A 57,671-nucleotide genomic window follows, 5' to 3' on the forward strand; every position below is an offset into this window, starting at 1 on the left:
TAAGCAAAGCTTTATGTTTATCGCGTACTCGAACTTTTAATGTCTTGGTGTGTTTTATCATGCTGTATACACTACCAGTGTTAATCTATGCTGCAAAGACTTTAGCGACCTATTAAGGGGCTGCTTACGCAACCCTCGCTATCCATCCTCGCTATCCATCCTCGCACTAAAAGTACGAGGTCTTACGCGATTTTGATAAGGCATGGGTCTTTTGTTTTTTAAGGTATGGTGCTTTTGCTTTGTATAGCATCACTCTTCAGGATCAGGGATAATGTTGTGCTAATTAAATAAAGGATTTTTTGTATGTGGTTTAAAGCCTTACGTATTTACCAAGCACGCACAGAACAGCCTTGGAGCAGTGATTCTTTAGAACAAGCCTTAGCAACCAAACCTTTCCGTTCTTGCAGCAGCACCGAAGAAAGCACCGCAGGCTGGGTTTCGCCGTCAAATGGTGCAATGCTAGTCCACAGTCAAGGTGAACATTGGCTATTAAAGTTAAAAATAGAAGAAAAAATCCTGCCAGCCAGCGTAGTACGCGAACAGCTTTTAGAAACTGTTGAAGCGTTAGAAGCTGCTGAAAACCGCCGTGTTGGGCGTAAAGAACGCCAAAATTTAACTGACGAGCTGCGTTTAACTTTACTGCCTAAAGCCTTTACCCGTTCTCGTTATGTTTGGGTATGGTTAGACGGTAAAAACAACCGTGTAATGCTAGATACCACCACCGACAAGCAAGCGGAGTTGGCTTTAAATTTATTGCGCGAAGGCTTAGGTAGCTTGCCGGTCATTCCTTTAAATACGCAATTAGCCGCAGTGCAAGTAATGACTGAGTGGGCAATGCAACAGCCGCCTGCCGATTTTAATTTATTAGACAGTTGTGAACTACGTGATGCAGACGATGATAACGCCATTATGCGTTGCCGAGGGCAAAATTTAGCCAGCGATGAGATTCAACAATTATTAGCAGCAGGTAAGCGTGTTACGCAACTGGGTTTAAGTTGGCAAGAACAACTTAGCTTTACGCTAACCGACACACTGATGTTAAAAAGCTTAAATTTTGCTGAGCATTTACAACAAGAAGCCGCCGATGTTAATCCCGATCAAGACCCTTTGATTGCATTAGATGCAGAATTTATTCTTATGAATAACACTTTAATGCCGCTGATTGACCAGCTAATAATTTACCACCAAGGCTTGAGTGATAACCTTAGCCAAGACCTATAAAAACCTTGAGGTTTGTTTGAACGATGGATACAAGTTTAGCCAATACATCGCCTGAAACTTTCGATGAAATACGTCCTTACCGTGATGAAGAGGTACGTGACGTTGTTGACCGTTTAACGAAAGATGCAGAATTAAGTCACAGTATTTTACGCTTTAAGTTTCCAAGGCTTGCCAAGACTGGGTTGGCCAAACCGCTGTCGTGGTTGGTGCAGCGTACACTGAATCAACGCTTAGCAAAAATAAACTCTGTACACGATTTACAAGTTTACGTAGAAAGCTACATGGCACAAATGATTGCCAACACGACACAAGGTTTTACGGTTGAAGGCTTAGAGCAGCTGTTTAAAAATGAAAGCTATTTATTTATTAGCAACCACCGTGATATCGCTATGGATCCTGCTTTTGTCAATTATGCGCTGCACGTTAATGGCAGAGACACGGTTCGCATTGCCATTGGCGATAATTTACTAAAAAAGAATTACGTTAGTGATTTAATGCGCCTAAATAAAAGTTTTATTGTGCAGCGTTCGGCTAAAGGCGTTCGGCAAATGATGGCTGCGTTTAATTTACTATCACGCTACATTCACCACAGTATTAAAGAAGAAAAACAATCCATTTGGATTGCCCAAAAAGAAGGCCGTGCTAAAGACGGTATTGACCGAACCGACCCTGCCATTATTAAAATGTTTTATATGGCAGAAAAAAAATTGGGTAAACCTTTTTGTGAATCCATTGCCGATTTGAAAATAGTACCCGTTGCGCTTAGCTATGAGTACGACCCACTGGACATTGATAAATCCCGTGAATTAGTACAAAAACAGCAAGAGGGTCATTATGCTAAAGGTGAATTTGAAGATATTTATAGTATAGCGCATGGCATTGCTGGCTTTAAAGGCAGGGTTCACGTTGCTTTTGGCACACCGCTTACTGGTGAATTTGCCGATGCTGATGCGGTAGCTACTGCTGTTGACGAACAAATTCGCAAGCTTTATAAACTTTACCCTAGCAACTATTTAGCCTTAGACGCTTTAAATGAAGTGGGTGATTTTACGTTACCGACTTTTGATGCTAAAACCAAAGCGGCTTTTAATGCACGTTTAGCCACTTGCCCAGAAGCCTATAAACAACAATGGCTGAGTATTTATGCTAATCCGGTAAAAAATTTCTTAGGCCGACTTTAAAATTATGTCAGAAAATAAAGCAGCAGAAATACGTGCCGCCAATAAAATTACCTTAATCGGTATGTTGGTTAATGCTTTAAATGCTTTGGCTAAATTATTGGTCGGTATTTGGGCTAATTCTAGCGCGCTGATTGCTGATGCTATTCACTCTTTATCTGACTTGCTCAGCGATATTTTAGTGTTAGCAGCAACCTATTTTGGTCGCCAAAAACCTGATAAAGATCATCCTTATGGCCATGATCGTTATGAGACCCTTGCTACTTTGCTGCTGGGTACTATTTTAATTGCTGTAGCAGGTGCGCTGGTTTGGGACAGCATTAGCCGCTTACTAGCAAACCAAATCGTGATTATTCCTAACGCTTTAGCTTTAATCGTTGCGGCTTTATCGGTGCTGAGTAAAGAATGGATTTACCGCTATACCTTAAAAATTGCTAAACAGATTAACTCTAAACTTTTAGAAGCCAATGCTTGGCATCACCGCACCGATGCTTTGTCTTCTATCGTGGTTTTTGTAGCCATTACGGGTAGCTTGTTAGGTTATGCGTGGTTAGACCAAGCCGCTGCCATTATTGTGGGCGTTCTAGTGGCGAAAATGGGTGTTGAGCTTATTTGGGAAAGCTTAAAAGAGTTAGTGGATACTGCTCTTCCACCTGAAGAAACCGCAAAAATTTACAGCGCTGCCAAAGCCGTTGCGGGTGTACGCAATGTACATCACCTGCGTACTCGTACTATGGGTAGTCGCACTTTGTTGGATATTCACTTGCAAGTTGCGCCCTATTTAAGCGTTTCTGAAGGGCATGAAATTGGGGTTTGGGTTGCTAAAAAGTTGCGTGATGATTTTACACACATCTCTGATATTACTTTCCATATTGATCCTGAAGATGATGCCGAAACCGATAACCCAGACCCCACAAAAATGCTGCCATTGCGCCCCGAGATTATGGCGCAATTACACCAATGCTGGCAGGGTGATACCGACTATGAAAAGCCGCACCACATTACCTTGCACTATTTAGATTTAAGCCTAGACGTTGATCTTTTTTATCCAGCCGATCAAATAGAGGCAGCACAAATCAGCGCCTTTGAAAGTCGCCTAAAAGCCAAGGCAGAACACCTACCTTGGCTGCGTAATGTAAAAGTTTGGATAGGGCACATTTCTCCCAAAGAAGCAGCTAAAAAGCGCCAAACGCATCAAACCGCACGTAAAATTTAATGATTAACCTTCTTGGAGAAAACGATGACTCAGCTAATGATTAAATCCCGTGCCGCTATTGCTTGGGGTCCTGGCCAACCGCTTTCTATTGAAGAAGTGGATGTAATGCCGCCACAAGCGGGTGAAGTGCTAGTAAAAATTATTGCTACGGGTGTTTGCCACACCGATGCTTTTACCCTTTCAGGTGAAGATCCTGAAGGTGTTTTTCCTGCCATTTTAGGGCACGAAGGTGGCGGTATTGTTGAAGCAATCGGTGAAGGTGTCACCAGTGTTGCGGTGGGCGATCACGTTATTCCACTTTATACGCCTGAATGTGGCGAGTGTAAGTTTTGTTTATCGGGAAAAACCAATCTTTGCCAAAAAATTCGTGAAACCCAAGGCAAGGGTTTAATGCCCGATGGCACCACACGTTTTTATAAAGATGGCCAGCCTATTTATCACTACATGGGTTGTTCAACTTTTTCTGAATACACGGTTTTGCCAGAAATCTCTTTAGCTAAAGTAAATAAAGAAGCACCTTTAGAAGAAATTTGTTTGCTAGGTTGTGGTGTAACTACTGGCATGGGTGCGGTACTTAATACTGCCAAGGTAGAGGAAGGCTCAACCGTGGCTATTTTTGGTATTGGTGGCATTGGCCTGTCGGCTATTATTGGTGCGGTTATGGCCAAAGCCAGCCGTATTATTGCTATTGATATTAATGAATCTAAGTTTGAGCTAGCTAAAAAGTTGGGTGCAACCGATTGCATTAACCCTAAGAATTACGACAAGCCCATTCAAGAAGTCATCGTAGAATTAACCGATGGTGGTGTGGATTATTCTTTTGAGTGCATAGGCAATGTCGATGTGATGCGTTCTGCACTTGAGTGCTGCCATAAAGGTTGGGGTGAGTCGGTCATTATTGGTGTGGCTGGCGCTGGGCAAGAAATCTCGACCCGACCTTTCCAGTTAGTCACCGGCAGAGTTTGGCGGGGTTCAGCTTTTGGTGGGGTTAAAGGCCGTTCAGAATTACCTGGGATTGTTGAAGATTACATGGCGGGTAAATTTGCACTGAATGATTTTATTAGCTACACCCTGCCGCTTGAAAAAATTAATGAAGCGTTTGACTTAATGCATGAAGGTAAGTCAATTCGTAGTGTCATTCATTTTTAAGAGGTGTCTATTTAAGAGGTGCTTATGGATCGTTTAACAAATATTAGCCAGAACCGTAGTTTTGGCGGTTGGCATAAACAATACAGCCATACCTCTAAGGTGTTGGGTTGTGAGATGCGTTTTGCTATTTATTTACCACCGCAAGCTGCAACTCAGTCAGTGCCAGTGCTTTATTGGCTTTCGGGCTTAACTTGTACTGATGAAAACTTTATGCAAAAAGCCGGTGCGCATCGCATGGCTGCGGAATTAGGCATGGCCATTGTTGCGCCAGATACCAGCCCGCGTGGTGAAGGTGTCGCCAATGATGCTGCTTATGATTTAGGGCAGGGTGCTGGTTTTTATTTGAATGCCACTCAAGAACCTTGGGCTAAGCATTACCAAATGGAAGACTATATTTTAAAGGAATTGCCTGAGCTAATTGAAGCGGCTTTTCCAGTCACTGATAAGCGTGCAATTAGTGGGCATTCGATGGGTGGGCATGGTGCTTTAACTTTGGCACTTAAAAACCCTGAGCGCTTTACTTCGGTATCCGCCTTTAGCCCGATTGTTAACCCTATAAATGTGCCTTGGGGCGAAAAAGCCTTTACTGCTTATTTAGGTGATAACCGTGCAGCTTGGAAAGCCTACGATAGCTGTGAATTAATGGCTAAAGCTAAAGTGCATTTACCTATGTTAATTGACCAAGGTGAAGGCGATAATTTTTTGGCTGAACAACTAAAACCAGAAAGCTTGGTTGCTGCGGCTAAAGAAGCCGGTTATCCGTTAGAGTTACGAATGCAAGAAGGCTATGACCATAGCTATTATTTTATTGCCAGCTTTATAGATGAGCACTTAAAGTTTCACCAGCGGTATTTAACTACTAGCTAAACCTAGTTTAGCTAGTTATTCAAAGCCCCAAACTGACTCAAGTTCACTTTGGGGCTTTTTTGTGGGGAGAGGTATAAGGAAATAAGAAGGGTTTTAAGTAGTAAAGCGTTTCAGTTGTTTTTCTAAGGTGGCTAAGAGTTTTTCAATGCTTTGACTATTATTTTCAAGCTCAGTTACTGCTTCAGTTGTTCCTTGGTAGAGGTCATTCATAGCCCTAGCCTGATAACTGAGTTGGTCTGCTGTGGTGCGTTGTTGGTTAGCTGCAGCAGTGGTTTCTACATTGGCTGAGTGTATTCCTTCTACTGCTGTGCTTATTTTTTGTAGCGACTGGTCAGCTTGTTTTAATTGCTGGCTGACTTCATCGGCTTGTTTAAGGCTAGTTTGCATTTGCTCAACTGCTTCACTAGCAGCTAAGCGGTTGCTGTCTAGTAAGTGGCTAATTTCTACTGTGGCTTCTCGCGAGCGTGCTGCAAGCGAACGCACTTCATCAGCAACCACAGCAAAACCTCGACCTGCATCACCCGCTCTAGCCGCTTCTATGGCAGCATTTAATGCCAGTAGGTTAGTTTGTTCGGCAATGGCATTGATGACTTCTAAAATGCTGTCTATTTTGGCGCTGTGTTCAGCCAACTCATTAACCTTGTTGCCCGAGGTTTGTAGGCTGGCAGATAAGGTTGCGTTGTTTTTTTCTAAGCGTTGAATTAACTGATTACCTTCAGCAGCAAGTTGGCTGGCACTTAGCGAAGTATCTTGGCTGGTTTCAGCATTGGCGGCTATGCCATGAATGGCTTGGTGCAGCTCTTCTACGCTGGCTAGCATTTCACTTAAACGCTGTTGGCCTTGGTGAACTTGGTTGTCTAAGCTGGAAGCCACTCGTTTGCCTAAGCTTGAACTGTTGGAGACTTCGTTGGTGGCGCTAATAACCTGCTGTAGCAAATGCCGAACCTGTTCAAGCATTTGATCAAAGGCACGCGCGGCTTGGGCTGTTTCATCTTCACCGGTTAAGCCCATTTTGCGGGTTAGGTTTAAGTCTTCGGCCACTTTTTCCATGGTGCGGGTTAGCTGCAAGGTAGGAATGCTAATTTGTCGGTAAATAAACCAAGTAATTAAAGCGCCCATCAAGACTAGTAAGAGGTTGGAAATACCTATAATTAATAAGCGATACCAAGCAGATTCTAGCTGTTGACTAACAAGGTTATTAAGCTGCTCTAGTAGTGCTTGCTGTTGGTTGGTGGGGTTTTCAAGCAGCTTACTCGTTAAGGTTAGCCAGTCTTGGGTTGAAGTGCTTAGTCCAAAATTACCATCTAAGTAAATTTGTTCAGCTGTGGCTCTAATGTTGCTTAAATGCTGGTAACCATCACTTTGTTGCCAGTTTTTTAAACCCAGTTCTGATGCGTTAGGTAGGCTGTTGTTGTAGTTAGTAAAAAATACATTTTGTTCACTTAATAAGCGTACAAAACGTGGGTAGGCTCCTGTGGGAAAATAGCTAGCAGTAAAAGCTTGCGCCATAATGAGCTGTTCTTCGTGTAAACGGCTAACTGCGAGCATTAATGCATGATGCGCCGAGTGGGAGCGAGTAGTTAAGCCATTAGAGTAGCCCGCTAGTTGGTTAGAATAAAGTTCTAAGCGTAAACCAAGCGTTGCTAAGGCCGAACTTGAATTAAGCAGTGCGTTTAAATCTATTTTTTGTTGGCTAGCTTGTTTGGCTAATAAGTCTAGGCCATTTAAATAAGGGTGTAACTCACTGGGTAGTTTTTTAGTTAAAGCTTGTAACTTGATTAGATTAACTTGTAGTGAATCATCCGAAGTTACACCTTTTAGCATCAAAGAACTACGCAGGTTTTGGTAGTCTTCAGCGGCTAAATTGAGTTGCATACGTGCATTAACCAACTGCTGCTGAAATTGCAGGTCGGTATAGAGTTGTAGGTCGTTACGCGTGCTTAAGCCTGCATAAATAAGCATTCCCAGCAGGGGCGGTACAACCATAAGTAAGAGTTTTATGCGTACAGATAAGTTACGCACTAGCGTTAGCATAGTGACTTTCCTCTGATAATTGTTTTTGAGAGCCGGGAGGAAGGTCTAAGTTCGATGTGTGATATTAGACTAAAGTCAAAAAAAAGCCATCACCAAGTGATAGCTTTTTGTTGTTTCGTTGATCTTTTTCTGTATCGCTTCAGAGGAGCGCTACTTGAGGCCGCCAAAACGCTGATAAAAATTAGCATTAGGGGCAGGCAGGGGGCCAGAAGAATTTTCTAGGTTGTCATCAAGCCACTGTTCGGCACTTTCATAGATAAGCCGGTAGAGGTTACGGCAAAGTTGTCTAGCACTGCGGCCTTCCCAATCGCCAGGTAATAGTTCATCGGGTAGCTGTGGATCACGCAAAAGTACCTTGCGGTATTCGTGAATAAGCAGAGTGCGGGTAATTAAAGATTCTTCTGGTGTTAGGGTGTTTTCAATGGTTAGCTCTTGCCAAAGCGGACGAAACTGGTTGATAAATTTGGCATAACTGCTTGCTAGGTGTTCAAGGTTCCAGCTTTCTTTTACTTGCAAGCGTAGCGCACGTGAAGTGAGGAGTTCTAGCGGCTCAGTTTGCATAACAATCGTGTCTTCTAAGGCTTCATGTTCTTGAAGCAAAGGCAGTACCTCTGCACGTTCTAGCCTTGGGTGCGCCATAACATTGGGTGCTAAGCAGCCAAACCCCATCCACTCTAATTCTTCTTTAATAGTGCGCCGTTTAGTGTTTTCAAGCTGAGATAAAAACACTAGGCACCAGTTGCCTATCCATTGTTCATTATTGGCGGTGTAAACCTGTTTAAAAGCCTGTTCAAAACGCCTTAAACCAGGCCCTGTAAGGCTGTAATAGCTACGGCGGCCAACCTTGCCCGCTTGCACCCAAGACTCTTTAGTTAGGCGGAAAATTGAAGTACGTACTAGGCGTTCGCTAATGCCCATTGGTTCAAGTAGTTTCATTAAACTACCTAACCAAACAGAGCCACCGCGAGGAACAATGGCATCGCCATAGAGCGTAATAATTAATGACCCTGCACGTAGCGGGCGCTTTTTCTGGAAATTATGGACTAATAAGTCCAATTGGTTTTTAGCAGACATACACTCAAAGGTTCTGTTTTAAAGGCTAATAATTAGGTTTGTTGGTTGGCTATTATGCCGCTCTTTAACAAGAGGTAAACCTTTATGTATCAAGCCTTAGCAGGTATGACTTGCTTAGACTGAAGTTTTGTTAGCTTATTTAAGCTATAAAACAGGTTGACATAAAGATCATGATACAATAGTTTTTGATCTAGCTCATCGAATGTGTCGCTTTGTGCGCTACTTTAGATGACTAAACGAGCCGGGTGTGTCCTTGTTGTAAATGGTTAGCTAGCTAAATGTTTAGTGACGTTAATGTTTTAACAAGATTAAGTGATACAAAATTAAGCAAAGCCTACTAAAGCTGTGCAGCGCAACAAAAATAAATGAGGGTAGTCACTACCCCAAATCTTGGAGAATAAAAATAATGAGTAAACGAATCTTAGCTCGTGCGGGTTTTTTAGCCGCAACCTTGGCTGCTAGTATTTTTGCTGGCGCTCAGGCTGCCGAACCCATAAAGATAGGATCTTTTCTTTCTGTAACAGGGCCTGCCTCTTTTCTTGGTGATCCAGAACTCAAAACCCTAGAGCTATATGTTGAGCGAATTAACGCTGCTGGTGGTGTTATTGGCCGTCCACTAGAGCTAATTCACTACGATGATGCTGGTGATGCATCAGCTGCGCGCAACTTTGCTAGCCGCTTGGTTCGTTCAGACCGTGTAGACATTATTGTGGGTGGTAGTACTACAGGTGCCACTATGGCTGCTGTGCCTTTAATTGAGCAGGCGCGTATACCTTTTATCTCTTTAGCGGGTGCTGTAGTAATTACTGACCCAGTTAAAAAATGGGTATTTAAAACACCTCAGTCTGACCGTGCTGCTGCAGAACGTGTACTACAGGATATTAAAGATCGTGGCTTATCAAAAGTAGCACTTATTTCTGGAACAGATGGTTTTGGTCGTTCGGGTCGTGAGCAAACTTTGGCTATTGCCGGCAAAATGGGCGTAGAAATAGTGGCTGATGTTACTTATAGCCCTACCGATACAGATATGACTGCTCAGTTAACCCGTATTCGTAACGTCCCAGGTGTTGAAGCGGTATTTAACTTTGGTTTTGGTCAATCGCCAGCTATCGTTACACGTAACTACTCTCAATTAGGTATTAAGTTACCCTTCTATCAGTCTCATGGTGTTGCATCTGATCGCTTCCTAGACTTGCTAGGTGATGCAGGCGAAGGTCTACGTTTACCTGCTTCACCTCTATTAGTACCTGACTCTTTACCAGACAGTGATCCACAAAAAGCTGTTGTTCAGTCTTATAAGTCACTTTATGAAAAGCGTTGGGATATGCAAGTTTCTACCTTTGGTGGCTATGCACATGATGGCCTAATGCTAGCAGTTGAAGCCATTGAAAAAGCAGGTAGTACTGACCGTGAAGCAGTGCGCAAAGCACTTGAAAGCATTCAGGGGTATGCAGGTGTAACCGGTGTATTCAATATGTCTTCTACAGACCACAACGGTCTTAGCGCTGATTCCTTCCGTATTTTGGAAGTTAAAAATGGCAAGTGGAAGCTGATCAACTGATTCAACTCTAAACCTGCTTGTTATACAGCTTCTCAGTATTCTAAATACTGAGAAGCTGTGTGGCTGCAGACAGGATTTAAATAATGTTCGCAGAATTTATTCAGTACCTTTTTACCGGCGTGACCATCGGTGCAACCTATGCGCTAGTGGCTTTGGGTTTTACGCTAATTTATAACTCTAGCCATGTAATCAACTTTGCGCAGGGTGAGTTTTTAATGGTTGGCGGTATGGCTACCGTTTCTTTTATGGGAATGGGTTTGCCTATGCCAGTTTCCATAGTTCTAGCAGTGTTGCTCGCAGGGGTTATCGGTATTTGTTTACAGCGTTTTGCTATAGCACCCGCTAAAAAAGCAGATGTTGTTACCTTAATTATTATTACCATAGGTGCATCTATTTTTATTCGTGGTGTAGCCCAGCTAGTTTGGGGTAAGCAGTACCACGTGATGGAAAACTTCTCAACGGACGAACCTATTTTGGTTCTAGGTGCAGTACTTAACAGCCAGAGCTTCTGGGTGGTGGGTATTGGTGCTGTTTTGGTTGTTGCTCTAGTCTTGTTTTTTAGTCGCACCATGACAGGTAAGGCTATTTTAGCCACCTCGATGAATAAAGATGCGGCAAGACTCGTAGGTATTCGTACCGAAATGGTATTAATGCTGGCTTTTATGTTGTCGGCACTTTTAGGTTCTGTTGCCGGAATTATTGTTGCCCCTATTACATTCACCTCTTACGACATAGGCATAATGCTTGGTCTTAAAGGCTTTGTTGCCGCTGCTTTAGGTGGTTTGGGTAGTGGTGTAGGTGCAATTGTGGGTGGCTTAATGCTGGGTATTGTTGAAGCAATGACAGCAGGCTACATTTCTTCTGACTATAAAGATGCCGTGGCTTTCTCAATGATTCTTATTGTGTTGTTCTTTATGCCGCGTGGACTCTTTGGTAGCCGTGTAGTGGAGCGTGTTTAATGTTAAATAAATTTTTGCAAATGCGCTTAAAAGGTTTAGTGATATTAGCAGCCATTTTACTATTACTGCCTTTATTTATGAACAACCCCTTTCACTACGATATGGCAACGCAAATCGCTATTTTTGCTGCCACAGTCGTAGGTTTAAACCTGTTAGTAGGTTTTGCTGGGCAAATTAGCTTAGGTCATGCCGGTTTTTTTGGTGTGGGTGCTTATTTTAGCGCAGTAATGACAAGTACTTATGGTTGGTCGCCTATCCCTACTATGCTCGTTGCAGCCGTGGTGGTTGGTGCGCTTGCTTGGTTGGTTGGTCGTCCTATTCTTAAGTTGAAAGGTCACTACTTATCTATGGCGACCCTAGCGATGGGTTTTATTATCGCTATCACTATTAATAATGAAGGCTGGCTAACGGGCGGGCCTGATGGCATGTCGGTACCGCCTTTAAGTGTGTTTGGTTGGGAACTAAATTCTTTTAACCAATACTCGCTGTTTGGCATTGAGTTTGGCGGTGACGTTGCTTGGTATTTCTTTGCTGCTTTTGTACTGCTAGTGGCAGTTTGGGTGGCTGAGAATATTATAGATTCGCCTATAGGTCGTGCTTTGCGTTCGGTGCATGGTTCTGAAATAGCGGCGCGCGTAGTGGGTGTTGATACAGCCTATTACAAAAGCCTAGTGTTTGTTGTTTCAGCTGTTTATGCCAGCCTTATGGGGAGTTTATACGCCCACTTCTCTGGTTTTATTACGCCTCACCTAGCCAGTTTTGAGCAGTCTATTGTACTGATTACTATGGTGGTATTGGGTGGTATGGCTTCAACTTTTGGGGTTATTTTAGGCGCACTAGTACTAAAATTATTACCACAGGTTTTGGCCGACTTCCAAGAGCTTGAAATGATGATGTTTGGTTTAATTCTAATGCTAACCATGATTTTTATGCCTAAAGGATTATTTCCAACCCTTCAAAACAAGCTAGCAAAAAGAAAAAGTAAAAAATCGGAGGAACAAGTATGACAGCTCTGATTGAAGTGGCTGGGCTAGACAAAACTTTTGGCGGGGTTCATGCCGTAGAAGGTTTAAGCTTTAGTGTTGATGCCGGACAAATTTATTCTGTTATCGGCCCTAATGGGGCAGGTAAAACGACACTCTTTAACTTGATTACCGGCATTTATACGCCAACTAAAGGCGAGATAAAGCTTAATGGTGAAATGGTGGTTGGCTTAGAACCCAACCAACTAGCAGAAAGAGGCATGTGCCGTACTTTTCAGCAGATGCAAATTTGTATGAATATGACGGCTTTAGAAAACGTCATGCTAGGTCGTCATTTACAGCTAAAAAGTAGTTTTTTAACTACCATGCTACGCCTACCTTCTCTGCTTAAAGACGAAGAAGATTGCCGTGACCATGCGGTTGAATTAATGAAATTTGTGGGTTGTGGTGAATACATAGAAACTGATGCTTCGGCTATGTCTTATGGTGCATTAAAACGCTTAGAAATAGCACGCGCTTTGGCTTCTAACCCTAAAGTTGTGTTACTTGATGAACCAGCTGCTGGCCTAAATGGTACTGAAACAGCTGCCCTAGAAGAGTTGATTAAAAAAATTGCAGCTCAGGGCATTACTGTTGTGTTGGTAGAGCATGATATGAAGCTGGTAATGGGGATTTCTGATCGACTACTAGTATTAAACTATGGCCGTAAATTGGCTGAAGGTACGCCAGAAGAAATTCGTAACAATCCAGATGTCATTGCTGCCTATTTAGGTGGTTAAGCGTGGAGACAAATAACATGACCGAAGAACAAAATCAGGTTAAGCCTAATCACTCACGCGGTGATCAGGTTATTCGTACCATTGTGCGTGAACACCAAGGTTTGTGGCGTATTATTGATTTAATGGATCTGCTAGAGCAGGACATGAATATTAATGCCACCTTACCCGATGAAATATTATTCAGTGCAATATTTGATTATATTCAACACTTTTCTAACCGAGTACACAGCCAACCAAAAGAAATACGGCTTTACTTGTTGTTAAGAGAAAAATCGCCTGAAACGGGCCCTTTACTAGATAAGCTAGAAAAAGGCTATGTAATAGGCCACGAAAAGCTTTTAGAACTACGCCAACTACTAAAAGAATGCATGGCTAATTGGCCTGATGGTCGTGAAGCTTTTGGTCATGGTTTAAGTCGCTTTAGTGCAGCTTTGCGTAAGCACATTAAAAAAGAAGAAGGGGTTGTATTGCCTCGTGCTCGCGACCTCTTAAGCAATGCAGACTGGGATACCATTACCGGTGGTCGTGATCAGCAAGATGACCCCTTGTTTGGTGATCGAGTTAGAGAAGAGTTTCGTGATCTGCGCCATAAAATTATTAGCCTAACACCCGAACGCTTAGGTGGTTTAGGTTTGGTGCATGGCGGTCGAATGACTGCTGAGAATAAAGGGCAGGAAATGCTCTCCATTAAGGGGTTGGTCACTTCTTATGGGCAAATAGAAGTTTTACATGACGTTGATATCACGATTAATGCAGGTGAAATTGTTTCACTCGTTGGCGCTAATGGTGCAGGTAAATCAACCCTGTTAATGACCATCTCAGGACTGCAGCCTATGGATAAAGGTCAAATGTTCTTTAATGGTGAAGATCTGTCTAAAGTTTCTGCTGATAAGCGTGTAGGAAAAGGGATAGTTCAAGTACCAGAAGGCCGTCAAGTTTTTAAAGACATGACGGTTTATGACAACCTGTTATTAGGTGCTTATACACGCAGCAGTGATCCAGAAGTTCAAGATGACATAGAAAAAATTTATACTAAATTCCCTATTTTACGACAAAAACGCTATAATCTTGCCGGTGAGCTTTCTGGTGGTCAGCAACAAATGTTGGCAATGGGACGTGCATTAATGGCTCGACCGCGTTTATTGTTGCTTGATGAACCGAGCATGGGGTTAGCACCTTTAATTATTGAAGAGATTTTTGAAATTGTGCGTGAGTTGAAAGATGAAGGTATGACGATCTTTCTTGTTGAGCAAAATGCTTCTCAGGCATTGGCATTAGCAGACCGAGGCTATGTACTAGAAACGGGTGCTGTGGTGTTGCAAGGTACTGGCAGGGAGTTGCTTAGTAACGAAAAGGTACGTGAAGCCTATTTAGGTATGTAGTCTTTTAGGCATTAAATCTTTCAATCTAACCAACACAAAACACCAGACTTTAGTCTGGTGTTTTGTGTTGGTTATTAAAAAATTATTTATAATCAATAATATATAGTTGATTTCATGAATATAATTTATAACATTTAATCAAGCTAACTGTTGACATCTTCTAGTCGTAAAGTCTAATGTATTAAATTTATTTGTATTTTTGAGAAACACAATGTCAACCAAACATTTTGACCTGTTAAGAATTGAGCCGGAACAACTGCGTGTTGGTGAACCAACGCCTTTTCCTATTTGTGATGCTGATGGACAAGAATTACTTGAAAAAGGTGGCCTTATTCAGTCAGAGGTGTATAAAAAATTATTGCTACAAGTAGGCTTTTTTGCGCGTAGGAAATACGTGCCGCCTAAAGAGCCTGTTAAGCAGCCCAATATTATTAAAGGTAAAATTAATCCCTTTGCTGAGTTTGATGATTTAAGTGTGCAGCTAGAGGCTTTGTTTAAACGGTTAGAGCTTTCTAAAACCCAGCCTGCGGGCAGTGTTATGCGTAAAATTTACGACATTGCGACACAAATTCAAAGTTTGATTAAGTACGATGCGGATGCTTTGATGGGTGCGGTACACTTGTCCGACCGTTTTGAATACCATGTTCACCATCCCATGCAAATAGCTATTTTAACGGAATTAATTTTAGAACGATTAAAAGTGACTCAAGATGTTAGATTAAGCACTTTAGCGGCTGCTTTAACCAGTAATTTAGCGATGAATCCTTATCAAAAACTCTTAAATCAGCAAAAAACACCTTTAAATGAACCGCAGCGTAAGTTAGTTAACGATCACCCTTTATTAAGTGCAAATCAATTAGAAGAAGCCGGTGTGAATGATGAACTTTGGCTAGAATTGGTTCAACAACACCATGAAAAATTAGATGGTACGGGTTATCCATTACAGTTATCGGGAATGTATATTCGTCATGAAGCTTTGATTTTAGCTTTAGCCGATGTTTATTCTGCAATGATAACGCCAAGGGTTTATCGTGGGCCAATTAAATTGGCAGAATCTTTGCGTGATTTGTTTATTCAGCGTGGTAGCAAGTTTGATGATAAATTAACCCGTTTATTTATTAATGAGTTAGGGCTGTATCCACCTGGGATTTATGTGCGTTTAGACAATGGTGAGTTAGCCGTGGTTGTTGGTAGAACCACTGATTTTAAAGAACCGATTGTCGCCAGCATTAGAAAAGCAGATGGTAATATGCATACGACACCGCGCCGCCATAACACCAAAGAGGCGGGTTATGGTATTCGTTATGTGTGTGAGCCTTCTGAGCGAGTTAAAGTTGATTCTTCACAACTCTGGGGCTTTGAAGCGTTAAAGGTTAATATTAAAGTTGACTTATCTAGTGTTGATGCTTTTATACGTGGCTTACATTAATTTTTTTAAAAATAAAAACCACAGAGCAATAGCAACGACTGTGTGGTTTTTACTTATTTAAATATTTAAGCCGATGGGCGAGCAATAAGACTGCGTTGATCCACTTTAACTTCCGTTAATTCAACTTGAATTTTATCAGTCACACGGTATTGCACTTCGTCTTTAATTTTTATCCAAGCGTTGTCGGCATCACACACAATTTCATCTTTAGTGGCATGAATGGATGAGCCGGGAATAAAGACCGCTGCACCATTAACTAATAATCTAGCTCGCATACCGCCTCGATTAATATTAAAAATTTCCGCTTCAAAACGCTCACCAATTTTTTCTTCTAAAAAGCGAGCATAGAGCCAGTCTTTAACTTCACGTTCCGCTTGGCGGTTAACTTTACGCGCTAGGGTTAGTTGTTCTGGTAGGTTTTCATCTAATGCATGAGGCGTTTGGCCGACCAAAACGGCTTTAATTAGGCGGTGGTTAATCATGTCACCGTATTTACGAATGGGTGATGTCCAAGTCGCGTAGCTTTCAAAACCAAGACCAAAGTGTGGGCCAGGAACAATGGCAAGTAAAGAGAAGCCTTGGTGTCTGCGTAGACGTGCATCTAACCAGCCGGATTCTTGGTTATCAAGGCTTTGGCGTAAATGCCTAAAACCCAAAAGTGTATCTAAGTTTTCAGCTGTAAAAGCTTCTTCATGGTAAGTCAGTCCTTGTTTAGCAATTAGCTCTAAAGCGCCACCAACTTTTTCAGCATCAAAACCTTGGTGAACATTGTAAACACCCTGTCCTGTTTTTTCTGCTAAGAAAGCAGCAGCACACACGTTGGCTAATAACATGGCTTCTTCAACCATTTTATGACCAATGCGGCGTTCTTCTGTCACTATGTCGACAACCTTACCCTCGGCATCTAGTACAAAACGGTAATCAGGAAAGTCTTTAAATACTAATGCGTTCTCGTGTCGCCAAGCCAAACGCGCTGCTGCCAATGCTTCAAACTGTTTTAACGCTTCAGCAGTTTTTTCATTAGCTGGCTGCCATTCACCTTTGCCTTCTAACCAGTCAGACACTTTTAAATAATCTAGCTTAGCTTTGGATTCTATCCAGCCCGCTGTAAACTCAGCCGCGCCTATTTGAGCACCCAAAGCATCAAGGTTAATGGTGGCTATTAATGCAGGGCGGCGTTGATTTTCTATTAAAGAGCATAAGTCATCTGAAAGCACTTTGGGCAGCATGGTAACGGTGCGTGCGGGTAAGTAGAGCGTAAATGCGCGGGCTTTGGCTTCAATGTCTGCAGCAGTGCCTTCTGCAACGTAAGCAGTGGGGTCAGCAATGGCGACTTTTAATTCCCAGCCACCTTCAGCACGGGGTTGAATCGCTAAGGCATCGTCCATATCCAGTGTTGATTCGCTGTCTAGGGTGAAAAAGTGCTCAGCGGTTAAGTCTTGGCGTACTAAACCTTCGGGGTCGGTTAGCGTCCAGTTTTCTTCAATAATGGGTTGTTCACGCGGTAAGTCATGGCGTGCCAAGATAACCCACCACGGGGCGTAATGGTCATTATTTTTGGCGATTAGCTGAGTGATCTCAACAAAAAAGCCATTATCTTTTGGGTTAAGTGGATGACGTTCTAAAAAGGCCACAACCCAATCGCCATCATCTAAAGAAGCTTCATCTAAACCACTAACGGTTTTACCTTTTAATGCTTGTTTAATGCTGGGATGATCGGGGACAACGGCTAGCTTGCCATGCACTTTTTGAATACGACCAATAAAGCGGTTTAAACCCATTTCAACCAATTCTTCGGGTTCAGCGTTTTCACGCAGCTCACCTTTGTTGTCACGTTCTTCATGTAATACGGCTTTAACCAAGTCGCCATGCAGCACTTTTTTCATGTAAGGTGGTGGCACAAAGTAGCTTTTACCGTCATCGGTTTCTAAAAAACCAAAACCACGATCGGTGCCTTTAATACGACCCTCAACCCTAGGCGTGGTTTGGCGTAGCTGTGATTTAAGCTGCGACAGTAAGGAATTGTTTTTTAGTGCATTTTGCATGGATGAATTAACCTCTGTTTGATCGTTGGGTGCTATTTAATGTCTGGTGTCATGTACTGCTGTATTTCTATTTGGCGCATTTCGCTGGGGCTAGGGCCAACAAAGTGTCCATACCAAACCGGTGCAGTACCGATTAAAAAACCTGCTAGCGCTAAACTGATGCCTAATCTTTTATGTTTTTCTTTAATGGTGAGACCAATCAATACAATAATCACACCAATAAAATGCAAGAAAAAAATGCTGGGAGCCATATAAAAAAGTTTCCATCTTGTTGGTGAGTGGACAAGGCAAGTAAACTCGTCGCTTATTCTACCTCATTGTTGTTTTTCATTTCACTGCTGGAGTCCGTTATGTTGCATCCACGTAGTTTTTCTCACTTCAATGCCGTTGCTAAGGTTGCTGCAATACAAATGAACTCAGCAGCCGATTGGGTTAAAAATCGTGATACAGCGGAAAAACTAATTGCACAAGCTGTTGACCAAGGTGCAGAACTGGTTGCTTTACCAGAGTATTTTCCAATCATCAGTGCCGATAAAAAAGCCCGCTTTGTATTAGCCGAAGACGATGGCTGTGGTCCAATGCAAGACTTTTTAGCCGAGCAAGCCCAAAAATACGGTATTTGGCTGGTAGGTGGCAGTTTGCCACTAAAAAGTTACGTTGCCGATAAATTAACCAATAGCTGCTTAGTTTATGGCCCAAATGGTGCGCGAGTGGTGCGTTACGACAAGGTACATTTATTTAGTTTTCAAAAAGGTGAAGAGCGCTACGATGAGTCTGCTACACAAATAGCTGGCAATCAGCCGGTTAGTTTTGACACCCCTTTTGGGCGCATTGGTTTGGGTATTTGTTACGATTTGCGTTTTCCTGAACTATTTCGTCAGTTAAATGCGATTGACTTATTGATTTTACCTGCTGCTTTTACTGTTCCAACAGGTCAAGCGCATTGGGCGTTACTGTTGCGTGCCAGAGCCGTTGAAAACCTGTGTTATGTGTTAGCGCCAGCTCAAGTTGGTTTACACGAAAATGGTAGAAAAACCTATGGGCATTCAATGCTAATAGACCCTTGGGGCGATGTGTTAGCTTGCTTGCCCGAAGGTGAAGGTGTGGTGATGGATGAATTAAAAGCGGCTAGATTACAAGAAGTGCGTCTACAACTACCGGCGTTAGCGCACCGGCGTTGGTAGATTGCTTTAAAGATCAGTCAGTTTAATGACTGCTGCGACTGGTGACGATATTTTTAAGACGCGCTTCTAGTAAGTCTTTTAACAGCGGGAGCCAAGTTTGTTCTGGCTCACGTTCAGCGGTTAACAGTGTAAGGTTGCCTTTTTCGGTCAACTCCAATAAAGCTAAAAGCTTTTTTGGTTGTTGATGCAACTCTTCACGGTAACTATGCGTAAAATTTTTCCAGTCTAGCAGGCCTTTGGTTAATTGACGCTTTAAACCTGTGCTAGGTGCTGCTTGTTGATACCAAGTATCGACACCTAAATCATGTAAATCACGCCCATGCGGTAGAATACGATCCACTAAAACGCGTGCACCATCTTGTTCGTCTTTTGCTGCATAAACCCATTTAATAGCTATTTTGTGTTTCATAACGCCTTCTCTGTTCAATTGGTCTGACGCTAGCGCTTCACTCGGTTAGAATAGGAAACCTAGTTCTTTTCCCTATGGGGGTTCTTTTGTCTGTAACCTTATCTGGCTGGCTGCACCCATTATTAATTGCTGTTAATGATCGTCAATCTATTGATGACCGTGAAACAGGTGAGATTTTAGCTGAATGTAATTTGCCTCATCTAGCCGATGCCTATGCATTCTTACACCGTGCTTGGCAGCAGTCTTCTGCCAGTGGGCTGGTTAATAGTGTGCAAGTGCTTGTAGCCATGCAGCATTTACACTGGATTGAACCGGCAGAAAGCAACGCTTGGTTAGCACTTTTTGCCCAGCGTTTACAGCAAGCTTACCCTGAATTTGAGCAATTAATCTACGCTTTGCAACAAGAAGATTATGGTGCTGCAAAACTCCAGCGTTTTGCAAGTGCTGATTTTTCTTTGTGGCAACAAGACTTGATGGTTGAATGCCCATTAACTGGATTAACCGTCACGCTCCCTAAAGCTTTACAGGTGCGTAACACGCCCATTGGCTATGCCTTAGCCATTCGATCCTCTACTTTTGTGGTTTATAACCAAGCTTTAAACGAGCGCGATGCTTTAAGGCAAAAATTTTGGCCTGATGTAAAAGCCACTTTGAATGAATATTGGCAGGTGCATTCAGCCAAAGATTGTAAGCAGCTGCTGTACTGGATGGCGGGTCAAGGCCAGCGTTACGCTTGGCAATTAGACGTGATTTGGTTGCAGCAAGCAGAAGCGTCTGACCGTGAGGTTTGGCGCAGCGAACTCCCCAAAGGTTACGAAAATTATGCTGATTTGTTGGCTAATTTAGAGCCAGATAGCCCATTAGATGTGGCGGCTTGGGACTGGATACGCATGGCCGATTTAGCCTTGGCTGGTTATTTGGCTGGCTATTTGACGCAGGCAGAATGGCGCACTTTTGCTTTAATGGCGCTTTGGTTATTACGCAGTCAGTACACGTCTTGGCAAGCGCTGGCGGACAGTTATTTATTGGGTTATAAGTTGTGGAAAACTCAAACTGATTTTACGCTAAGCCCTGAGTTAGAAGCGACTTGGGCACTGCTTTTGGAATCACCTTTCTCACCGTTTAAACAATTAGATTGGCAAGCTTTGTCGTTAGATCATCCTGATTTTCGGGATGCTAGGGCTAATTTTTCTGCGGATTTAAATGATCCATTTTTATTAACCAGTTTGGTCGCAAGTTTGCGTGATGATGCCAGTTTGCTAACTGGCTTAGCACCCGATGATTTACCTAAAGAGCGCCGCGATGAAGCGCGTGACTATTTATTTGCCGGTTTAGACGTTCATCCTGATGAGTTGTTAACATCAACTTTGGCTAGATTTTGGCAACCGGGTCGTGTGCATCATTACGATCAATTGGCACTTAATTGCCGTATTAATAAAGCGCCACGCCTTGCTAAAAACCTAGTTGCTACGCCTCATGTTTGGAGTCAATGGCGACAACAGTCACCACATTTAGCTGCGCTAGTGAGGCATCCAGCGGGCATTGTGATGGCAGAAAAATATGCTTTTTATTTAGTAAAAGCCGAAGAAACCCAGCATTACCCAGCGGTAGAAAGAGAACAGCTAACGCTGGCTTTAAAAGACTATTTAAGTTGGCACTATTCGTCGGCGCAAGCCATGTTGTTGGCTTGGCAGGGCTGGGATCAGGTTTTATCGCAAGTTGATGATGAAAAGCCTTTGCTCGCCGAATTGGATTGGCATTTAAAAGACCCCGGTAGTTTATTTCGCTTTATTCCTTGGGAACGACCACAGGTTAGTTTTACTGAGCCGGGTCGATCGGTCAGTGAAGCTGATTTAGCCACGTTAAACTTGGTTGGCCCGCTGACGGGTATTCATTGGTCTTGGCCTGAAAAGTTACCGGCTTGGCCGCGTGGCGAATTAAAAAACCTGCTACAAGATACGCATTTATTTCAAACGGCAGATGATTTATTAGGTTACCTTGACCATTTGTATCATGCGGGTGATCGGCAAGAATACCTGATTGCTTTTTCACCCTTTACTTTAAATGCAGAAAGGCTAGACGCAGAAATCGACACCCATGAACAAGATGAGCGTGATGAAGAGCAAGAGGCTTATTACCAGCGTTTATTAAGGGTTAAACACAACACGCTAGGCATTAATGATGTTGATTTAACCGCTTGGGATATGGTGCAATTAGTTGATTTGGCGGTGGCTGGGTATCAATTGGATTGGTTGGATGATGCTCAATTACGTGATTGGTTAGCTAAAGTACGCGGATTAATCATTGAGGAATATTACGGTTGGGATGACTTTGCACGGGCGCTGTTAGCGGGTTATAGCTTTTTTATGAATGAATCTGAGCAGCGTGGCGAGTTATTAGAAACCTTTAGTCAGCGCTTATTAAGCTTGTTAATTGCTGTGCCGCCTCAAGTGGGGCTTTGGTATACCTTGGCTTGGCCAGGTGAAAGAGCAAGGGATTGGAATCAAGCTTCAACCGCCTTAATAACGGCTAAGCAACGCCTGCACTAAATTGAGTGACTAGCTGTAATAACAAGTCGTTAAGCGGTTCACCTGAACCCTTAATGGCTTGATCGCAGCGGTTAGCCAGTTGCAGCAGTTGTTGTGCTTGATGCAGGCTTAGGCGGTGCGATGCTTTGAAATACAAAGGTTTACGGGCATCCCAAATGCGTAATTGTTGGCAAAGGGTGTCAAAAGGAAGCCCGTCATTTAATTTAAAGGTTAAGTGGCAAATCTGGCGTATCTCTCGGGTTAATGCCCACAGCAACAAAGGTGCTTCGGTGCCTTCTGCTTGTAAACCACGTAAAATACGCACAGCGCGATTGCCCTTACCGTCTAAACACGCATCGGCTAAATCAAACAAGCTATAGCGGCTGGCATCTTCTATTAATAACAGTAAATTCTCGGCACTTAGCCTATCACCTGCATTAACAAATAAACGTAGCTTTTCAATTTCTTGCGCGGCAGCTAATAAATTGCCTTCTACTTTTTCAGCTAATAATGCAGCAGCAGCGGGTTCAAGTATGAGTCCAATGGATTGGCAGCGTTGGTTGATCCATTGCGGTAGTTGATTGGCATTCACTGGCCAAATTTGTACGATTAAACCGGCTTGATCGACGGACTTGTACCAAGCACTTTTAGTTTGGGCTGCATCTAATTTATTGCTGCTGAATAGAAAAATATCAGGACTGCTGGTGAGTTTTTCGCAAATTTTTCTAACCACTTCGCCGCCTTCTTTGCCCGTTTTGCTGGCACCCAGACGCACTTCAATTAATTTGCTATCACCAAATAAAGACATACTGGCTGAAGCGTCTAACAGACTGCGCCATACAAAATTAGTGCCTATATCAAAAACTTCACGTTCAGCAACGCCCTGTTTTTTAACCGTTAAACGAATAATATCCGCTGCTTCTTGCATTTGTAACGGTTCATCGCCCATTAACCAAATGATTTTTGGCAGCTGTTTTTTCAAACTGGTCGCCAGTTTGTTGAGGGTTATTTTCATTGCTGCAATGCTTGAATGCGTAAGGTTAGCTGGCGTATTAGGTCGTTTTCCATGCTGCGTAATAGCTCGCGGCGTAGGCTGTCACGCGCTAAAAGACTGCTGTCGCGCTGATAAGAATATTGACGATAGGCTTGAAAAGGTTGATTGGTAAATAGTGGTTCGCCTTCGCTGTTGCTGGCGCTGGCAATAATTTTTAGGCTTAGCTCAAACGTTTCTGTGCTGCCAAAAACAACTTGGCGTTGGTTTGATTCAAATGTACTGAGTGCTAAACGTAGGCGGCTGGCGTTTATTTCTTTACTGATTGCTATACCCGATTGTTGCAGTTGCCTTGCTAGCGTGTCGGCAAGGTTTTTTGCATTATTGTCGCTACTGATGTGCAGTGGTTGTAAATGTTGAGGTAGCTCAATAAAGCCACTGAGACGAAAGCCACAAGCGCTGCTAAGTAGTGCTAACAGTAACACTAGGCTAAACCCTAGACGAAACTTGAAGCGTGGCTTGGTTATTGACTTAATTGCTGACTTTATTGAGCTGAGCATTTTAACCAACCACTAGGTTAATTAATTTGCCGGGTACTACAATGACTTTACGCAGCGTTTTACCGTCAAGGTATTTTTGCACTTTTTCATCGGCTAGTGCCACTGTCTCAATGGTTGCTTTATCTGCATCCGCCGCCAGTTCTAGTTGCACACGCGGCTTACCATTAATAGAAACAGCCATATTAATCGTGTCACGGGTTAAGGCGGTTTCATCCACTTGGGGCCAAGGCGCATCAATCACACTGTTTTCATTACCTAAATCTTGCCATAGCTTATGGCAAATATGCGGCGTAATGGGCGACAGCATAATAATTAATGCTTCATAACCTTCACGCGCAACAGCCAAGCTAAGTGGATCTAAGGCATTAAAGCGTGATAGCTCGTTGGTTAGTTCCATAATGGCAGCAATGGCGGTGTTAAAGGTAATGCGGCGACCCATATCGTCCGTAATTTTCTTAATGGTTTCATGGGTTTTACGGCGCACCACTTTTTGTTCAGCCGTTAGTTGGTTAAGGTCTAGTTCCCCAGGCTTACCAGCTAAAAGGTGTTGATTAACTAAACGCCACAAGCGTTTTAGGTAACGGTTAGCCCCTTCAACACCGGCATCAGACCATTCTAGTGATTGATCGGGCGGTGCAGCAAACATAATGAACAAGCGAACCGTGTCAGCACCGTAAAGATCAATCATGGATTGTGGGTCAACGCCGTTGTTCTTCGACTTGGCCATTTTTTCCATGCCACCAATTTGCACTGGCTGATTGTCGGTGATTAATGTCGCGCTGATTGGACGGCCTTTGCTGTCTTTTTCCACTTCAACATCGGCAGGGTTAAACCATTCTTTACCACCGTTGGGCAAATCACGGTAGAAAGTTTCTGCAATCACCATGCCTTGAGTTAGCAGGCGCTTAAAGGGTTCGTCTGAATCAACCAAGCCAACATCACGCATTAATTTGTGAAAGAAACGCGCATACAAAAGGTGCAAAATAGCGTGTTCAATACCGCCAATGTAAATATCAACCGGCAACCAATAGTTAGCCCGTTCATCTAACATGGCTTCGTTATTATCGCTGCTGCAAAAACGCGCATAATACCAGCTCGATTCCATAAAGGTATCAAAGGTATCGGTTTCACGCTGCCAGCCATCGTCTAGCTCATAAAAAGCCGGCATTTTTTTAATCGGCGAACCACCTGAAGCATCAAATTCCACGTCTAAAGGCAGTTTAACGGGAAGGTCTGCGTCGGTGACAGGACGTGTTTCACCATTCGGCCCATTTTCTATGGGAATGGGTGTACCCCAATAGCGCTGACGAGAAACACCCCAATCGCGCAAACGGTAGTTAATTTTAACGCGGCCTTTGCCTTGCTTTTCTAGTTCACCAGCAAGGGCATTAAACGCTGCTTCAAATTCTAAACCGTCGTATTGAGACGAGTTAATTAAACGGCCTTTTTCTTCAAAAGCAGCTTGGCTTGTATCGCAGGCTTCACCGGCTAAAGGCTCAATCACCTGTTCAATATTCAAGCCGTATTTGGTGGCAAATTCAAAATCACGCTGGTCGTGGGCAGGAACCGCCATCACCGCACCCGTGCCGTATTCCATCAGCACAAAATTAGCCACCCAAATAGGTACTTGGCGACCCGTTAATGGGTGCGTGGCTGTAAAGCCGGTTGCCATGCCTTTCTTTTCCATCACCGCCATGTCAGCTTCAGACGTGCCACCTTTGCTGCACTCGATTAAAAAGTTAGCTAATTCAGGGTTATTCGCAGCAGCGGCTTTAGCCAGCGGATGACCCGCAGCTACGGCAACATAAGTCACGCCAAAAATAGTGTCGGGGCGAGTGGTATAAACTTCTAAACCTTCGGGCAGAATGTTATTGGCTTCTTCAGTTAAGCCAAAAGTCATTTCAACACCGCGCGATTTACCCACCCAGTTGCGCTGCATGGTTTTAACCTGTTCAGGCCATTCCACTTTATTTAGGTCTGCTAAAAGCTCTTCAGCATAGTCAGTAATTTTTAAGAACCACTGAGGAATTTCTTTGCGCTCAACTAAAGCACCCGAACGCCAACCACGGCCATCAATCACTTGTTCGTTAGCCAATACGGTTTGGTCAACTGGGTCCCAGTTCACCATCGCATTCTTTTTATAGACCAAATCTTTTTCAATTAGCTTGCCAAAAAACCACTGTTCCCACTTGTAATAAGATGGGTCGCAAGTGGCCAGTTCACGGCTCCAGTCATAGCCAAAACCCAGTAGCTTTAGCTGGTTACGCATATAGGCAATGTTTTGTTTTGTCCAAGCGCCGGGGGCAACTTTATTTTGAATGGCGGCATTTTCAGCAGGCAAACCAAAGGCATCCCAGCCCATCGGCTGCATAACATTTTTACCTTGTGAGCGCTGGAAACGGCTAATCACATCACCAATGGTGTAGTTGCGAACGTGCCCTATGTGCAGCTTGCCGCTGGGGTAGGGGAACATAGAAAGGCAATAAAATTTTTCACGGCTGGCATCTTCAACGGCTTTAAAACATTGGTTTTTTTCCCAGAAGCTCTGAGCCTGTTGCTCCAGTAGACTGGGTTGGTAATCGGGGATCTGGGTGTCCATTTTGTCTCGGCTTGTCAGTTACATAAATTAGAAAAGATAACGTCTAAGAATACACTAAATAGGCGTTAAAATGTAAGTAGAGCTTGGTAAGGCAGGTGTTGTAGCTGCTTCACTGGTTTTATTGGTTAGCCTATTAGGGCAACTAAAGATTGCATTGTTTAAGTATACTTACTATTTTTACACAGGTTTGTAATTAGCTAGAAAGTTTAGCATTGTTGGTGAAATCAATTTAAAGGGAGGTAGGAATTTATGGAAATCTTAAACTCATCTGATCTAAAAAGCATTCTGCATTCCAAGCGTGCCAATATTTATTACCTGCAATACTGCCGTGTTATGCAAAAAGATGGGCGCGTGCTTTACCTTGCTGAAGATGATAGACAAAACAGCTATTACAACATCCCTATAGCCAATACTACTTGCCTACTTTTGGGTACAGGAACTTCCATTACGCAAGCGGCCATGCGAATGCTAGCTCAGGCAGGTGTTCTGGTTGGTTTTAGTGGCGGTGGTGGCACTCCTTTATTAATGGCTAGCGAAATAGAATGGTTATCCCCTCAAAGCGAATACCGCCCTACTGAATATGTACAAGCTTGGCTTAGCTTTTGGTTTGACGAACAAAAACGCCTAGCAGCTGCTAAAGCGCTTCAACAAACCCGTTTGGAATTTTTGCAGAAAACCTGGGCTAAAGATAAAGACTTAAAGCTAGAAGGTTTCGACTCAACTAATCCGGCTATTGGTCAACTAATAGAAAGCTTTGTATCGCAAATAGACAAGGCAGACCGAGTTAGTAAGTTATTACAGCTTGAAGCAGAGCTTACCAAAAAGCTTTATAGGCTTGCTGCTAGCAACACTAACCATAAATGTTTCAGTCGCGAGCGAGATGCGACCGATAAAGCCAACGAGTTTTTAAACCACGGCAACTACTTAGCTTATGGTTTAGCCGCTACTACCCTTTGGGTGTTAGGCATACCTCACGGCTTTGCAGTAATGCACGGTAAAACAAGGCGTGGCGCTTTAGTGTTTGATGTGGCTGATTTAATAAAAGATGCGATTATTTTGCCTTGGGCATTTATTAGCGCTAAAGAAAACGCCACAGAACAAGAATTTCGCCAGCAATGCCTGCAAGCCTTTACCAACCATAAGGCACTAGACTTCATGTTCAATGAAGTTAAGCGTATTGCCTTTCAGTTTGCATCACCTGCTGTAGTACAAGATGCAGAAGGTGATTCGCAATGATGGTGCTTTTTGTTTCCCAATGTGAAAAAAACGCTTTAGCTAAAACTAGGCGAGTGCTTGATGCCTTTGCTAACCGAATTGGCGATAACACTTGGCAAACCGTAATTACCAACGAAGGCTTGCAAGCAGTACACAAACTACTGCGTAAAACAGCTAGCAAAAGCACGGCTGTAAGTTGTCATTGGATACGCACACGTTCACGTAGCGATTTATTGTGGGTGGTAGGTAATAGAAAGAAATTTAATGAGCAAGGCATAGTGCCGGTGAATTATACCGAGGGCGATATAGAGCAATATATGGATAAAGAAAAATGGCAAAGCTTGGCTCTCATTAAAAATGCCGTAGCTATAGCTGCTTTGTACCATGACTTTGGTAAAGCTAATATTTTGTTTCAGCAAAAGTTAAAGGGTGAAGGTAAAAATAAATACGAACCTGTTAGGCATGAGTGGGTATCGTTAAGACTTTTTCAAGCATTTGTTGGCGAAAGGAGCGATGAACAATGGTTAGAAGCCTTAACTGAAATAGATAAAAACCAAAATGATGGTGTATTCCAAGATGGTATTAGTTCAGGAATAAATAACCCTTTAGCTGTTTTACCACCTTTTGCACAGTTAGTTGGCTGGTTGATACTAAGCCACCATAAATTGCCCTTTGTTCCTAGCTGGAAAAAAAACCTAACACAAGAGGTTTTACCTAGCCAGTTAGGTGGGAAAAGCTTGCTTGATGCTTGGTTTAGTAAAGAGCTAGAAGTTTGCTGGAATTCATATAATTTCAAAGATGAAGATAGCCAAATTTTTTTACAAGATAATTGGACATTTGATAGCGAAGGACTGCCATACAAAAGTACTAAGTGGCGGTTGAGAGCTATACAAGCAGCAGACAAAGCATTGCAAAATATAAAACAGCTAAGTGCTAAAAATTTACTACATGATGAGCTATTTACTAGCCACCTTGCCAGAATGATTTTGATGCTTGCTGACCATCATTACTCAGCGCAAGCCGAACCGACTAAAATGTGGCAAAGCCCTAATTATGCTGTTTATGCCAATACCAACCGTGATACAGGTGAATTAAAACAACAGCTAGATGAACACTTAATAGGTGTTGCTAAGCATGCCGTTGATATCACTACCGCTTTACCACGATTAAAAGACAGCCTAGAAACGCTAGAAGACAATAAGTTTTTAAAGAGTAGCAAAGTCATCAATGAAAAGTTTGCTTGGCAAATTTCGGCTCAAAATACCGCTAAAAGATTAAGTGAAACCAGTGTTAAACAAGGCTTTTTTGGTATTAATATGGCCTCAACAGGCAAAGGAAAAACCCTTGCTAACGCCAAAATTATGTATGCCTTGGCTTCTAAAGAACAAGACTGCCGCTTTACTGTAGCGTTAGGTTTAAGAACCCTAACGCTGCAAACAGGTAGAGAATATCGCAAGCTATTAGATTTAACCGATGAGCAGTTAGCTATAGCTGTGGGTGGCTCTGCTTCTAAGGCTTTATTTGAAAACCAACAAAACAAACAAGAAACAGAAGATAGTTTTGGTATAGGCAGTGAGTCAGTTGAAGCGTTTTTAGATCCAGATTTATTTGTAGATTATGAACTAGCAGGTACAGAACACAGCTTGTATGAGTGGACTAAAAATAACGTGCGCATAGAGAAACTATTACAAGCACCTACCCTTGTTTGCACTATCGACCACCTTATTCCTGCTACAGACGGCACTCGTGGCGGTAAGCAAATTGGCCCCATGCTTAGGCTGCTAACTTCAGATTTAGTCATTGATGAACCCGATGATTTTGGCTTAGAAGATTTACCTGCCCTGTGTCGGCTAGTTTATTGGGCGGGTATGTTAGGCAGTCGTGTTTTATTATCAACCGCAACCATGCCACCAGACTTGGCTTTTGCTACTTTCCAAGCTTATCAAGCAGGTTGGGCAGAATACGCCAAGGTGAATATAGCCAACTGGAATGGCGTGGTTAATTGTGCTTGGTTTGATGAGCGCGCCACGGCAGGTGCAGTTAGTGAAGAAATCCAAGATTTTTCTAGCTTTAAAATACAGCATGAAAAATACGTTGAAAAGCGTGTTACCTATTTAAGCAAAACATCCCAGCCAAAACATAAGGCTAAGTTATTAGAAAACCTAGTAACTACAGATAATATCTATAGCAATTTTGCACAAACTATTATGCAAGGTGCCTTAGCTTTACATAAAAATAACTATGTCGAGCTTGGTGCTAAGAAGGTTTCTATTGGCTTAGTACGCATGGCTAATATTAACCCTTTAGTTGCTGTTGCTAAAAAGTTACTTAGCCTAGAAGCACCTGAAGACACGCAGATTAGCTTATGTGTTTACCACAGCCGCTACCCTCTAGGTGTGCGCTCTTACCTAGAGAATCAACTAGATAAAATACTAAACCGCAAAGAAAACTGGCCGCCTCAAGACTTACAAAATCTAATCCAAAAAAACACTGCAAAGAATCAGCTATTCATTGTTCTTGCTTCCCCTGTAGCAGAAGTAGGGCGTGACCATGATTATGATTGGTCAATAATAGAGCCTAGCTCTATGCGCTCTATTATCCAGATAGCCGGGCGAGTACTTAGGCACAGAGATAAGCTGCCTGAACAAGAAAATATTTTATTGATTAATCAAAATATAAAGCAACTTAAAGGAAGTGAACGCTGCTTTGATAGGCCAGGTTTTGAAGTTGAACATTTAAAACTTAAGCTCAATAGTCACCAATTAAGCGATGTATTAAAAGAAGCCCAATACCAGCAAGTTAATGCTGTAGAAAGAGTAATAAGAACAAAAGAAGACCCACTAACTAACCTAGTTGCTCTTGAACATGCGGCTTTGCTTAAACAGTTATTTACTAGCCCAACGTCAGCCAAACTTTGGTGGAAAGAGCAAGCCCACTGGAGTGGTGTACTGCAAAAGTTGCAACCTTTTAGGAAGTCTGCCAAAGATGAAGCCTTGTATTTATTAATAGAAAACGATGAGCTGAAATGGAAGTGGAAAAATGAAGCAGTATTTCCACCTAAGATGGGAACACTAGCTGGCGCAGGCATTGAAATTAAACAAGAAGCAGAGCCTGAAACCACTTCAAGAATAAACTTTTGGTTTGATTTAAACCCACAAAATATATACGCAGAACTAGCTCAAGATTTTAATATTACTGAAGAGGCATCTTCACTGCGCTTTGGTGAGTTAAGGCTGGTTAGCTATAAAAAAGACGATATCAACGAATACAAATATTTTTCTAATTTAGGAATATATCAAGAGGTAAAGTGATGTTTGAACAACAAGAAAATAATACTTGGCCGGAGGTTATTAGTAACTTCCTTAACGAAAAGTTTGAGACTGATTTTGCAAAATATTTAAAGGAAGTTTTTAAGACGACTGAAAAAGAATACGAGCAAGAAAAATACTTCAATAATGAAGACTTAGCTTTTGTTTTTGATATAAGAAAAAACAAAAAAGCAGAAGGTCAAAAGGAAACAGAGTTTCTTTTGCAGCAGCTAGAAAAGTTAAATAATTTTCCAGAAAAGCCTAGCCAGCTAAACCTTGAGGTCTTAAACAGTGAAGTAATTAATAAAAAGCAAGAGTTACTTAATAAATACTCTCCTGATGTTTGGATTACTTGGGCGGCAGAAAATGCTAAGAATGTAACTTTTGCTACGCATGTATCTAAGCTGACACATTCAGCAATAGATAGCCCATCATTTTTTGATGAAATAAAGTCGCAAAATAATGCCTACTTTTCAAGCTCTAGTCTTAATAAAATGGCTATAGATGGCGCTGTTAGAGGCAACCAATACGCACCTATTTATCAGCTTTTAGAGTTGGAGCTAAACAAACAAAAGCTTGTTAGCGAGTTTAACAATATCGAAACAGACTTATTAAAAGTTTTTGCTAAAGATGAGGAGCAAAAAGCAGCATGGAATTTAGGTTTTTCTGCTGCACTTAGTGAAGGAAAACCCGCCGCTCATTTCTTGTTAAAACAAGTTTATTTTCCTATAGCAGATAATCAATACCACTTACTTTGCAACTTGGTTTCATCCTCTAAGGCACAGGCTTTATTTGAATTTTACAGACGTAACCCTAAGGATTTATTTAAAACAAAAAATAACAACAAGTACTCAAACATTAACTATTTTAATTTCCCTAATCGAGCAAGTATTTCTATTACCGCAAGCAACCATGGTAATGCTTCACAGCTAAATGGTTCTCGCGGGGGGCGTCTAGGTTTATATTCTTGCCAACCACCTGTTTGGCATTCAAATATTAAACCACCAGTTTATCGAAGAAGCTTTTTTAGTGAGTTATCTAGAACCTATGCAGTGCAAGAAAACATACAGTTTTTAGCCGACTTTTTAGAACGCTTTGAGTCGTTACAATTAAGCATTAAAGATCCAAAACGTATGCATTGGATTTATCAGTGGTTAGAGAATCTTACAGATGAGGTAATGGTTTACGTTAAAACTATTCAGGCTTTACCAGTCGGTTGGTCTGCTACTAAAGGAATAAAACTTAAGCCGGAGCACCAGGTTTTATTAGACTGTTTCCGTCAAGATGAAGAATTTATAACCCTACAATTAAACAGTAATTGGCAGGTGGTTATAGCTCAAGACTTTGCTGCTTGGCTTAATAGCCGTTTGAATAAAGTAAATAAAAATTTCACACCACAAGAAGCACATAGTAAATTGTGGGAGAAATTATTTGAAGCTAACTTTAGAGAAACTTTAGAAATTAACTCTCGCGTAAAGCAGGAGACAGGTTTATGAGTCAGTTTTTATTGATTGAAAGAATAAAAGTACAAAATGCCAATGCTACTTCAGGCTTTACTTGGGGCTTTCCAGCTATAACTCACTTTTTGGGTTTTAGTCACAATTTAAGTAGAAAGCTAAAAACTGCCAATAGCTTAAAAGAACTGTCTTTAAAAGGTTGTGCAGTTATTGCCCATGAACAACATATCCATACTTATAAAGATGGCTCTACTGCAAGGTTTACTCAATATAAAACAGCCCATTATTTAGGCTTAAATTTTGTGGGCGGCAGATTGCGTGACCCTGCAATTAATGAAGAAGCAAAAATGAATATGACAGTCTCCCTATTAATACCTGTAGAAGGCTATTTAGGTGGGATCCAAGAAGAACTTAAAAACTTTATCACCAATGCCTGCCAGTTACAGCGCTTGGCAGGTGGCACGATTCTAACTATAGGAAGTATAGAAGTTTTAGATTTTTCAGAAGAACAACAAGTTAGAAGTGTAAAGCACAAGCTTTTACCTGGCTTTGTCTTACAAGACAGATCTAACTATTTAGAAGAACACTTTTTAGCACTACAAAAAATAAACCCTGATGCTGAGCAGCTTGACACTTGGTTTGATTTTATCGCATTAAGACAAGTAGCTAGACCTGCCTGTGAACAGCTTGATAAATATTTAGCCAAGCAAGCAGAAAAGACGGATGAAGGCTCAGCACTTAACGATGTTTGGTTGGAACATAAAATATTGCCCTATAAGCAGGAACAAGTTCCAAGTGAGCTTATTGAACACTTTCAAACCCACAAAGAAACTATCAACCTTAAAGTTTTAGAGCAATGGCAAAGCTATTTAGAACCAAACGATAAAACGACAGCTAATTGGGAGTATATAAGAAAACCAAATTCCGGTTACTTAGTTCCTATCATGACTGGCTATAAAGCGATTACTCAAGTATTTCCAGCCGGTGAGATTGACGGTGCTAGGGATGTAGAAACAGACCTTTGCTTTGTGGAAGCAGTACACTCGGTTGGTGAATGGCAAAGCGTACACCGCTTAAAAACCCTAGAAGAATGGCAGGCCAGTGCTTGGGATTATGCGCCTTATGAACAAGATTGGTACTTATGTCAGCAAAGTAAGATAGGCACTAACCAAGAAATTACCAGTGATACAGACCCTTATTTATAAACTTGATTTAACCTCTAAAGGAATATAACTATGAAAATTGATTTACCTAGCATGTTGGCTTTTGAACGCAAATTAGAAACGTCAGATGCACTAATGTTTTCTGGCAACTGGCAAGCGATTGGTACAGATAAAAAGTGGCAGGACATTCTTATTACCAAGCGTCAAAACCGTTCTACTCAAAGCGCACATGGTACAAGCGATGCAGATAAAGTAAAACCGAATCCTGTTTCTTCAGATAGTGATGATGCGAACTTACCTCTAGCACATGACACTTTGAAAGTAAGTTTCAGTATGCGTGTTGTGGGTAATTTAGGTATGCCTTTTGGTTGTAACTCACCAGCTTTTAGTAGTGCAATTCAGGCTAAGGTTAATGACTTTAAGCAAGGAGAAGGGGTTGAGGTTCTTGCTTATCGTTATGCATACAATATAGCGAATGGACGTTTTTTATGGCGTAACCGTGTTGGTGCTGAAGAGATTAAAATTCTTGTAAAAGTAGCCGACCAAACCTTTGCTTTTAACGCTTATGATTTCTCTTTAAACGACTTTGATAAATCAAACAACAATAGTGAGTTGAAGCAATTAGCTGCAGCAATTTCAGAAGGTTTAAAGGGTGATGAACAAAGCTTTGTTCTTGTTGAAGTCGATGCTTTTGTAAAACTTGGTCATCAGCAGCATGTATTCCCCTCCCAAGAAATGAATATGGGTGAAAAGGGTAAGAGCTTATTCCGGTTAGAGGGCTGTGCTGCTATTCATAACGTCAAAATAGGCAATGCTATTCGTACTATAGATACTTGGTATGATCGCTATGAAGAGCAAGGTCAGCCAATTGCAATCGAGCCTTTTGGTGCTGTAACTCAAATTGGTGATGCTTTCCGTAAGACTAAAAAAGAAGGTGATCTTTACTCATTAATGCTTGATTGGGTAAACAGCAATGATTTAACACTAGAGCAACAGGCTTATGTAACAGGCAACCTAATTCGTGGTGGTGTCTTTAGTAAATCTTCTAAGTAAAGGAAAACAAAATATGCGTTTTTATCAAGAAATTACCCTTATAAAAACGCCTGAAATTTCACCTTATTTTATTTGGTCTAAGCTCTACACTCAGTTACACCTAGCTTTGGTAGAGCAAAAAAATTTAGATAAAATGGTGAATATCGGCGTGAGTTTTCCTGAATACGCTTATCAAGAAAAAGAGGGTAAAGAATTTGCAAGCTTGGGTACTAAGCTGCGTGTTTTTGCATCTAGTGAACAAGAGCTTCAGAAGCTTAACCTAAATAAATGGCTAGATCGTTTAATGGACTATGTGCATATTAAAAGTATTAGACCAATACCTAGCAATGCTAATAGTTATTTACTAGTTAAGCGTTACCGAGTAACTACCAATTTAGAGCGTTTAACACGGCGCTTCATGCGGCGAGAAAGCAAAAGAACAGGACGAGAAATTAGCTTTGAAGAAGCCCAAAAAATACAAAATCTACGTTTTTTAGAAGAAAAAAAGGTGACTTTAGAAAAAGCAAAAGCGTACTACACTAATCCTTTAGTAAAAGATTTACCGTTCGTAAAAATAAAAAGTTTAAGCGGTGAGCAAGAATTTTCATTGCTTATTAACCAACAGCCAGTAGACCAACAGCAGCAGGGCAGCTTTAGTACTTATGGACTAAGTTCTAAGGCAACAGTCCCTAACTGGTAAAACTAGGAAAGGGTGTTTTTACCCTTTTTTTGTTCATTAAAAAATTAGCTTTAAAATCAATAAGTTACAACAGGTAGAAAATACATTGGTAAAAAGGGTGTTTTTCCAATAACTACTTGTTGTAGCTTGTTTTTTTGCGTTATTATTGCTGTTAGCCGCCGCACAGGTGGCTTAGAAAACCTGACGCAACAACGATTCCTTTTGCTGCAAGTTAGCCGCCGCACAGGTGGCTTAGAAAGGAACAGTGTCGGCTTGAATGAATTGTTATGCGTTAGCCGCCGCACAGGTGGCTTAGAAAATAGTGTGTGCCACGCTCTGGTATGCAAGCACGTTAGCCGCCGCACAGGTGGCTTAGAAAAGAGCCTCTAAACGTTCTTGCTCTGCTTCATAGTTAGCCGCCGCACAGGTGGCTTAGAAAATATTGTGGCGAAGTAGTGCCACCGGCTAATAGTTAGCCGCCGCACAGGTGGCTTAGAAAGTAGCAAAGGCAAACCAATCAATGTTAGCCAGGTTAGCCGCCGCACAGGTGGCTTAGAAAAGTATAAACATTAATGTATGCAATGCAAGCCTGTTAGCCGCCGCACAGGTGGCTTAGAAAAGCACACATAAAACCGTACAACAGAAAAAACGGTTAGCCGCCGCACAGGTGGCTTAGAAAGTCAAAAGGCACTGACTCCAATCCGTTTGCATGTTAGCCGCCGCACAGGTGGCTTAGAAAAGTAATTACGCACACACAAGACTATACAAACGGTTAGCCGCCGCACAGGTGGCTTAGAAATAGTGGTAGTCGTTTTTTATATGATGGTCACGGTTAGCCGCCGCACAGGTGGCTTAGAAAATGCTGGTGCGTATATGGTCAGCGACAGAAGCGTTAGCCGCCGCACAGGTGGCTTAGAAATAACCGGTGGCTTTTTTTGTGCTAAAATAAATGTTAGCCGCCGCACAGGTGGCTTAGAAATGCCGACCTGCCCAGAATATCAGTGATTGGGCGTTAGCCGCCGCACAGGTGGCTTAGAAATAGCTGTTATTGCCCCAGTCCATCGGGGCTTTGTTAGCCGCCGCACAGGTGGCTTAGAAATGAGGATCTGTATCATCTACGCTACTAATAAAGTTAGCCGCCGCACAGGTGGCTTAGAAAGACCCTTAGCAGATAATGGCGTTTATCAAATTGTTAGCCGCCGCACAGGTGGCTTAGAAAGTGCAGTCCTGCCAAACACCATCCTGAATTTTGTTAGCCGCCGCACAGGTGGCTTAGAAAGTAGTGTGCAGCTACCCACGTTACTATTTTTAGTTAGCCGCCGCACAGGTGGCTTAGAAATCATGGGGCTATTTAACTTTGCTTGTTAGTTTGTTAGCCGCCGCACAGGTGGCTTAGAAAGAAAGGGGATTTACCTCTACTATCAGAGACTAGTTAGCCGCCGCACAGGTGGCTTAGAAATTACACAGAAGAAGGTAAACAAGCAGCAATCCGTTAGCCGCCGCACAGGTGGCTTAGAAAGCTAAGGTGGGCATTGCATGGCATGCACTGGCGTTAGCCGCCGCACAGGTGGCTTAGAAAGCTACGTTTTGCTCAACGAGGATCAGTGTTATGTTAGCCGCCGCACAGGTGGCTTAGAAATATGGCCTCGCATGATGATACTTTAGACCCAAGTTAGCCGCCGCACAGGTGGCTTAGAAAATGCGATAGCGGCATTGGACTCGTTATCTACACGTTAGCCGCCGCACAGGTGGCTTAGAAAAACTATTCGTGCTGAAGGCAGTGAAATCTGGAGTTAGCCGCCGCACAGGTGGCTTAGAAATCAATGTACGGTAAGCTGCTAATTATCATTTTGTTAGCCGCCGCACAGGTGGCTTAGAAAAAGAGTGCTAACCACCCTATCAGCCATAAAGCGTTAGCCGCCGCACAGGTGGCTTAGAAATTTGATACCCATGTACTAACAACGCTTTGCTGGTTAGCCGCCGCACAGGTGGCTTAGAAAGTTAGGATAGAGCGACACCAGCAGATCTCCAGGTTAGCCGCCGCACAGGTGGCTTAGAAAAAATCCAGGGGATACGTAAGAACCCTGATGGGGTTAGCCGCCGCACAGGTGGCTTAGAAAGCCGGTCAGCCACTCGCTATCCAGTACACTGCGTTAGCCGCCGCACAGGTGGCTTAGAAATTTCTTCATCCTGACGTTTTCAAGCATGAAATGTTAGCCGCCGCACAGGTGGCTTAGAAAATCAAAATTCCACCCTTTAACAACCTGCAAAAGTTAGCCGCCGCACAGGTGGCTTAGAAAAGCATTAGGCGTGACTTCGCCTGGCACTAGTGGTTAGCCGCCGCACAGGTGGCTTAGAAAATCTCATAATCTAGTAACGCTAGAGACTCGTGGTTAGCCGCCGCACAGGTGGCTTAGGGGTTTTATTCATGCACTGAATGTTATTGCACGAGCCAGAAATATGAGCCAGCTTGCAAGAGATACTGGCTTGACCCGCAAAGGTTTGTATAAGGCATTATCGCCTGATGGAAACCCCACTTTTAGTACAGTAACAAAAGTTGCAAAAGCACTTGGCTTGCAAATTACTGTACAAGCAATACCTTAAGCTAAAACATCGTGAACAAGTGGTTGAGCTATTTCACTTTATTGGCTGGATGATTCAATTACCCAAATCACTTGAACACCGGCTAATTGAAGCCGTTAAAGCGGTCGAAAAGGAGCTAAAAATGCCTTACATCAATACTGTTGAGCAATATGGAATCGAGCAAGGAATCGAGAAGGGAATCGAGAAGCAGCGTGAAAAAACAGCCCGTAATATGGTTTTGCAAACGGAATTGAATGATCAAACCATTGCAGCAATCACCGAGCTTTCTATTCAAGAAGTTGCACAGTTACGTTTAAAGCTAAAAAAACAACAAACAGGGTCAGATCTGAATTAAAGATGGATATCCTTTTGAGGCTCTTTTCAGCCAAACAAACCTATTCAATTAGGTCACGATGTTTGGGTGGGTGCTGGTGTAAAGTTTAGAGGCGGTATAACCGTGGGTACTGGCGCAATCGTTGCAGCCGGTGCGGTTGTCACTAAAAACGTAGAACCTTATGCCATTGTAGGTGGTGTGCCAGCTAAACGGATACGTTGGCGCTTTAAAAAAGCTTTACGTGAACAATTATTAGCATCTGAATGGTGGCGTTATAACCTGTCCGGCCTTGATTTGGATTTCACTAATCCTGAAAAAGCCTTAAGCCAACTACAAAAAATGATTGGCGAAGGCTTGCAACCTTACAAACCACAATGGGTAGAAGTAAAAAACTAATTAAGGCGTGGGCGGCTTGGTTGCTGCCAGTTGTTTTTTGGCTATGCCTTAGTTGTGGTGGTGCGTAGCGTTACGATAAAACTTTCCATTCCCTAGGTTATTTTGGCTCTTGCTTCCGTGAAAGATTTAAAATTAAGTTCTTTGTTTTAATATTTAATCTATTTCATTGGGCTCCAAACAAAAACCCTGTTCTAGCATATTCACTAGCTTCAATATATGTTGCGGTTGGTATTTATATGGGTATTTCAGCTGATGGAGAAGTCATAGAGTTTATGGGTGAGCAAGTAGTTCAAGAGTTTTCAATCTTGTGGGGTTCTTTCAAGGGTGCTGGTATTTTTGTGGGTGTGTTCGGAGCTGTTCAATTAGAAAAAGAAGAACAGTTGACAGATCTAAACAACTCATAACAACTTTCATCATTTTTGCGAAAAAAAAGCACAAAAACCACGCTAGTTATAAAAGCGTTCAGGCTGTAATAGTAAATTGAGGAAAACTTATGAAACAAGGACTTATTGGCGGGTATTTGGCTATTACTTTTGTAGTCAGTATCTTTATGTGGCTATTTGGGGAGCATAGTTATCGTAGTTACTCGTATAATATAGGTAAAGCCATTGTTTGGCCAGTTTCAATATTTAAGTCATATCCAGAAATTGATGGAGATAGCACTTTAAAATTCGTATCAAGCTATAAAGAAGTAGCTTCTTAGGGTCATATGGAAGGCAATATAGCATTCAATGAAGCTATTGGTCTTCTTTCATATTATTTTTATGTCGAAGGCGAACCCTCTATCAGGTTAAAAGATTTCAAAGAGCTAGTGAATCAAGGTACAGGAGCAGACCACTTTTTTAGTAATCTAATTGAGAAGGGAGATATTCGTATCAAGATGGCTGATTATCTAGACGGGATGAGTTTTGGGGATGTCGTGTCTGAAAGAGATAGCATCAAAGATGACCTAATAGATTCGTTGGAAGATCGAGAGTAAATAGTTAACAAGGTCGAAGAATATAAAGGACATCCACTTAAAATTAGTTAAGCTTAATCATTAAAGAAGGTGTTAACTGTGATTGACACCTTCTTTTTCGTTAACTATAGTTTACACATGATAGAAATACGCAAAACAACAATATTCACTAAGTGGTTTGATTCTCTCAAGGATCGAAGAGCCAAGGCTCGCATTCAGGCTAGGATAGACAGGGTTGAGATGGGTCATTTTGGTGATGTTGAACCGGTCGGAGAAGGCGTTAGTGAGCTACGTATCTTTTATGGTCCAGGGTATAGAGTCTACTTTGTTTATAGGGATTCTGTTCTCGTAGTACTTCTATCCGGTGGCGATAAAAATACTCAGCAAGCAGATATAGCTAAAGCCAAAGAAATTGCTAAACAGTTAGAGGTATAAATCGTGAGTATTCAAACTACACGTTGGGATTCAGCAGAACACCTTAAAACGGATGAAGATATTCAGTTCTACCTTGAAGCATGTATCGAGGAAGCAGGCGATGATCCTGCGTTCATTATTCATGCACTGAATGTTATTGCACGAGCCAGAAACATGAGCCAGCTTGCAAGAGATACTGGCCTAACTCGCGAAGGTTTGTATAAGGCATTATCGCCTGATGGAAACCCCACTTTTAGTACAGTAACAAAAGTTGCAAAAGCACTTGGTTTGCAAATTACTGTACAAGCAACACCTTAAGCTAAAACTCTGCTGTTGCTGTCTTTCTGGCTAGTAGAATCTATGTAGCTATATGCTAGAATTAACCCTTATCAGTGAGGAGTAGGCATGAGCCAGCCAGAAGACAATACGCCCCTAAAACCTAGTCGTTCCGATTATGATGGTGCTTGGAAAGCGGCTTTAGAAAAGTATTTTAACGAATTTCTTGCGCTACTATTTCCAGCCATTCATAACGAAGTGGATTGGAGCAAAGGCTATGAATTTTTAGATGGTGAACTTGAAAAAATTACCGTTGATGCCAAAACAGGCCGCCGCTATACCGATAAGCTAGTTAAAGTTTATTACCAAGACGGTACCGAAGAATGGCTGCTAATTCACGTTGAAATTCAAAGTTCACCTGAGCCAAAAGGCATTTTTGCACGGCGTATGTTGACCTATTGGTCACGCTTATTTGATCGTTACCAAGTGGATGTTGTAAGCCTTGCAGTCTTGGCTGATACTAGCCAAAACTACCGACCCAGTGCTTTTCACTTTAGCCGTTCGGGCACACAACAAATGGATTTTATTTACCCTGTTGCCAAGCTAATTGATTATGAAGATGAAGAAAGCTGGGCGAGCCTTGAAGCCAATAACAATGTTTTTGCATTGCTTGTGATGGCACAAATTAAAGCCAAGCGCCTTAAAGGTAATAACGAAGGTTTGTATGAATTTAGATTAGGCTTAACCCGCTCACTGTATAAGCGAGGTTATAGCCGTGAGCAAGTGGTTGAGCTATTTCACTTTATTGGCTGGATGATTCAATTACCCAAATCACTTGAACACCGGCTAATTGAAGCCGTTAAAGCGGTCGAAAAGGAGCTAAAAATGCCTTACATTAATACTGTTGAGCAATATGGAATCGAGCAAGGAATCGAGCAAGGAATCGAGAAGGGAATTGAGAAGGGAATCGAGAAGGGAATCGAGAAGGGAATAGAAAAGCAGCGTGAAAAAACAGCCCGTAATATGGTGATGCAAACGGAATTGAATGATCAGACCATTGCAGCAATCACCGAGCTTTCTATTCAAGAAGTTGCACAACTACGTTTAAAGCTAAATAAGTAACAAATACAACTTAAAAGGACACTCACTTAAAATTAGGCCAGCTTAACTTAATAACCTGAATTAAAGGTGGATGTCCTTTTGAATAACTGACTAAATGCTTCGCTAAAAATTAAAACTTGTAATCAACACCAACTTTAAAAGCAAGCACAGATTCAAACTCTACTTTTACTTCATCAGTGTAAATTTTTCTCGCAACTGTATATGACTCTTTATATTCAAATTCAGCAGTAGTTATACTGTAAGACACGCCAAGATCAACGCCTATTGCAGGTGTTGCTTGATAGAAAATACCGCCTTGTACACCAGCAAGTAAGCCTGACTCTTTTCCGAAATCGTCAGGATCAAAGCTTGTATAGCCCAGTGTGCCACCAGCATAAAAAGACATTTCATTGTTTACTGGGAAAAGCTTGTCTGCTGATGCTGATAAAGTGATTTGATCTAGGTCTAGGTAATCGTAACCAACTTTAGAGAAAGTGGCATAGGCACGAATATCACCATTAAAAACTGCGCCGCCACGCACATAAAATAAAGTATCCGACTCGCTCTCACTAAAGCTTTCACTTACATCGTAGTAGTCATCGTAGTATTTATAGTCAGCTGATAGCTTACTAGTACCTAAACCTGCGCCAACAAAAAATTCAGTTTGTGCGATGGCGTTGGTTGTGCCTAAGGTAAAAGCTAAGGCTGCAGCCGCTAATAGCTTAGTTGTGGTTGGTTGGTTGGTTGGTTATTCATTACGCTTTCCATTAGTTGATATGTAAAGATCCAGTTTATTTGAATTTGTGATTATACGTAGCTAAATTAAATAATCTAGTTATTTTATCTATTAAAACTTACTGGTTACAGATAAATAGTTTTAGCAGTAAGTTTCATATTCCATGAGTGACTAGGTTAAACTTTAGTTTTGTTAGGTGTGGCAAGGGTTGATTTTTTAACTTTGGGTTTGGTGTGGGTTGCTTTGGGCTGCTACATAACATTCATCTAGCTAGGTAAAATATGCAGCTAAAAATTTCTTTTATTCGCTTAGGTTTTCTGCTCACTTTACTGGCTTGGGTTAATTTACCGACAGGTTTTGTGCAGGCTAGCTTGTTGGTTGTTTGGGCTGGGGTAAGTTGGCTTATCTATTTAACTCGCTTAGAAGTTGCCAAAACTAAACGTCAAGTTTGGTTAGCGCAGTATTTAAAGAGTGAATCTTTTTGGCAGCAAAGGTTGCAGCTAGGTTTATTGGGTAAAGCCACACAACTTTTGCTGGCGCTTTTGTTTGGCTTGTTTTTACTACTGCAACTTTTAGTTGCCGAGTCTTGGTTGTGGTGGGTGTTAGCTTCTAGTCTTATTTTATTAGCAGTTATAGAAAAGCTAATGCTGCGTTTACTTTCTACATCTGCACAAACTGCTTATTTAATGGTCTTAATGAGAAGAGCCAGCGTATTTTTGGTAGCAGGTTTGCTAGTTGGCTTAACTTTGCTAGTACGCTTGCACGTTTCTCAACCCTGGTTAATTGGTTTAAGTTGGAATGAAGCACTTGTTTTACAATTACAGCTGCAAGGTGAAGCAGGTGTACTACCTTTATTGTTAAGGTTAAGCCAAACTTTAGACATTACTTGGCAATGGTTGTTGCAAAATATGCTAGGTAATCACGAAACCAGTGGTTGGTTAGCTATTTTTGTTTGGGGCGGTGTTTTTGTGTTGCAAGCTGCTTTTTGTATGGCCTGGGTACAGCTTTTGGCGGCAGCTTATTTTTTAAAGCGAGGTAAGTTATGACTCATGCACTGAGTAAAGGCGAACAGCCAATTATTCCTAGCTTTTGGTCTTTAATCGCTGCTTTTGTGGTTGCTTTGGTACTTTTTGCAGCTTCTAGCCATGCTTTGCGTTTAATTGACCAACAACTAGGTTCATCTGCTATTTATAAGTTAATTATTAAAGGTGAAACACTGTTATTAGATGCTTCCACTTTGGATATTTTAAATCATCAACTGCGCGATTTTTCAGAAGAAAACCAGCTAACCTTAGCAATTAGTATGCAGGAATGGACAGAGCAGCAGTTGCAAGATTTGTTTATGTTATCTGAGCAGGGTATAGAAAGTTATTTAGATTGGTACTACTCCATGCCTGGCTCTTATTTGCGTTTATTTTATGCGCTTAAAGGTGATTTGCCTGAGCAGCTAGAAAAACAGTTCCATCAGTTGGTGTTTGTAAATAGTGGTTTTGCTTTAGCTTTAGAAAACTTAGGTCAAGATTATACGCTTGCCTTTCAAGAGCGCTTAGTTGAAGAACAAAAACAGCAGCTACTAGAGCTACAAGCCAAGCTACATAAAAGTTTTGCTAATCGCCAAGTTGCAGTTGATGAGTCGGCAGCAGTGTTTACCTTGAATTTAGATCATGTATTAGCTCCAGAAATAACTTTACCTGCCACTGACCTAATCCGCTGGCAGCAAAGTGCAGGTATCTCAGCGGCTGTAGGCGGTGGTATGTTAGTTTTGCCAGCGGCCAGAGCAATGACTAGCCGCATTATGCAAACTACGGTGATGCGTTCTGCTACACGAATTACTTTACAGTATGTTGCAAGGCTAACACCGCGTTTAGCTGCAGCTATGGCAGCTAGTGGTACAGCAACAGCCGTAGCCTCACCCACTGGGCCAGGTGCTTTAGTTGCAGGTGCTACTACCTTGATATTATTTGTGGCTTCAGATTGGGCGCTTCTTAAAGCAGAAGAGGCTTTATACAGAGATGAAAAAGCAGCGGGGCTTGAAGAGGGGTTAAATGCTTGGAAAGTTGATCTGGCTAAAGGGTTGCAACAAAAAACACAGCCCTTGTTTACTGCTAGGCAGGCTTATTTAAAAGAAAGACTCAACCAGCCTTATATTGAAGCAGGGGTAGAGCAGCGGTTTTATCTATTCCCTGAAAAACCGCTAGAAAACTAAGCCGTTGTAGCTAAATTACGCTTATGGTTGCGTCTACTTACCCACACCACCCACATGGCAAAAGCGATGGGTGGCAGCATAACTAGGTTAAGCATTTCCCAGCCTAACCAGTGCTGAAAATGACCCGCTAATAACGCCCCCGCAGCTGAAAAACCAAAGACTAAAAAGTCGTTCATGCCTTGAACTTTGGCTTTTTCATTGGGCAGATAAGTTAGTGTTAGTAATGAAGTTGCACCGATAAAAGTGAAGTTCCAACCCACACCTAAAGCCACCAAAGCCACCCAGAAGAACCAATAGCTAGTACCTAGCTGGGCAATTAATACGCACAGCAATAACAACGCACAACCCAGCTGAATTATAGGAACAGTACCAAAACGGGTAATTAAACGGCCGGTAATAAAAGAAGGTAAAAACATGCCTAAAACGTGCCACTGAATAATGCTGGCAATGTCGCTGAATTCATAGCCTAGGCTTTTCATGGCAAGCGGTGTGGCTGTCATAACTAAAACCATAATGCCGTAACCAATACTGCCCGAAGCAACAGCAGCTACAAGAATTGGCTGGCGAAGTAGCTCTAAATAGCTGCGACCACCTTTTTGCTGTTCTGCTGTGGAAGGCTTCTTTAATGGTAGAGAAACAATCAGCAGCATAGTAAAGATGTATAAACCAATTAAAACGGCAAAAGCGCCTAAAAAGCTACTTTCAGGAAAGAAGCCACGCGACCAAACCGCTAGGTTAGGGCCAAGAATAGCAGCCAATACACCACCACCCATAACCAAGGCAATGGCGCGGGCGCTTTGTGAGGGTTGGCAGGCTTCTACTGCTGCAAAACGGTATTGTTGGCCTACACCAATTGCCATACCTAACAAAAAGGTACTAACACAAAACAGAGTAAAGCTTTCTAAAACTAAGGCGTTGTAAGCTAAAATAGCACCACCAACACCAATAATATTGCCCATTAAAAAGCCGATTTTTCTGCCTAGCCAGCGCATTAAATGTGCTGCGGGTAAAGTAACCCCCATTAAGCCTAAAAACTGTAGTGCAACGGGTAAAGTAATTAGGGTGGGTGAAGGGGCGATTTGTTGCCCAATTAAAGCCGTGACAGAAACCAGCAAGATGTTGCCACTAATCAACAGGGCTTGACCAAGCGCCAAGCCCCAGACAGTTAAGGGAAGCATAACAAGTTCTCGATGAATTAAAAGCAGCTAATGTATCACATTGTAAGGCTAATTCATGTAATCTATTAGCTAGTTCTTATATTCTATAAGGTGTTCGATAAAAGGTGCGCTATGAAGCTTATCACTTGGTTAAGTAAAAATTTAAGTCTGAGTATTCCACTGTTTTTGTTATTGGGTTTGGGTGCCAGTTTAACCCTGCCAACTCAATCGTTAATTGTGCTTATTATACCTTTCACCCTGCTAATGATTTTCCCCATGATGGTGGGCGTTAAAGCGCAACAGCTATTAGAGCCAGGCGATAATGCCGTGCAGTTTTGGGCGATGGGCATTAACTTTTTGTGCATTCCTTTTATTGCTTACGGGCTAGGGTTGGTGTTTTTTAAAGAACAGCCAGCTTTGGCTTTGGGTTTATTGCTAACCGCTTTATTGCCCACCAGCGGCATGACTATTTCTTGGACAGGCTTTGCTAAGGGCAATGTGCCAACGGCAATTAAACTGACCATTATCGGCTTGCTGTTAGGTTCACTATTAACGCCTTTTTATGTGAAGTTTTTAATGGGTGCAGAAATTCCAATTCAGCTAGGCGAAGTGTTTAAGCAAATTGTGTTTTTTATTGCCTTGCCTTTTGTTGCAGCCCAGTTAACACGCAAGTTTTTGGTGGGTAAATACGGTCAAGAAACCTTCCAGAAAAAGCTAGCCCCTAAGTTTCCGCCTTTTTCAAGCCTTGGTGTGTTGGGCATTGTTTTTGTGGCTATGGCGTTAAAAGGTGCAGACTTGGTTGAATCGCCTGCCTTGGTGCTAAAGCTGTTGTTGCCGCTGGTTATTCTTTATTCGCTTAACTACCTAATAAGTACGCTAATTGCGCGTAAAATGTTGAATCGTGGTAATGGCATTGCTTTGGTTTACGGCACGGTGATGCGTAACCTTTCCATTGCTTTGGCTTTGTCTATGACCGCTTTTGGTGAAGCAGGAGCAGAGGCGGCCATTTTGGTTGCCTTGGCTTATATCATTCAGGTGCAGTCGGCAGCAGCTTATATGAAGCTTTCTGAACGTATCTTCCCTAATTAAGTGACAGAAGCTGTGTTAGCGATAAGTCAATGTTACTTGAGCTGGACAAAAAGGGTATAATCGACTGAATATCAAAAACCTAAGAAGGACGAAGATGTATGGCTGAAGTCGCCTCAGAGATTCATCCGATAAATATTGAGGACGAGCTAAAGCAGTCCTACCTTGATTACGCGATGAGCGTTATTGTCGGACGCGCACTGCCCGATGTGCGTGATGGTCTTAAACCGGTTCACCGGCGCGTGCTGTTTGCCATGCATGAACTGAACAACGATTGGAATAAACCCTATAAAAAGTCTGCCCGTGTGGTGGGTGATGTTATCGGTAAATATCACCCGCATGGCGACTCAGCAGTTTATGACACCATTGTTCGTATGGCGCAGCCCTTCTCATTACGCTATATGTTGGTCGACGGTCAAGGTAACTTTGGTTCGGTAGACGGTGATTCCGCTGCTGCCATGCGTTATACCGAAATCCGTATGACTAAAATGAGCCATTCGTTATTGGCTGATTTAGACAAAGACACCGTTGATTATGTAGACAACTACGACGGTACGGAAAGAATTCCAGCTGTTTTGCCCACCCGTGTGCCTAACCTGTTAATTAATGGTTCGGCAGGTATTGCGGTGGGTATGGCAACCAACATTCCACCGCATAACTTGGGTGAAGTGGTGGATGGTTGCTTGGCTTTAATTGATGATCCATCGCTAACGATTGAACAGCTAATGGAATACATTCCAGGCCCTGACTTTCCTACCGGCGCGATTATTAATGGTAAAGCTGGCATTGTTGAAGCTTACCGCACAGGCCGTGGGCGCATTTATATGCGTGCTAAGCACCACTTTGAAACTATCGGCAACCGTGAAGCCATTGTTTTTACTGAAATTCCTTACCAGTTGAACAAAGCCCGCCAAATCGAGCGCATTGCTGAGCTGGTTAAAGAGAAGAAAATTGAAGGCATCGCTGAACTGCGTGACGAGTCTGATAAAGACGGTATGCGGATTGTTATCGAAGTTAAGCGTGGCGAGTCACCTGAAGTATTAGCGAATAATTTATTTACCCAAACGTCTTTGCAAAATGTATTTGGTATTAACATGGTGGCACTGCGTGATGGTCAACCCATGTTGCTTAATTTAAAGCAAATGCTGGAAGCCTTTATTCGCCACCGCCAAGAAGTGGTAACACGCCGTACTGTTTTTGAACTACGCAAAGCTAAAGATCGGGGTCATATTTTAGAAGGTCTAGCCATAGCGCTGGCAAATATTGATCCAATCATTGCGTTAATTAAAGCCTCACCTTCACCAGCAGAAGCCAGAGAAGGTTTGTTAGCGCGTGATTGGACACCGGGCAACGTAGTAGAAATGCTAGAACGTGCTGGCGCAAATGCGTGTAAACCCGATGGTCTTGCTGAAGGCTTGGGTATGGCAGAAGCGCAAGACAGCTACCGTTTATCGCTAGTGCAAGCCCAAGCCATTCTTGATTTACGCTTGCACCGTTTAACGGGCATGGAACACGAAAAACTATTAAGTGAATACCGTGAACTGCTAGAAAAAATTGCCGAATACATGGCTATTTTGGCTGATCCAGAATTGCTTATGCAGCTAATTCGTGAAGAGCTGATTGCTATTCGTGCTGAATACACCGACCCTCGCCGCAGCGTGATTATTGCCAGCCGTCAAGACTTCTCTATGGAAGACCTGATAGCCGAAGAAGACATGGTAGTAACCATTTCACGAACGGGTTACGCAAAAACTCAGCCTTTGAGTGATTACCGTGCGCAGCGTCGTGGTGGTCGTGGTAAGTCTGCAACTTCCATGAAAGACGAAGACGTTATAGAGCATTTATTAGTTGCTTCAACCCACGCTACTATTATGCTTTTCTCTACACGCGGTAAGGTTTACTGGCTAAAAGTTTACGATATGCCAACGGGTAGCCGTGGTTCGCGTGGTCGTCCTTTGGTTAACCTTTTGCCTTTAGAAGAAGGCGAAAGCATTACCACCATTTTGCCAGTGACTGAATACCGTGAAGATCATTATATCTTTATGGCAACAGCGCGTGGAACGGTTAAGAAAACCAGCCTAGATCAATTTGCTCGTCCACGTTCTAGCGGCTTAATTGCCCTAGACCTAGACGAAGGCGACCACCTAGTAGGTGCTGCGATTACTCACGGTGACGATCATGTCATGCTTTTCACCAGTGCGGGTAAAGCGATTCGCTTTGAAGAAGGTAAAGTACGCAGCATGGGTCGTACAGCGCGTGGTGTACGTGGTATTCGTCTGCCAGAAGGCGGCGAAGTGATTAGCTTAATTATTCCTCGTAACACTGTGATAGATGCTGCTGATGACCTTGAAGACGAAGTGGATGATGCAGACGTTGCAGATATTGCCGATGTCGATGTGGTGGAGACTGAAGTTGTTGCAATTGAAGCAGCAATAGAGGTTGAATCAGGTCCTATCTACATTCTAACGGCTTCAGAAAATGGCTATGGTAAGCGTACCCGTTTACCTGAGTTCCCCTTACGCGGTCGTGGTGGTCAGGGCGTTATCGCCATGCAATGCAGTGTGCGTAATGGTGGCTTAGTTTCGGCGATTCAAGTTGAAGATGGCGAAGAGATGATGTTAATCACTAATCGCGGCACTTTGGTACGCACACGCGTTGATGAAATCTCGACAACCTCGCGTAATACGCAAGGTGTAACGCTGATTCGCTTAACCGACGAGGAAAAGCTTTGCGGTACAGTGCGTGTTCAAGATATTGGTGAAGACCCCGATGCTGAACTTGAAGCAGTGGTTGATTTGTCTGAAACTGACTCCTTAGAAGTAGAGCAAAGCTTGTCTGCTGAAGATTAAGTGTCGTTAGAAAATAAAACCCTAATCCCGGCCTTGTGCCGGGATTCTCATTTCAGGTATTAGTCCGGTGATTGAATTCTTTGAAGTCCACAAGGCTTATCAGCTTGGCAAAAAATCAATAACAGCGCTGCAAACTACCTCATTGCAGATTCCTACAGGGAAAATTTACGGCATTATTGGGCATTCAGGGGCGGGTAAATCCACGCTTATGCGCTTGATTAACCGTTTAGAAGAACCCAGCAGCGGGAATATTAACGTTGATGGTACAGACATTACCCAGTTAGATGCTAAAGGTTTACGCGATTTTCGTCGTCGCGTAGGCATGATCTTCCAGCATTTTAATTTATTGTCATCGCGCACCGTAGCAGAAAACGTAGCGTTACCATTAAAGTTAGCTGGAGCGCTTTCTAAATCTGCAATCCATACGAAAGTGAGTGATTTATTAGCCCGAGTGGGTTTAAAAAATCATGCCAATAAATACCCTGCTCAGCTTTCGGGCGGTGAAAAACAGCGCGTGGGTATTGCCCGTGCCTTATCGACTGACCCAACTATTTTATTGTGTGATGAAGCCACCAGTGCGTTAGACCCACAAACCACGGGGCAAGTGTTGCAATTATTAGCAGAAATAAACCAAGACCTAGGTTTAACCCTTATTTTAATTACCCATGAAATGGATGTGGTACGCCGTATTTGCGATCAAGTAGCGGTGATGGACGGCGGTAGGATTGTTGAACAAGGCAAGGTTGCTGATGTGTTTTTGCACCCGCAGCACCCCACGACTAAACGCTTTGTTTACGAAGCTGAACAGGTTGACGAAACCGAAATGCTGCAAAACTTTGCTGAAGTTGAAGGACGAATTTTACGCTTAACTTTTCAAGGGCAGGCAACTTATGAGCCGCTATTGGCTAAAATTGCATATCAAACGGGTGTTGAATTTTCAATCTTATCGGGTCGAATTGATAGAATACGCAATGAGCCTTACGGTCAGCTTACGGTTGCTTTTAAAGGCGATAAATTAGAAGAAGCCATGCAAATGTTAGCGGCTGCCGACGTTCATTTAGCGGTGTTGCGTCAAGCGGTTTTGTGTCAAGAGGGCTTAGATCATGAATGAGCTATTAATTAATGTTGATTGGTACGAAATTGGGTTGGCCACTTTAGAAACGCTTATTATGTTGGGCGGCTCTTTATTGTTTACCATTATTTTAGGTTTGCCATTGGGCATAGTATTATTTTTAACCAGTCCCAAGCAGTTGTTTGAACAAAAAGGCTTTTATTCACTGTTATCGCTGGTCACTAATATTTTACGTTCTTTACCCTTTATTATTTTATTAATAGTGATGATTCCTTTTACCGTGTTGATTACGGGGACTTCTTTAGGGGTAGCTGGCGCGATTCCACCCTTAGTTGTAGGCGCTACGCCTTTCTTTGCACGTTTGGTAGAAACGGCACTAAGGGAAGTAGATAAAGGTATCATTGAAGCCACGCAAGCCATGGGCGCAACGACTAAGCAAATAATTATTAGTGCTTTGTTGCCAGAAGCTAGACCGGGTATTCTAGCGGCTACAACGGTAACAGCCATTACACTGGTTTCTTACACCGCTATGGCGGGCGTGGTGGGTGCAGGTGGTTTAGGCGATTTAGCCATACGCTTTGGTTATCAGCGTTTTCAAACCGATGTCATGGTAGTTACCGTAGTTTTGTTGCTAATGTTAGTACAAGTGTTGCAAATGGTGGGCGACCGTTTAGTGGTTCACTATTCACGTAAATAATGGGTTATTGAAAGGAAAAATTAATATGAAAAAAATATTGACTGGCTTGGCAATGGCTGCTGCTGTTACAGCGCAAGTGTTAACGGCTCAAGCATTGGCAGGCACTTTAAAAGTTGCTGCAACGGCTGTACCTCATGCTGAAATTTTAGAGTTTTTAAAGCCCAGTTTAGCTAAGCAAGGTGTAACACTGGATGTGAAAGTCTTTACAGACTATGTGCAGCCAAATACACAAGTCAATGAAGGCCGCTTAGATGCTAACTTCTTTCAGCATCAGCCCTACCTAACAGAGTTTAACAAAAGCCGTGGCACTCAGTTGATTAGTGTAGTGGGTGTTCATGTTGAACCTTTTGGTGCTTATTCCACTAAGCATAAAAAATTAACCAATTTACCAGAACGTGCTCAAATTGCCTTGCCTAATGATGCGACTAACGGTGGCCGTGCTTTATTATTATTACAAAAAGCGGGTTTAATTAAATTAAATCCAGAAGCCGGTATTACGGCGACACCACGCGATATCATTGAAAACCCTAAAAAATTACGCTTTAAAGAATTAGAAGCAGCTACTTTGCCACGCATTTTAGGTCAGGTAGACTTAGCGCTAATCAATACTAATTACGCTTTAGAAGCAGGTTTGAATCCGGCTAAAGATGCCTTGATTATAGAGGGGCGTGATTCACCCTACGTGAATATTTTGGTTGTTAAAGAAGGCACTGAGCAAAATCCTGACTTGGTAAAATTAATTGCCGCTTTAAAAACCCCAGCAGTCAGCAATTTTATTAATATTACTTACAAGGGCGCAATTGCACCTATTTACTAAGTTAAAACACGATTAAGCGAAATACTAAAAAGGAAGTCAGAATGATTCAAGGTTTAAACCTAACACTTTACACTACAGTGGGCTGCCATTTGTGCGATCAAGCGTTAGCTTTATTAGACCCTTGGTTACAAAAAGGGCTAAAGCTGGCGCTGGTCGATATTGCGGAAGATGATTTATTAATGGCGCGTTATGGCGTGCGTATTCCGGTAGTGGCAAGCCTTTGTGGTGCAGAGTTAGGTTGGCCTTTTACCGCAGAAAGGTTGGCGAGTTGGATTGCTGATTTGCCAAACTAGCGCATCAAAAAATAGGATTATTGAATATGCGATTGATCGTTGATGAGAATATTCCTTTTTCACAAGCATTTTTTGGTGCTGCTGCAGAGCTGGTTTATTTATCAGGCAATGCCATTACACCTGCTGCTGTTAAGGATGCTGATGGGCTATTAGTGCGTTCAGTGACACCTGTGAATCAGCAGTTACTTGAAGGCAGTCAGGTAAAATTTGTAGGTACAGCAACGATTGGCGTCGATCACATTGACCAAGCTTGGTTAAAAAGTGCTGGTATTGCCTTTGCCAGTGCGCCGGGTTGTAATGCGGATTCAGTGGTTGATTATGTGATTGCTTCTTTGCTGTGGCTTGCTGCTGAGCAGGGTTATTGCTTGCAAGATAAGGTGGTTGCTGTGATTGGCGTTGGGCAGGTGGGTGGGCGTTTAGCTGCCCGTTTACACCACTATGGTTGCCAAGTGGTATTGAATGACCCACCCAGAGCTGCTGCGGGTGAAGCAGGGCATTTAGGTTTGCCTTTTTTAGGTTTAACAGACACTTTACAAGCAGCTGACATTGTTTGCTTGCACACACCTTTAACCCGTGATGGTGTTTATCCTAGCCAGCATTTAATCGGGGCTAAGGAATTGGCATTGTTAAAAGGCAAGGTGTTGCTGAATGCTGGGCGTGGTGGTGTGGTGGATCAGCAGGCGTTAAAAAACCAGCTTAGCAGCAGTAATCACCGCAGCAGCGCTCCTTTGTTGTTGTTAGATGTGTTTGAAGGCGAGCCTTTCTTAGATTCTGCGCTTATTAAGCATTGCCTTTTAGCTACACCCCATATAGCCGGTTACAGTTTAGAAGGTAAAAGTCGGGGTACAGCAATGCTTTATCAGGCTTGGTGTCAGCATTTAGGGCTAGTGCCTAGCGTGTGTTTAGATACTTTATTCCCCGCTGTTCCTGTGGCTAGCTTGGTGCTAGATGCCAGTTGTGATGTGGAAGAAGGTTGCCGCCGCGCTGCACACCTTTGTTATCAACCTTTAAACGATCATTGGCGTTTATTACAAGCTTTAAAAACTAATAATGTTACAGACAACGTTTATCAGCAGTTACGGAAAAATTACCCGATTAGAAGGGAGTTTTCTTCGTTAAACGTTAAAGCTGCAACACCACAGCAAGCCAGTGCTTTAAAAGCACTGGGATTTACTGTGGATTAAGCTTCAAATTTCAAATTTTAAAGAACTTAATGCGATTATTCAGTTCTTTAGCCAGTTTTTCTAGTTCAAAACTGGCTTCATGGGTTTGGCGCGTAGAGTCTGAACTGCTAACACAAAGCTCGACTAGCTTAATAATATTACGGTTAATTTCTTCGGCGACACTGGCTTGCTGTGCTGCTGCTGTGGCAATTAAGTAGTTCATGTTACGAATATGTTCAGCCGCACTGGCGATTAAATCAAGGGACTTTTCTGCTTCGCCTGCTGCTGCAACAGTAAGCTCGGTTTCTTTGATACTGGCATCCATCACCGTTACCGCTTCTTCAGCACCATTTTGTAACAAGCTAATCATTTTGTGAATTTCTTCTGCACTTTGCTGTGTGCGGCTAGCAAGGCCTCTTACTTCATCGGCTACAACGGCAAAACCACGCCCCGCTTCACCCGCACGAGCCGCTTCAATCGCAGCGTTAAGCGCTAAAAGGTTGGTTTGTTCAGCAACGTCTTCAATCACTTTTAGCACGCTGCCAATATTGGTGGAATCATCGCTTAGCTTGTGAATAACTTGGGTTGAAACGCCCACTCTATCGGCTAATAGTGCAATGGCTTTGCCTGCCTCATTAACCGAACCACGGCCTGCAACAACGGCTTCATCGGTTTTATTGGCAGCATCTGAAGCGCGTCGTGCATTTTCTGATACTTCTAAAATGGTGTGGCTCATTTGGTTAATAGCGATTGCCACTTGGTCGGTTTCTTGGGTTTGTTGGTCTTGTGTGCTGTGACCTTCTTGGGCAACAGCCGCAAGTTGGGTTGATGCGCTAGAAAGGCTATTGGAAATTTGGCTAATGCCTTTAATCATTTCTGCCAGTTGTTTAGCCATCGTATCTACAGCACCAATAACACTGTCGGGGCTGGCTTTGTCGCTAATTTCACAGCCTGAAAAATCACCTTTGGCTACCTTTTGTACTAGCTGTTTTGCTTTTGCAACTTCGCCACCTAGTTGTTTTAAAACCCAGCGCCGTATATAGGCTGATAATAATATAATGCCAGCAATTACTGCTAAGCCCATCAAGCCAATTTGTTTAGCGAGCGCCCAAAATTGTGCGCTGACATCGTCAACGTAAATACCTGAGCCAATTACCCAGCCCCAAGTGTCTTCACGGGCGACATAGGATAGTTTTTTAAAGCGTTGTTCAGTGACACCACCGCCTGCTATGGCTTTTGGCCATTGGTATTCAACAAAGCCAGCACCGTATTTTTTTACTGTGTCAGCAAAAGTAATAAAAAGGTTTTGGTTGTCAAGGATTTCTGTTTGGCTGCCGTCACGGTTACGAGAAAGAATGGCGTAGTTAAAACTGGGTTTATCTAAAACAGTCCCATCAAGGGCGGGAACGGTAGGGTGCATAATCATTTTTGGAATGGGGGTGGTTAAATCATTGATCCAATAGTATTCAACTTTATCGTAACGCAATGATTTGATAGTATCCTTGGCGCTTTGTTGTGCTTGATGACGATTTAAGCTGCCATTTTTTTCTAATGCTTGGTAATGCTTAATAATGCCACTAGCAATATCAACAACGGCTACCACACGGCTTTCACGTTCCTTTTCTAGGGTATTATCTAAAGCATTCAGTGCGACTAAAGCCAATAAGACTAAGCCTAATAGCGCTGCAATGGGTAATAATAAAAGACGGCCACCAATGGTGTTCAGTTGGATCATCAGTTTTACTCCATAAAATGACTTACTAGTCATTTAAAGGGTTTAAAAAAAGCTAGATAAACATGACCTAGCTTTTTAAATTTATAACAACGATGATCTTACCTTAGGATTTAAGCTTTAGGTATACGCCTTATTGCGTAGAGCTGCTATGCGATCATCTAACGGTGGATGGCTAGAAAACAGCTTTTGCATCATGCTAACGGCTTGCCCTTTGTTGAATCCAAAAGCGGTTAGCGAATCTGGTAGCTCGTTGGGTAGGTTTTGCTCTTCTTTTAAGCGCTGTAACGCATTAATCATTGCGCCCGAACCGGCTAAACGCGCACCGGCTTCATCGGCACGAAATTCACGAAAACGGCTAAACCACATGGTGATGGCTGAAGCAAGAATACCCAAGACAATTTCGGCAATGATACTGGATACATAAAAGGCGATGCCGTGACCATTGCCCTCATTTTTAAAAATGACTCGATCAATCGTGTGACCAATAATGCGTGCAAAAAACATCACAAAAGTATTCACCACACCTTGTACTAAAGCCATAGTTACCATATCACCATTAGCAACGTGACCAATTTCATGCGCCAATACTGCTCGAACTTCTTCTGGACGCATTCTTTGAAGTAAGCCTTGGGAAACAGCAACTAAAGCCGCGTTGCGATTCCAGCCTGTTGCAAAAGCATTGGATTGATTAGAAGGAAAAATACCGACTTCTGGCATATCAATACCGGCTTTTTTTGCCAGCTCACTGACCGTTTGCACTAACCATTGCTCTTGTTGGTTGCGTGGCTGAGTAATGATTTGTGTGCCAGTGCTTCTTTTCGCCATCCATTTAGACAAGAAAAGCGACACAACAGAGCCTGTCATACCAAATACAAAGCAGAAAATTAGCAAGCTAGTCAGGTTTAAGCCGCCACCTGAGTCTAAATAGCTGCCAACACCTAATAAGCTTAGTGTGATGCTAGCTATTAGCACCACTGCCAAGTTAGTTAGCAAGAACAAAGCAATACGCATCATACTTGTGTTTCTCCTAATAAATTCAGTTAGCACTTAGGTAAGGTTTGCTAGCAAAAGTTTTACGCTGATTGCTGATTATTGGCGATAGCGCGATAAAAAGCGCTCAAGGCGACCAATTGCATCGTCTAGTTGGTCGACTCTGGGTAGTGTCACCAGTCTAAAATGATCGGGCTTAAACCAGTTAAATGCCGTACCTTGCACGACTAGCAGTTTTTCCTGCTGTAATAAATCAAGGGTGAATTTTTCGTCATCTTGAATATTGAATTTTTTAGGGTCTAAGCGCGGAAACATATACAAAGCACCTTTGGGCTTAGTACAGGTAACGCCTGGGATTTGGGTGATTAGTTCATAGGCTTTGTCACGTTGGGCTAATAAGCGACCACCGGGCAGAATGTAATCATTAATACTTTGATAGCCACCTAAAGCCGTTTGAATCGCGTGTTGTGCAGGTACGTTGGCACATAAGCGCATAGACGCTAGCATGGTTAAGCCTTCTTGATAATCCTGTGCCAAGTGTTTAGCACCCGACAGAATCATCCAGCCAGAACGAAAGCCTGCAACACGGTAGCTTTTTGACAAACCATTAAAGGTACAGAATAACAAGTCATCGGCTAGGCTAGCAATGGAGGTGTGCTTTTCGCCGTCGTAAAGAATTTTGTCGTAAATTTCATCAGAAAAAATTACTAGCTGATGTTCGCGGGCTACTTCAATAATCTGCTGTAGCAGTTCATCAGAGTAAAGCGCACCCGTTGGATTATTGGGATTAATAATAACAATGGCGCGGGTACGGTCAGTTATTTTCTTTCTAATGTCGGCGATATCTGGGAACCAGTCGCTTTGTTCATCACAGATGTAATGCACAGCATTACCACCGGCTAAGCGTGCTGCTGCTGTCCAAAGTGGGTAGTCAGGTGCGGGAATCAGCACCTCATCATCATCGTTTAGTAAGCCTTGCATCGCCATTACAATTAGCTCGCTAACTCCATTGCCTAGATAGATGTCTTCAATGCCTACGTTAGCAATGCTTTTTCTTTGGCATTCTTGCATGACTGCTTTGCGGGCAGAATAAAGCCCTTTTGAATCGCTATAACCTTGGGCGGTTGGTAGGTTGCGTATTACGTCTTGTAAAATTTCATCAGGTGCTTCAAAACCAAAAGGTGCAGGATTGCCAATATTCAGTTTAAGAATGCGATGGCCTTCTTCTTCCATACGCTTAGCTTCTTGCAACACAGGGCCACGTATGTCATAGCAGACGTGATGGAGCTTATTAGATTTACGAATCGTTTGCATGAGTGAAATTCCCGATTTATCTCTTATCGAAAGTAATGGTAGGTCTCTTCTTGTTCAGTTGCTGAATCATAATCAACATAACGATTACGACCCAAATTCTTAGCCAGATAAAGGCGTGTATCAACACGGTGTAAAGCAGTATCAATACTTTCATCTAGGCGTATTTCAGTAATGCCTATACTGGTAGTGAAATTAACCGTTTCTCCGTCGTGGGCAATCACGGTTGATTTTTCGCATTCTAAGCGAACACGTTCAGCAATTTGCCGGGCATCTACCTTAGAGGTGCTGGGTAAAACAGCCACGAACTCTTCTCCACCATAACGGGCTATTAAATCATTATTTCTAAGTTCTTCATGCAGTATTTGTGCAAAAACTTGCAGCACTTGATCGCCCACCGAGTGACCATAGGTGTCATTGATACGTTTAAATTTATCTAGGTCAAACATTAAAAGTGAAATGGGTGCAGGTAATTCGTGTTCAGCCAGTTTTTCA

51 protein-coding genes, 1 pseudogene and 1 CRISPR repeat array (1 of these 53 running past the window's edge) are annotated in these 57,671 nt (G+C 42.5%); of the genes and pseudogenes, 38 read left to right on the plus strand and 14 right to left on the minus strand.

Translation table 11 applies throughout. The annotated features are described in order from the left end of the window. The first annotated feature begins 303 nt into the window (after window positions 1-303). From VJY63_RS04945 to fghA, 5 genes are read left to right on the plus strand one after another with little or no spacing between them, the layout of a single operon-like run. Window positions 304-1,221 (plus strand): recombination-associated protein RdgC, encoded by a 918-nt coding sequence (locus VJY63_RS04945; protein ID WP_324048641.1) that lies wholly within the window; start codon window positions 304-306, stop codon window positions 1,219-1,221. A gap of 23 nt (window positions 1,222-1,244) precedes the next feature. Next, a complete protein-coding gene (locus tag VJY63_RS04950; protein ID WP_324048642.1) occupies window positions 1,245-2,402 on the plus strand; it encodes a 1-acyl-sn-glycerol-3-phosphate acyltransferase in 1,158 nt (385 codons plus the stop codon). A gap of 4 nt (window positions 2,403-2,406) precedes the next feature. Further along, window positions 2,407-3,615 (plus strand): cation diffusion facilitator family transporter, encoded by a 1,209-nt coding sequence (locus VJY63_RS04955; RefSeq protein WP_324048643.1) that lies wholly within the window; start codon window positions 2,407-2,409, stop codon window positions 3,613-3,615. A gap of 36 nt (window positions 3,616-3,651) precedes the next feature. Next, window positions 3,652-4,764 (plus strand): S-(hydroxymethyl)glutathione dehydrogenase/class III alcohol dehydrogenase, encoded by a 1,113-nt coding sequence (locus VJY63_RS04960; protein ID WP_324048732.1) that lies wholly within the window; start codon window positions 3,652-3,654, stop codon window positions 4,762-4,764. A gap of 24 nt (window positions 4,765-4,788) precedes the next feature. Then, a complete protein-coding gene (fghA, locus tag VJY63_RS04965; RefSeq protein WP_324048644.1) occupies window positions 4,789-5,631 on the plus strand; it encodes an S-formylglutathione hydrolase in 843 nt (280 codons plus the stop codon). Between the two features lie 93 nt (window positions 5,632-5,724). Here fghA and VJY63_RS04970 read toward each other — a convergent pair whose 3' ends face one another. Further along, on the minus strand, window positions 5,725-7,665 hold the full coding sequence (locus tag VJY63_RS04970; protein ID WP_324048645.1) for a methyl-accepting chemotaxis protein: 1,941 nt from the start codon (window positions 7,663-7,665) through the stop codon (window positions 5,725-5,727). A 150-nt stretch (window positions 7,666-7,815) separates the two neighbouring features. Further along, window positions 7,816-8,739, minus strand: coding sequence for a phenylacetic acid degradation operon negative regulatory protein PaaX (gene paaX, locus VJY63_RS04975; protein ID WP_324048646.1), 924 nt, complete (start codon window positions 8,737-8,739; stop codon window positions 7,816-7,818). A gap of 406 nt (window positions 8,740-9,145) precedes the next feature. Between paaX and VJY63_RS04980 the strand changes: the two genes are divergently transcribed. From VJY63_RS04980 to VJY63_RS05010, 7 genes and pseudogenes are all read left to right on the plus strand, one after another. Then, window positions 9,146-10,300 carry an ABC transporter substrate-binding protein gene (locus VJY63_RS04980; protein WP_324048647.1) on the plus strand — a complete coding sequence of 385 codons (1,155 nt, stop codon included), beginning with the start codon at window positions 9,146-9,148 and terminating at the stop codon, window positions 10,298-10,300. Between the two features lie 83 nt (window positions 10,301-10,383). Beyond that, on the plus strand, window positions 10,384-11,259 hold the full coding sequence (locus tag VJY63_RS04985) for a branched-chain amino acid ABC transporter permease (RefSeq protein ID WP_324048648.1): 876 nt from the start codon (window positions 10,384-10,386) through the stop codon (window positions 11,257-11,259). Continuing rightward, entirely contained in the window at window positions 11,259-12,266 is a 1,008-nt protein-coding gene (locus VJY63_RS04990; protein WP_324048649.1) for a branched-chain amino acid ABC transporter permease, read from the plus strand. The genes VJY63_RS04985 and VJY63_RS04990 overlap by 1 nt, the downstream gene beginning before the upstream one ends. Continuing rightward, window positions 12,263-13,021 (plus strand): ABC transporter ATP-binding protein, encoded by a 759-nt coding sequence (locus tag VJY63_RS04995; RefSeq protein WP_324048650.1) that lies wholly within the window; start codon window positions 12,263-12,265, stop codon window positions 13,019-13,021. Before VJY63_RS04990 ends, VJY63_RS04995 begins: the two co-directional genes overlap by 4 nt. Before the next feature lie 17 nt (window positions 13,022-13,038). Then, window positions 13,039-13,488, plus strand: a pseudogene (locus VJY63_RS05000) (hemerythrin domain-containing protein); the annotation flags it as partial. A gap of 210 nt (window positions 13,489-13,698) precedes the next feature. Next, window positions 13,699-14,403, plus strand: a complete 705-nt coding sequence (locus tag VJY63_RS05005; RefSeq protein WP_324048734.1) for an ABC transporter ATP-binding protein — start codon at window positions 13,699-13,701, stop codon at window positions 14,401-14,403. A 211-nt stretch (window positions 14,404-14,614) separates the two neighbouring features. Then, complete coding sequence (locus VJY63_RS05010) at window positions 14,615-15,832, plus strand: HD-GYP domain-containing protein (RefSeq protein WP_324048651.1); 1,218 nt, start codon at window positions 14,615-14,617, stop codon at window positions 15,830-15,832. A gap of 65 nt (window positions 15,833-15,897) precedes the next feature. Here VJY63_RS05010 and VJY63_RS05015 read toward each other — a convergent pair whose 3' ends face one another. After that, window positions 15,898-17,877, minus strand: a complete 1,980-nt coding sequence (locus VJY63_RS05015) for an exoribonuclease II (RefSeq protein ID WP_324048652.1) — start codon at window positions 17,875-17,877, stop codon at window positions 15,898-15,900. A gap of 32 nt (window positions 17,878-17,909) precedes the next feature. After that, on the minus strand, window positions 17,910-18,128 hold the full coding sequence (locus VJY63_RS05020) for a hypothetical protein (RefSeq protein WP_324048653.1): 219 nt from the start codon (window positions 18,126-18,128) through the stop codon (window positions 17,910-17,912). A gap of 99 nt (window positions 18,129-18,227) precedes the next feature. On the opposite strand from VJY63_RS05020, the gene VJY63_RS05025 reads away from it, so the two are divergent. Continuing rightward, window positions 18,228-19,061, plus strand: coding sequence for a carbon-nitrogen hydrolase family protein (locus VJY63_RS05025; protein WP_324048654.1), 834 nt, complete (start codon window positions 18,228-18,230; stop codon window positions 19,059-19,061). 22 nt (window positions 19,062-19,083) lie between these two features. On the opposite strand, the gene VJY63_RS05030 is transcribed toward VJY63_RS05025, so the two are convergent. Then, window positions 19,084-19,470 (minus strand): DUF488 domain-containing protein, encoded by a 387-nt coding sequence (locus tag VJY63_RS05030; RefSeq protein WP_324048655.1) that lies wholly within the window; start codon window positions 19,468-19,470, stop codon window positions 19,084-19,086. 86 nt (window positions 19,471-19,556) lie between these two features. Here VJY63_RS05030 and VJY63_RS05035 point away from each other — a divergent pair, with 86 nt between their 5' ends. Beyond that, window positions 19,557-22,019, plus strand: a complete 2,463-nt coding sequence (locus VJY63_RS05035) for a YbeU/YbeR family protein (RefSeq protein ID WP_324048656.1) — start codon at window positions 19,557-19,559, stop codon at window positions 22,017-22,019. Here VJY63_RS05035 and holA read toward each other — a convergent pair. The 3 genes from holA to leuS are packed head-to-tail and all read right to left on the minus strand — an operon-like array spanning window position 22,000 to window position 26,148. After that, window positions 22,000-23,013, minus strand: a complete 1,014-nt coding sequence (holA, locus tag VJY63_RS05040; protein ID WP_324048658.1) for a DNA polymerase III subunit delta — start codon at window positions 23,011-23,013, stop codon at window positions 22,000-22,002. The genes VJY63_RS05035 and holA overlap by 20 nt on opposite strands. After that, window positions 23,010-23,549, minus strand: coding sequence for a hypothetical protein (locus VJY63_RS05045; RefSeq protein ID WP_324048660.1), 540 nt, complete (start codon window positions 23,547-23,549; stop codon window positions 23,010-23,012). Before VJY63_RS05045 ends, holA begins: the two co-directional genes overlap by 4 nt. 1 nt (window position 23,550) lies before the next feature. Continuing rightward, complete coding sequence (gene leuS / locus VJY63_RS05050) at window positions 23,551-26,148, minus strand: leucine--tRNA ligase (protein WP_324048662.1); 2,598 nt, start codon at window positions 26,146-26,148, stop codon at window positions 23,551-23,553. A 249-nt stretch (window positions 26,149-26,397) separates the two neighbouring features. Between leuS and cas1f the strand changes: the two genes are divergently transcribed. From cas1f to VJY63_RS05125, 15 genes are all read left to right on the plus strand, one after another. After that, window positions 26,398-27,384, plus strand: a complete 987-nt coding sequence (cas1f, locus tag VJY63_RS05055; RefSeq protein ID WP_324048664.1) for a type I-F CRISPR-associated endonuclease Cas1f — start codon at window positions 26,398-26,400, stop codon at window positions 27,382-27,384. After that, complete coding sequence (gene cas3f, locus VJY63_RS05060; protein ID WP_324048666.1) at window positions 27,381-30,674, plus strand: type I-F CRISPR-associated helicase Cas3f; 3,294 nt, start codon at window positions 27,381-27,383, stop codon at window positions 30,672-30,674. Before cas1f ends, cas3f begins: the two co-directional genes overlap by 4 nt. Continuing rightward, the gene (gene csy1 / locus VJY63_RS05065; protein ID WP_324048668.1) at window positions 30,674-32,167 is read left to right on the plus strand and encodes a type I-F CRISPR-associated protein Csy1; all 1,494 of its coding nucleotides are present in this window, start codon (window positions 30,674-30,676) and stop codon (window positions 32,165-32,167) included. Before cas3f ends, csy1 begins: the two co-directional genes overlap by 1 nt. Next, window positions 32,164-33,333, plus strand: a complete 1,170-nt coding sequence (csy2, locus tag VJY63_RS05070) for a type I-F CRISPR-associated protein Csy2 (RefSeq protein ID WP_324048670.1) — start codon at window positions 32,164-32,166, stop codon at window positions 33,331-33,333. Before csy1 ends, csy2 begins: the two co-directional genes overlap by 4 nt. Before the next feature lie 30 nt (window positions 33,334-33,363). Next, window positions 33,364-34,344, plus strand: coding sequence for a type I-F CRISPR-associated protein Csy3 (gene csy3 / locus VJY63_RS05075; RefSeq protein WP_324048672.1), 981 nt, complete (start codon window positions 33,364-33,366; stop codon window positions 34,342-34,344). A 13-nt stretch (window positions 34,345-34,357) separates the two neighbouring features. Then, a complete protein-coding gene (gene cas6f, locus VJY63_RS05080) occupies window positions 34,358-35,023 on the plus strand; it encodes a type I-F CRISPR-associated endoribonuclease Cas6/Csy4 (RefSeq protein WP_324048674.1) in 666 nt (221 codons plus the stop codon). A gap of 150 nt (window positions 35,024-35,173) precedes the next feature. Next, window positions 35,174-37,422: direct repeats of the CRISPR family, unit length 28 nt; unit sequence GTTAGCCGCCGCACAGGTGGCTTAGAAA. 13 nt (window positions 37,423-37,435) lie between these two features. Next, complete coding sequence (locus tag VJY63_RS05085; protein WP_324048736.1) at window positions 37,436-37,606, plus strand: addiction module antidote protein; 171 nt, start codon at window positions 37,436-37,438, stop codon at window positions 37,604-37,606. A gap of 19 nt (window positions 37,607-37,625) precedes the next feature. Then, on the plus strand, window positions 37,626-37,940 hold the full coding sequence (locus tag VJY63_RS05090; protein WP_324048676.1) for a hypothetical protein: 315 nt from the start codon (window positions 37,626-37,628) through the stop codon (window positions 37,938-37,940). A gap of 42 nt (window positions 37,941-37,982) precedes the next feature. Next, complete coding sequence (locus VJY63_RS05095) at window positions 37,983-38,315, plus strand: hypothetical protein (RefSeq protein ID WP_324048738.1); 333 nt, start codon at window positions 37,983-37,985, stop codon at window positions 38,313-38,315. Between the two features lie 236 nt (window positions 38,316-38,551). Beyond that, window positions 38,552-38,719 carry a hypothetical protein gene (locus VJY63_RS05100; protein WP_324048678.1) on the plus strand — a complete coding sequence of 56 codons (168 nt, stop codon included), beginning with the start codon at window positions 38,552-38,554 and terminating at the stop codon, window positions 38,717-38,719. An 89-nt stretch (window positions 38,720-38,808) separates the two neighbouring features. Further along, window positions 38,809-39,018 carry a hypothetical protein gene (locus VJY63_RS05105; protein ID WP_324048680.1) on the plus strand — a complete coding sequence of 70 codons (210 nt, stop codon included), beginning with the start codon at window positions 38,809-38,811 and terminating at the stop codon, window positions 39,016-39,018. Window positions 39,019-39,024: 6 nt separating this feature from the next. After that, window positions 39,025-39,294: a hypothetical protein gene (locus tag VJY63_RS05110; protein WP_324048681.1), complete on the plus strand. Its 270-nt coding sequence runs from the start codon at window positions 39,025-39,027 to the stop codon at window positions 39,292-39,294. A gap of 117 nt (window positions 39,295-39,411) precedes the next feature. After that, a complete protein-coding gene (locus VJY63_RS05115; RefSeq protein WP_324048740.1) occupies window positions 39,412-39,708 on the plus strand; it encodes a type II toxin-antitoxin system RelE/ParE family toxin in 297 nt (98 codons plus the stop codon). 3 nt (window positions 39,709-39,711) lie between these two features. Beyond that, window positions 39,712-40,005, plus strand: coding sequence for an addiction module antidote protein (locus tag VJY63_RS05120; protein ID WP_324048683.1), 294 nt, complete (start codon window positions 39,712-39,714; stop codon window positions 40,003-40,005). Window positions 40,006-40,092: 87 nt separating this feature from the next. Next, a complete protein-coding gene (locus tag VJY63_RS05125; protein WP_324048685.1) occupies window positions 40,093-41,085 on the plus strand; it encodes a hypothetical protein in 993 nt (330 codons plus the stop codon). A gap of 109 nt (window positions 41,086-41,194) precedes the next feature. Here VJY63_RS05125 and VJY63_RS05130 read toward each other — a convergent pair whose 3' ends face one another. Continuing rightward, window positions 41,195-41,605 carry a hypothetical protein gene (locus VJY63_RS05130; protein ID WP_324048687.1) on the minus strand — a complete coding sequence of 137 codons (411 nt, stop codon included), beginning with the start codon at window positions 41,603-41,605 and terminating at the stop codon, window positions 41,195-41,197. A 476-nt stretch (window positions 41,606-42,081) separates the two neighbouring features. Between VJY63_RS05130 and VJY63_RS05135 the strand changes: the two genes are divergently transcribed. Both VJY63_RS05135 and VJY63_RS05140 read left to right on the plus strand, forming a co-directional pair. Further along, window positions 42,082-42,846, plus strand: coding sequence for a hypothetical protein (locus VJY63_RS05135; RefSeq protein ID WP_324048689.1), 765 nt, complete (start codon window positions 42,082-42,084; stop codon window positions 42,844-42,846). After that, entirely contained in the window at window positions 42,843-44,006 is a 1,164-nt protein-coding gene (locus VJY63_RS05140; RefSeq protein ID WP_324048691.1) for a hypothetical protein, read from the plus strand. Before VJY63_RS05135 ends, VJY63_RS05140 begins: the two co-directional genes overlap by 4 nt. Here the strand turns inward: VJY63_RS05140 and VJY63_RS05145 are convergent. Then, complete coding sequence (locus tag VJY63_RS05145; protein ID WP_324048693.1) at window positions 44,003-45,184, minus strand: MFS transporter; 1,182 nt, start codon at window positions 45,182-45,184, stop codon at window positions 44,003-44,005. The two genes, VJY63_RS05140 and VJY63_RS05145, sit on opposite strands and share 4 nt — an antisense overlap. Before the next feature lie 111 nt (window positions 45,185-45,295). Between VJY63_RS05145 and VJY63_RS05150 the strand changes: the two genes are divergently transcribed. The 7 genes from VJY63_RS05150 to VJY63_RS05180 all read left to right on the plus strand — a co-directional run bounded on the left by VJY63_RS05150 (window position 45,296) and on the right by VJY63_RS05180 (window position 53,161). Beyond that, on the plus strand, window positions 45,296-46,252 hold the full coding sequence (locus VJY63_RS05150; protein ID WP_324048695.1) for an arsenic resistance protein: 957 nt from the start codon (window positions 45,296-45,298) through the stop codon (window positions 46,250-46,252). A gap of 98 nt (window positions 46,253-46,350) precedes the next feature. Then, the gene (gene gyrA / locus VJY63_RS05155; protein ID WP_324048697.1) at window positions 46,351-49,098 is read left to right on the plus strand and encodes a DNA gyrase subunit A; all 2,748 of its coding nucleotides are present in this window, start codon (window positions 46,351-46,353) and stop codon (window positions 49,096-49,098) included. A gap of 67 nt (window positions 49,099-49,165) precedes the next feature. Continuing rightward, entirely contained in the window at window positions 49,166-50,209 is a 1,044-nt protein-coding gene (locus VJY63_RS05160) for a methionine ABC transporter ATP-binding protein (RefSeq protein WP_324048699.1), read from the plus strand. Beyond that, entirely contained in the window at window positions 50,202-50,867 is a 666-nt protein-coding gene (locus tag VJY63_RS05165; RefSeq protein WP_324048701.1) for a methionine ABC transporter permease, read from the plus strand. The genes VJY63_RS05160 and VJY63_RS05165 overlap by 8 nt, the downstream gene beginning before the upstream one ends. A gap of 25 nt (window positions 50,868-50,892) precedes the next feature. After that, a complete protein-coding gene (locus tag VJY63_RS05170) occupies window positions 50,893-51,684 on the plus strand; it encodes a MetQ/NlpA family ABC transporter substrate-binding protein (protein WP_324048703.1) in 792 nt (263 codons plus the stop codon). Window positions 51,685-51,725: 41 nt separating this feature from the next. Continuing rightward, a complete protein-coding gene (locus tag VJY63_RS05175; protein ID WP_324048705.1) occupies window positions 51,726-51,977 on the plus strand; it encodes a glutaredoxin family protein in 252 nt (83 codons plus the stop codon). A 26-nt stretch (window positions 51,978-52,003) separates the two neighbouring features. Then, window positions 52,004-53,161 (plus strand): 4-phosphoerythronate dehydrogenase, encoded by a 1,158-nt coding sequence (locus tag VJY63_RS05180; RefSeq protein WP_324048707.1) that lies wholly within the window; start codon window positions 52,004-52,006, stop codon window positions 53,159-53,161. Window positions 53,162-53,171: 10 nt separating this feature from the next. Here VJY63_RS05180 and VJY63_RS05185 read toward each other — a convergent pair whose 3' ends face one another. The 4 genes from VJY63_RS05185 to VJY63_RS05200 all read right to left on the minus strand — a co-directional run. After that, a complete protein-coding gene (locus tag VJY63_RS05185; RefSeq protein WP_324048709.1) occupies window positions 53,172-54,875 on the minus strand; it encodes a methyl-accepting chemotaxis protein in 1,704 nt (567 codons plus the stop codon). A gap of 117 nt (window positions 54,876-54,992) precedes the next feature. Beyond that, the gene (htpX, locus tag VJY63_RS05190) at window positions 54,993-55,889 is read right to left on the minus strand and encodes a protease HtpX (RefSeq protein ID WP_324048711.1); all 897 of its coding nucleotides are present in this window, start codon (window positions 55,887-55,889) and stop codon (window positions 54,993-54,995) included. A gap of 75 nt (window positions 55,890-55,964) precedes the next feature. Further along, window positions 55,965-57,179, minus strand: coding sequence for a pyridoxal phosphate-dependent aminotransferase (locus VJY63_RS05195; RefSeq protein WP_324048713.1), 1,215 nt, complete (start codon window positions 57,177-57,179; stop codon window positions 55,965-55,967). 23 nt (window positions 57,180-57,202) lie between these two features. After that, a protein-coding gene (locus tag VJY63_RS05200; protein ID WP_324048715.1) for a GGDEF domain-containing protein crosses the window boundary here: on the minus strand, window positions 57,203-57,671 show its end. 746 nt of this gene lie beyond the right edge of the window; the window shows 469 of its 1,215 coding nt (coding positions 747-1,215); the start codon falls outside the window, past its right edge; its stop codon occupies window positions 57,203-57,205.

The sequence above is a fragment of the Marinospirillum sp. genome (genome assembly GCF_035271045.1).
In the GTDB taxonomy this organism is placed as follows: Bacteria; Pseudomonadota; Gammaproteobacteria; order Pseudomonadales; family Halomonadaceae; genus Marinospirillum.

Excerpts from the sequence above, each read along its gene's own strand:
- VJY63_RS05150 (WP_324048695.1), top strand. The coding sequence starts at position 45,296 with ATGAAGCTTATCACTTGGTTAAGTAAAAATTTAAGTCTGAGTATTCCA.
- VJY63_RS05125 (WP_324048685.1), top strand. The coding sequence starts at position 40,093 with ATGAGCCAGCCAGAAGACAATACGCCCCTAAAACCTAGTCGTTCCGAT.
- leuS (WP_324048662.1), bottom strand. The coding sequence starts at position 26,148 with ATGGACACCCAGATCCCCGATTACCAACCCAGTCTACTGGAGCAACAG.
- VJY63_RS05005 (WP_324048734.1), top strand. The coding sequence starts at position 13,699 with ATGCTCTCCATTAAGGGGTTGGTCACTTCTTATGGGCAAATAGAAGTT.
- htpX (WP_324048711.1), bottom strand. The coding sequence starts at position 55,889 with ATGATGCGTATTGCTTTGTTCTTGCTAACTAACTTGGCAGTGGTGCTA.
- holA (WP_324048658.1), bottom strand. The coding sequence starts at position 23,013 with ATGAAAATAACCCTCAACAAACTGGCGACCAGTTTGAAAAAACAGCTG.
- VJY63_RS04985 (WP_324048648.1), top strand. The coding sequence starts at position 10,384 with ATGTTCGCAGAATTTATTCAGTACCTTTTTACCGGCGTGACCATCGGT.
- VJY63_RS04960 (WP_324048732.1), top strand. The coding sequence starts at position 3,652 with ATGATTAAATCCCGTGCCGCTATTGCTTGGGGTCCTGGCCAACCGCTT.
- gyrA (WP_324048697.1), top strand. The coding sequence starts at position 46,351 with ATGGCTGAAGTCGCCTCAGAGATTCATCCGATAAATATTGAGGACGAG.
- VJY63_RS05135 (WP_324048689.1), top strand. The coding sequence starts at position 42,082 with ATGCAGCTAAAAATTTCTTTTATTCGCTTAGGTTTTCTGCTCACTTTA.
- fghA (WP_324048644.1), top strand. The coding sequence starts at position 4,789 with ATGGATCGTTTAACAAATATTAGCCAGAACCGTAGTTTTGGCGGTTGG.
- VJY63_RS05180 (WP_324048707.1), top strand. The coding sequence starts at position 52,004 with ATGCGATTGATCGTTGATGAGAATATTCCTTTTTCACAAGCATTTTTT.
- VJY63_RS05175 (WP_324048705.1), top strand. The coding sequence starts at position 51,726 with ATGATTCAAGGTTTAAACCTAACACTTTACACTACAGTGGGCTGCCAT.
- VJY63_RS04995 (WP_324048650.1), top strand. The coding sequence starts at position 12,263 with ATGACAGCTCTGATTGAAGTGGCTGGGCTAGACAAAACTTTTGGCGGG.
- VJY63_RS05165 (WP_324048701.1), top strand. The coding sequence starts at position 50,202 with ATGAATGAGCTATTAATTAATGTTGATTGGTACGAAATTGGGTTGGCC.
- VJY63_RS05185 (WP_324048709.1), bottom strand. The coding sequence starts at position 54,875 with ATGATCCAACTGAACACCATTGGTGGCCGTCTTTTATTATTACCCATT.
- VJY63_RS05015 (WP_324048652.1), bottom strand. The coding sequence starts at position 17,877 with ATGCAAAATGCACTAAAAAACAATTCCTTACTGTCGCAGCTTAAATCA.
- VJY63_RS05045 (WP_324048660.1), bottom strand. The coding sequence starts at position 23,549 with ATGCTCAGCTCAATAAAGTCAGCAATTAAGTCAATAACCAAGCCACGC.
- VJY63_RS05030 (WP_324048655.1), bottom strand. The coding sequence starts at position 19,470 with ATGAAACACAAAATAGCTATTAAATGGGTTTATGCAGCAAAAGACGAA.
- VJY63_RS04955 (WP_324048643.1), top strand. The coding sequence starts at position 2,407 with ATGTCAGAAAATAAAGCAGCAGAAATACGTGCCGCCAATAAAATTACC.
- VJY63_RS05140 (WP_324048691.1), top strand. The coding sequence starts at position 42,843 with ATGACTCATGCACTGAGTAAAGGCGAACAGCCAATTATTCCTAGCTTT.
- VJY63_RS05195 (WP_324048713.1), bottom strand. The coding sequence starts at position 57,179 with ATGCAAACGATTCGTAAATCTAATAAGCTCCATCACGTCTGCTATGAC.
- VJY63_RS04970 (WP_324048645.1), bottom strand. The coding sequence starts at position 7,665 with ATGCTAACGCTAGTGCGTAACTTATCTGTACGCATAAAACTCTTACTT.
- VJY63_RS05170 (WP_324048703.1), top strand. The coding sequence starts at position 50,893 with ATGAAAAAAATATTGACTGGCTTGGCAATGGCTGCTGCTGTTACAGCG.
- paaX (WP_324048646.1), bottom strand. The coding sequence starts at position 8,739 with ATGTCTGCTAAAAACCAATTGGACTTATTAGTCCATAATTTCCAGAAA.
- VJY63_RS04950 (WP_324048642.1), top strand. The coding sequence starts at position 1,245 with ATGGATACAAGTTTAGCCAATACATCGCCTGAAACTTTCGATGAAATA.
- VJY63_RS05100 (WP_324048678.1), top strand. The coding sequence starts at position 38,552 with ATGGGTATTTCAGCTGATGGAGAAGTCATAGAGTTTATGGGTGAGCAA.
- VJY63_RS04990 (WP_324048649.1), top strand. The coding sequence starts at position 11,259 with ATGTTAAATAAATTTTTGCAAATGCGCTTAAAAGGTTTAGTGATATTA.
- VJY63_RS05010 (WP_324048651.1), top strand. The coding sequence starts at position 14,615 with ATGTCAACCAAACATTTTGACCTGTTAAGAATTGAGCCGGAACAACTG.
- VJY63_RS04980 (WP_324048647.1), top strand. The coding sequence starts at position 9,146 with ATGAGTAAACGAATCTTAGCTCGTGCGGGTTTTTTAGCCGCAACCTTG.
- cas1f (WP_324048664.1), top strand. The coding sequence starts at position 26,398 with ATGGAAATCTTAAACTCATCTGATCTAAAAAGCATTCTGCATTCCAAG.
- csy3 (WP_324048672.1), top strand. The coding sequence starts at position 33,364 with ATGAAAATTGATTTACCTAGCATGTTGGCTTTTGAACGCAAATTAGAA.
- cas3f (WP_324048666.1), top strand. The coding sequence starts at position 27,381 with ATGATGGTGCTTTTTGTTTCCCAATGTGAAAAAAACGCTTTAGCTAAA.
- csy1 (WP_324048668.1), top strand. The coding sequence starts at position 30,674 with ATGTTTGAACAACAAGAAAATAATACTTGGCCGGAGGTTATTAGTAAC.
- csy2 (WP_324048670.1), top strand. The coding sequence starts at position 32,164 with ATGAGTCAGTTTTTATTGATTGAAAGAATAAAAGTACAAAATGCCAAT.
- VJY63_RS05115 (WP_324048740.1), top strand. The coding sequence starts at position 39,412 with ATGATAGAAATACGCAAAACAACAATATTCACTAAGTGGTTTGATTCT.
- VJY63_RS05105 (WP_324048680.1), top strand. The coding sequence starts at position 38,809 with ATGAAACAAGGACTTATTGGCGGGTATTTGGCTATTACTTTTGTAGTC.
- VJY63_RS05145 (WP_324048693.1), bottom strand. The coding sequence starts at position 45,184 with ATGCTTCCCTTAACTGTCTGGGGCTTGGCGCTTGGTCAAGCCCTGTTG.
- VJY63_RS05110 (WP_324048681.1), top strand. The coding sequence starts at position 39,025 with ATGGAAGGCAATATAGCATTCAATGAAGCTATTGGTCTTCTTTCATAT.
- VJY63_RS04945 (WP_324048641.1), top strand. The coding sequence starts at position 304 with ATGTGGTTTAAAGCCTTACGTATTTACCAAGCACGCACAGAACAGCCT.
- VJY63_RS05020 (WP_324048653.1), bottom strand. The coding sequence starts at position 18,128 with ATGGCTCCCAGCATTTTTTTCTTGCATTTTATTGGTGTGATTATTGTA.
- VJY63_RS05025 (WP_324048654.1), top strand. The coding sequence starts at position 18,228 with ATGTTGCATCCACGTAGTTTTTCTCACTTCAATGCCGTTGCTAAGGTT.
- cas6f (WP_324048674.1), top strand. The coding sequence starts at position 34,358 with ATGCGTTTTTATCAAGAAATTACCCTTATAAAAACGCCTGAAATTTCA.